Raw genomic sequence first — 57,671 nt, 5'->3', positions numbered from 1 at the left:
TAGATATTTCGAGAGCATATGGGGCAAGGTTTTCAAATTGTTTTCCCCACCTACCAGCGGTGTTATATTGTACTATTAAGTTACCACCATTTTCTACATAGTCTAGTAAAAATGGTTGTTTAAACTTTAACTCTTCCACCACATTGTAAGCACGAATACCAACAACAACAGCGTCATACTTTTGTAAAGAGCCTTTTGTAATAGCAGAAGGGTCTATTGTATGAACCGTATAGCCAATTTGCTCTAAACTATTAGGTACTTTATCCCCAGCGCCCATAATATAGCCAATATTCTCGCCGGCTTTTTTAATGTTTAAGCGTACGACTTTAGCTTCTGAAGGCAGTAATATGGTTTGCGTTGGAATATGATCGTATGCAATGGTTACTAATTCTTTTGAAATTTCCTTTCCATTAACTTTTAGTATTGGAGAAATGAAACTTTCGTTTTCATTTTCAGGAGGACTTATTCTAAAATATATAATCTGCTCGTCTCCTTTTTTTGCAATGTTAAAGGCTTTTGTCTCTTGGTCTACTTTCCAAGATTTATCAAAACATAATTGCACCTTCCCATTTACATTGTTTTGATGCGCTTTAATGGTAACTCCGACTTGTTTAGCTTTATTATCTGCAAAGATTAAAACTTTATCTTTAAAACTTGCAGTTGCTTCTGGAACTACCTCAAAAGGTTGAAAAAGCTCTCCTTTATCTCTCTTGGCATGTTTAAATACAACCGGTTTAGTAAAAGTTATTTCAGATCCGTTAAAGTCTATAATGTAAGTTGCTATAAATGCTCTAGGGGTTTCGGGTTTTCCAAGGTAGGCTTCGTTTTTTACCGTATACATTCCTAAGGAGCCTTTTTCATTTAACCAATAAGGGTTTGTGTATTTCGTATTTTCAGGTATACGAAGTTTAGATTTTAAATCTATTTTTACATTCTCTTCTAAAATTATGTTTTCATGAGCGTCTACATTTTCTTGTAATGAAGCTTTTTTTAGAAGCATAGGGGAATTACTCCTATTGATAATTTCGATGCTAACATCTACCGTTGCTCCAGGATTAGTATTTGGAGTTGTTGTAAATGCTTCAAAATGTAATCCGGCTAAATCTTTAATAATACTTCTTAATTCAATAGATTTTAGAGTTTTCCAGTGTTCATCCTTACTATTTTGCAACAAAGAATATGCTTTTACTAATTCAGGAATATGTGCTGCCGGGTTTTTAAAATTAAAATCTTTTTCAACTTGGTTTAAAATGGCGCCAATTTCCTTGCCACCATCAATTCTAGACCACGTGGTATTTATTCCATCGAAAAGATCATTTCTATTTTTTGATAAATCTCCTTTTAGTAATTCTACATATTCTTGTGTGGAACCTCTCTGGGATAAACGTCCAAATCCTTGGCATAAATGCTGACTACTGGCTATTGCTGCTATCTCGTTATTAGAAATTCCTAACATCGGATAATACACGCCAATATCTACATTAAGCATATTCGATTTATCCGCTTTTTTAAACTTTTCTTCACTACCGTAAAACCACCAAGAGGTATTAAAGAATAATCTTTGTGGTTGCCATGTTTCTGTGGTTTGTAATTGTTGTGAATAGGAGTTTTTGTCATTAGCTAAATCAAAAGCTTCTACACTTAACATGGCAGAGGAGGTATGGTGACCGTGAGTGGTTCCTGGGCTACGATGGTCAAATCTGTTTATTATAATATCTGGTTTAAAAGTTCTAATGGTGCGAACAACATCTCCTAAAATTTCTTCTTTATTCCATATTTTTAAAGTCTCGTCCGGATGTTTAGAATACCCAAAATCATTAGCTCTACTAAAAAATTGTTCGCCACCATCTACACTACGAGCTTTTAATAACTCTTGCGTTCTTAGAACTCCTAGTAATTCTCTTAATTCGGGGCCAATAATATTCTGACCACCATCGCCCCTGGTTAAAGATAAATATCCGGTTCTTGCTTTTACCTCATTCGATAAATAAGAAATAAGTCTGGTGTTTTCATCATCTGGATGCGCAGCAATATATAATGCTGTTCCCAAAAAGTTTAGTTTTTGTATTGCATGATACGTTTCTGAAGGGGTGTTTTTTTTAGGTGCTTGCGAAGAAATAGAATTAGTTAGCAGAAATGCAGTAATACAGTATAGTAGTCGGAGGCGCATAATTTTAGTTTAGTTTGCAACCAAAGATATAAAGATTAAGTGCCTCAAATTTTATTTTAGAAATTCTTTAACAGTATAGCGAATTATTCTTTTGGGGTTTTCTTTTCTTCATTCAATAGAGAGATAGCTTTTTGCATCATTAAACTATTAGGGTATACTAACAATTCGCCGCTTTTTTTTCTTAAAGTAACATGGTAGGCTTTTATATCTTCAATTAAATAAGGACCATCGCTATCTAGGTCTTTATCTAATATTTTTACAGTATCTCCAATTTTAAAAGGATATGCAAAAAATAAAATAACTCCAGCAGTAACATTACTTAAGATAGACCATTGCGCAAACAAAGCAATACCTAGAATAGCGAATATGGAAGAAAATAATACGGCAACTTCCTTTAAATTTACACCCCAAACAAAGGTTAATAGACCCGCTACTAAGAAATATAATATTATACTAATGTATTTGTTTACTAGTCTAGAGCGTGCCTTAACTATATTGTTTTTGCGACCAGTTTTTCTAACAAGTTTGGTGATTATAAATTTTAAAATAATAAAAACAACTATGGTAGTTATGGTTGCTAATAATTCAAATTGATAGTTTATTAAATAGTCTTTCATTTTTTATGGTAACTAGTACTTTAATATTATTATAAACCTAAACTATCTCTTAAATACAAATCTTTATTCCCATTTTTACTCCAATAAGGAGAGTTAATGGTTTTTATTCTTTTGGCTGAAGTAGTTAGTTCTTTTTTATGATTTCCATATCCGCTAGTAAAAGTTTCTTGCCAACCTTCTATCGTATAAGGAAAATGGTTTGTATACTTTATAGTTAGGGTTCTTTCTGCTTCGGGATAGTAGATAGAGTAGTGGTTGTATTTACCTTCTTTTTTTTGTGTGGCTATGGCTTTATAAGCTTTTAATTCTTTATGAGAGAGTCTTATAAATTCTAAAGAGGGTATAATGTTTATATTTCCAATTGGTAAGGAAGAAGGGTCGATTCTTAATTTGTTCCAAAGTTCATTTTCCAAAGTTTCTTTAGAGATTGTAAAATTTTGATCGGCTTCATTCTCAAAATAGGAGTGAGAAGTAATTTTAAAATCTTCTGCTTTATTATTTAACTGCGCATAAACATGACCGCACCATTCTTGCGCGGAGAAAGAAATTTTTGTAGCATGTTTATTATCATGAACGCTATAAAAGCTACTAGTCATAATAGAATAAGGGTAAATACCTGTATGGTATTTTTTAGTGGCGTTTAGTTTTAAAATAGGAATGTTGTCTGGGTGGTTTTTATCTGCTTTCACCTGTTTATCCGCGAGAAATGGTTCTGTAACATAAATAAGAACAGCTTTTCCTTCTCTCATTTCTCCATAACGAGCTTGACTAAGTTGGTACGAGGATACTTCTGCAGTACCAGAATACCAGTACTTTTTAAATTCTGAGGAAATGTTTTTTTTAGGAGTAATCTTTTGTATTGAGATATTTTTATTTTCCTTGTTTTCGGCAATCTCTTTTGTATTGTTTCTGCATGAAAAGGATAAAACTATTAAACAGAAACTAAACAGTATGCTTAAATTATTCTTTTTTGTTTTCATGGCATTTTGGGTTTCATCAAAATTACCAAAAATATATTTTAGAATTAAGTTCTTTTTAACAATAGGATAAATCTTCACTACAATTTATGATGATTTTAACGTGCTTCAATTTTTGTAAGAATTAAAAAAGTTTAAGTGCTGTGTAATCTTATAGTTAAGTTACTGTTTCTTATGTCTTTTGGTATACTACTTGGTCCGTTTTAAAATATAATTTTAAAATTAAAATAAGATGAAAAGAGTAGTATTTTTAGTGAGTATTTTTGCATTTGCAATATTGAATGCACAAGAACAAAAAAACAAATTAGTAATAGAAAAGGGTACTTGGTATTTAGGAGGAATGGTATCTCTTAGTAATAGAAATGGAGAAAATAATTATTATAATGGTTATGATGAAGTAGTTAATGATAGTTGGAAAACCAACAACTATTTTTTTTCCCCATTGATAGGCTATACCTTAAGTAATAATGTTACCGCTGGTTTAGGCTTGTCCTACAGTACTTCAAATAGATCTAGTACTTATAAGAGAGAATTGAATGAAAACCTAACTTCTAAGTTTAAAAATGAATCTATTGGAGTAATTCCTTTCATTAGAGCATATAAGGCCGTAGGAAGTCGTTTAGGGTTGTATTTGCAGGGAGAAGTAAATTATTCCAAATATTGGTCAGAAAATAGTTCTTCAGATAGTTTAGACTCTACCAATAACGGAGAGGTTTTGTTTGTTGGTTTACGACCAGGAATTACTTTTTTTATTGCTCGAAAGTTTGCTTTAGAAGCTAGTTTAGGCTCATTAGGCTATAGCAAACAAAAAAGAGAAACCGAAGAAAGTGAGTTATATTCTGAATCAGATTCGTTTATTTTTTCTTTAAATTCTTCCGATTTACTTTTTGGATTGGCTTATTATTTTTAAAATATTAATAAGACCTTGGTAAATTATTGCCAAGGTCTTATTAATTTATTTATAGTATCATAAACTACTTGCGTTGGCAACCCAACAACATTGGTATACGAACCTTCAATTTTTTCAATTGCAATAAGACCTATCCATTCTTGAATGCCATATGCGCCAGCCTTATCAAAAGGCTTGTAATTATCAATATAGTACCAAATTTCTTTATCACTAAGTTCTTTAAACTTTACTTTGGTAGTGTGGTTTACAATGGTTTGTTTTTCTGATGTTGTAAAACAGACCGATGTTATAACTTGGTGCCATTCCCCAGATAGTTTTCGCAACATTTCATAAGCTTCATTACCGTTAGAAGCTTTAGCTAAAGATTCCATATTATGCCAAACAACCGTATCAGAGGTTATTAATATTTCATTTTCTACTAATTCATCTTTTAAAGGAGATGCTTTTAGTACTGCTAAATAGTCCGATATCTCAGCGGCTTTAAGGCTGTCGGGGTAAATTTCATCTACCTCTTTTAGACGAATTTCAAAAGGAATATGTAAATCTTTAAAAAACTGTTGTCTTCTAGGAGAACCAGAGGCTAGAATAATTTTATACTCTTCAATTTTGTCTGTTAACATCTTAGTCGTTTGATGCGCTATAATTACCTAACCAATCGCCGCGTACTTTTAGTACTTGTTCTATAACATCTCTAACACAAGCATTACCACCATTTCTATGCGAAATATATTTAGAAACGGCCTTTACTTCAGGTATAGCATCTTGAGGACAAGTTGGTAATCCAACAAATTCCATTGGAGGAATATCTGGCATGTCATCTCCCATATAAAGAGCGTTTTTGGCATCGATATTGTTAGCTTCTAAATATTCCTTTAACGGAACCATTTTTAAATGAGCCCCCATATAAATAGTCTTAACACCTAAACCTTCTAATCTGCTTTTTACGCCTTCATTTGTGCCACCGCTTATAATACATACATTATACCCTTTTTTAATAGCTACTTTTAGGGCATAACCATCTTTAACACTCATAGTTCTTAACATTTCCCCAGAGGTGGTAACTTGTACTGTGCCATCCGTAAAAACGCCATCTACATCAAATACGAACGTAGTAATATTTGCTAAATACTCTTTATAACTTTTTTCCATATTTACTTAAAATTGCATCTGTCATAACGTTATATATTTTAAGATGCTCTATATTTTTAATTTGCTCTTTATGTATGTCTATTGTTTCTAAATCATTTCTACGTCCTGGTCCTGTCTGTACAGTTTCTGGGTTAAACAAAGTAGCCTTTTTTGCTGTTTCTAAAATTAGTGGTTTTAAAATATCAAAAGACAAATTATTTTCTTCGCAAATATCATTACCAATTTGATATACGTAATTGCTGAAATTATTAATAAAAACAGCAGCTAAATGTAATTTTTTTCTCTGCTCAGAAGTAATATCATAGACATTGTCAGATAAAACTTCGGCCAATTTTTTTAAAAGGGAATAACTCTCATTATTATTTGCCTCTATACATAGCGGAACGGTCTTAAAATTTACTTTTTGGTTTTTTGTAAATGTTTGCAAGGGATAAAAAACACCATGATTTTTATGTTCTTGCAAAATATTCATAGAAATACTTCCTGTTGTGTGCGCTATAACACCCTTTTTACCATGGAGATAATGAGATACATCTCCAAGTGCATTATCACTAACAGCTATAATGTATAAATCCGCAGTTTTAATTTTTTTAAAACTAGTTTGTATGTCTGATTTTTCTCCAAAGTATGCTAATGCTTTTGGATTGCGACCAACAACTTGAACAACAGTAATATCATTATACGTAGTTAATGTATTAAATAAATGTTGGGCAATATTTCCTGTGCCTAAAATTACTACTTCTAACATAAAGCTAAATTAAGGATATAATTATTCTTGATAAAGAAAACTAAAAAACTGTTTTGCAAAATATTCTTTTTAGGATTATGAAGCATTTTTTTGACGTTCGGACTCTGGAATTGTAATACTATAGAGTGGGCTATTTATTTTAACATTTGCAAAATAAATAATACTCATAAAAAGGCTGTATTTTTACAACCTGAAAAGTAATACTCCTTTGTAATGACTAATATCCTTAAGAATTTCTTTTTTTCTACCCGTATTATGGCTGTCTTATTTATTCTATTTGCTACTGCCATGGCTTTTGGAACATTTATAGAAAGTTGGTATAGTACCGAAACGGCAAGAATTTGGATTTATAATACTAGTTGGTTTGAAGCAATAATGGTGTTCTTTGTAATTAATTTCGTGGGAAATATTTTTAGATACCAACTCTTAAGAAAAGAAAAATGGGCGGTATTAATATTGCATCTTTCATGGATTTTAATAATTGTTGGAGCCTTTGTTACCAGATACATTAGTTATGAAGGAATGATGCCAATTAGAGAGGGGAACTCAGAGAAGGTTTTTTATTCAGATAAAACTTATTTAACGGCTTATGTTGATGGAGAAATAAACGGTGAACCTAAAAGAAAAATAATGGAGGACGATTTAATAGTAACTCCAGAAGCTTTAAAATCCAATTTACCTTGGCATTCGGATTATAACGGGCAAGATTTTACAATATCCTATGTAGATTTTATAAAAGGAGCAAAACTAGGTTTAGTCCCGGATACAACAGGAAATTATTTTTTGAAAATTGTAGAAGCAGGTGGAGGACAAAGGCATGATCATTATTTAGAGAGTGGGAAGGTAGTAAGTATTCATAACGTTTTGTTTGCTTTAAATAATAATACGGAAGGTGCTATTAATATCTTTGAAAAAGATGGAGAATATACTATAAAATCGCCTTTCGAGGGAGATTTTATGCGTATGGCAGACCAATTTAGAGGGGTTGTTGTAAAAGATAGTTTACAGAAGTTTCAATTACGTTCTTTATATAATACTGCAGGAATGCAATTTGTTATTCCAGATCCAATTATTCAGGGGTCTTATGGTGTTGTGAAACTTCCTAAAGAAGAAGTAACAAAAGCAAGTCAAGATGCATTAGTGCTTAAAATTGAAAGTAACGGGGAGTCTGTTGAAAAGAAAATTTTGGGAGGAAAAGGTTCGTCTAATTTTACAGATAAAATTAAAGTGGGAGGGTTAGATTTTGCCCTAGCTTATGGATCAAAAGTATATGAGTTGCCATTTAGTATTAAACTTAATGATTTTATAGCCGAAAAATATCCTGGCACAGAAAAAGGATATGCTTCTTTTATGAGTAAAGTTACTATAGAAGATACCCGCCCTTTTGATTATAAGATATTTATGAACCATGTTTTGGATCATGAAGGCTATCGTTTTTTTCAGGCAAGTTTTGATCCAGATGAAAAAGGAACCATACTTTCTGTAAATCATGATTTTTGGGGTACATGGATTACGTATATTGGCTATACTTTACTTTATATAGGTTTATTAGGGATAATGTTCTTTGGAAAAACCCGCTTTAGAGACCTAACAAAGAATTTAGAAAAATTAAAAGCAAAAAGAGCATTACTCTCTTTATTGTTATTAGTAGGAGGGACAATCTCAGCAACTGGTCAGGCGCATTCTGCAGATGATGGTCATGATCATAGTGCAGCACCAACATATAAACAGGTAGATTCGGTATTAATGGCTACGATGGTTTCTAAAGAACATGCTGCTAAGTTTGGAAGACTGGTTATTCAGGATGAGAGTGGTAGAATGAAACCCATGAACACCTTTTCATCGGAACTCCTTCGTAAACTAAGCTTAAAAGACAATTACGGCAATTTAAATGCAGATCAGGTATTTTTATCTATGATGATGAATCCTGCTATTTGGTATAATACGGAGTTTATAGCGGTAGATAAGAAAAAGCAAAACGATAGTATTCGTAAAACCATAGGGGTAGAAAAAGGCCAACCATTTGTAAAAGCAACTGATTTTTTTGATGCAAAGGGCAACTATAAATTAGAACCCTTTTTGGCCGAAGCTACTTCAACCAATAATCCAAATAAATTTCAGCAAGATATAAAAGATGCTAATATTCGTTTGAGTTTACTTAATCAGGCTTTAAGCGGACAAATTGTTAAAATATTTCCACTTTTAAATGATGAAAATAATAAATGGATTTCTGCTGTAGAGTATAGAGGTGGACAGTATCAAGTAACAGATTCTCTGTATGCTAATTTTGTAAAAAATGCAGTGCCTTATTATTTAATGACACTTTCTAAAGCTAAAAAATCTGGAGACTATACCGAAGCAGATAAGTTATTAGAGGCGTTTAAACAAAATCAAAAAAATCATGGTGCAGAAGTTTTACCTTCTGATCAGAAAATAGAAGTAGAGGTAATATACAACAAGCTAAATATATTTAATAGACTATACACGTATTATGCCCTAATAGGAAGTTTAATGTTTTTCATTTTAATATTTGAAATTTTTAAAGATCGCGAAATATGGAAAATTGCTATTTATTCTTTTAAAGGGATTATAATAATATTCTTTTTATGGCATACAGCAGGCTTGGTATTACGATGGTATATTTCCGGGCATGCACCATGGAGTGACGCTTATGAAAGTATTTTGTATGTGGCTTGGGCAACTATGGGTATGGGGTTATTATTGGGTAGAAAAAGTGATATGACTATTGCTGCTTCGGCTTTTGTAACTGCTATGTTGTTATGGATAGCACACCAAAGTTGGATAGACCCTTCTATAGCAAATTTGGTTCCTGTTTTGGATAGTTATTGGTTAATGATACATGTTTCTATTATCGTTGGTAGTTATGGACCTTTAACGGTTGGAATGATATTGGGTGTGGTATCTCTAATTTTGATAATGCTAACTACGAAGAAGAACAAAAAAAGAATGGAAATCAATTTAAAGGAGTTAACCATTATTAATGAGTTAGCTCTTACCGTTGGTTTAATAATGCTAACCATTGGTAACTTTTTAGGAGGACAATGGGCCAATGAAAGTTGGGGTCGTTACTGGGGTTGGGATCCTAAAGAAACATGGGCTTTAGTTTCTATTATGGTATATGCATTTGTTATTCATACGAGATTAGTTCCTGGTTTACGAGGTAAATGGACTTTTAATTTTTTAAGTGTTATTGCTTTTGCAAGTATAATGATGACCTATTTTGGTGTTAACTTTTATCTAGTTGGCTTGCATAGCTATGCAAGTGGTGATCAGGTAATTACGCCGACCTTTATATACTATACTGTTTTTGGTGTTTTCGTTTTAGGCGCAATTAGTTTTTGGAGATATAAAGTAAATTACTCTAAAAATTAATAAATACCCGGATTGTATTTACGTTTTTTTCAGTAATCATTTATAGATTATATTTTACTGTTTTCGTAAATTTAACTCGATAATCTATATGTAAATGCTTTGTGTCTTAGGCGGGAATAAAAATTAGTTTCCAATTAATATTACGCATGCTTGCTTCTAGATTGTTTATGGAACCTAAATTTATGTAATGGGAAATAATTATAAGGGTATTAATACTATTTGTACACACGTTGGTGAATTAGAGGATAAGCAATTTAAAGGTGCTGTTTCTCCTCTTTATATGAGTTCTTCTTATGCATTCCAAGACGTAGATATAAAAAGGTACCCAAGATACTTTAATACACCTAATCAAGAGGCACTTTGTGTTAAAATAGCGGCATTAGAGCATGCAGAATCAGCCTTGATTTTTGGTAGTGGAATGGCTGCTGTAAGTACTGCTGTGCTTGCCTTTTTAAAAGCTGGGGATCATGTGGTTTTGCAAAGAGAATTATATGGGGGTACCTATAATTTAATTAACGAAGAATTTGATAGATTTGGAATAGAATATTCTTTTGTAGATGGTTTAGACGCTAAGGATTTTGAGACAAAAATTAAAGAGACTACAAAGGTAATTTATATAGAAACACCTTCTAATCCATTATTAAGCATTGTAGATATAGCTGCTATAGGTAAAGTGGCTAAAAAGCATGGAATTATTTCTATAATAGATAATACTTTTGCCAGTCCGGTAAATCAAAATCCTATAGATTTTGGTATAGATGTAGTAATTCATAGTGCTACAAAATATATGGGAGGTCATTCAGATATATGCGCAGGAGCAGTCGCTTCTTCTAAAGAAAACATAGCACGTATATTTCATTTAGGAAAAAATTTAGGAGGTAGCTTAAGTGATTATACAGTATGGCTGTTAGAAAGGAGTTTAAAAACTATGGGAATTCGTGTAAAGGCGCAGAATGAAAATGCGATGAAAATGGCAAAGTATTTAGATAGCCATAAGGATATTAAAAAAGTATATTACCCTGGATTACCTTCTCATAATGGTCATGAATTGGCAAAGTCTCAAATGAGAGGTTTTGGTGGGATGCTTTCTTTTGAAATTAAAGAAGGGTTTGATGCGGAAAAGTTTCAAAAAGAATTAAATTTAATAAAACCATCTATGAGTTTGGCTGGTGTGGAAAGTACTATGTTATCTCCCGCTCAAACATCACATTCGTTATTAGGAAAAAAAGAAAGACAAAAACAGGGTATTGCCGAAAACCTTATTCGTTTCTCTGTTGGTATTGAAGAAACAGAAGATTTGATAGAAGATATAAATAATGCACTAAATAAGGTAAGAAAGTAGATAGTTAACCGACAGTAAGTTTATAAAACCAGATGAATGAAATTAGATATATTAGTTTTTGGAGCGCACCCAGATGATGCAGAACTTGGAGCAGGAGGAACAATTGCCAAGGCAATAGCAAACGGTAAAAAAGTCGGAATTGTAGATCTTACTAGAGGAGAGTTAGGTACAAGAGGTTCCGCAGAGATAAGAGATATGGAAGCGGCCAAGGCCGGAGATATTTTGGGAGTTTCTGTTAGAACTAACATGGGTTTCGCAGATGGTTTTTTTGTAAATGATAAAAAACATCAACTAGAAATAATAAAGCAAATACGAACGTATAAACCAGATATAGTTTTATGTAATGCTATTGATGATAGGCATATTGATCACGGAAAAGGAAGCCGTTTAGTTAGTGATGCATGTTTTTTAAGTGGCTTAATTAAGATAAAAACTAATGCAGAAGAAGATAAAGGATTGCAAGAGGCGTGGAGGCCAAAAAATGTATACCATTACATACAATGGAAAAATTTAGAACCCGATTTTGCAGTGGATATTTCGGGATTTGTGGATAAAAAAATGGATTCGATAAAAGCTTATGCATCGCAATTTCATGATCCAAATAGTAAAGAGCCAGAGACACCAATTACCAGTAAAAATTTCTTAGATAGTGTAGATTATAGAGCAAGAGATTTGGGTAGGTTAATTGGAGTACGTCATGCAGAAGGGTTTACAGTAGAAAGAGTAATAGGAGTAGACCAAGTTGGAGATATTATTTAAGCCGTTCGCTTGTAATTTTTTTTCGCTTTAGGGACAGTAAAATAAAAGCAAGAACCTTTTTCTAACCTGCTAGTAACCCATATTTTACCATTGTTTTTTTCTACCATTTCTTTACATAAAGAAAGGCCTAAACCTGTTCCTTTCTCGTTATTTGTTCCGTATGTGGTAATGTTAGAATTTTTTGCAAAAATTTGTTTCTGTACGTCTGTATTCATCCCAATGCCAGTATCTTTAACAAAAACCTCCCATTGATTATTTTTCTCCATAACACCAATAGTTATTTTACCATTTTCCGGAGTAAATTTTAGAGCATTGCTAATTAAATTTCTAATTACAATATCTATTTGGTTACTATCAATCCATGAAATAGTATCATTGGGTATTTGATTAACTAATGTAATGGATTTATTTATGGCAGTTTCGGATAAAAGATTCATGTTTTCTTTTACTAAATTTTCCAATGGCGTAATAGAAGGTTTGGTATTAGCACCATTCATTTGACTTTGTCCCCATGTTAAAAGGTTATTTAAAGTAAATGATATATGGTCTATATCCGATTTTAATTTGGGAACAAAATCTAAAAATTCTTCTTGCCCAATTTCTCCATTTTTGAATAATTTTAAAAGCCCTTGAAAAGCTCCAATTGGCCCCCTTAAATCATGCCCTATAATAGAAAACAATTTGTCTTTCGTAGAGTTTATTTCTCTTAAATTAATCTCACTTTTTTCTAAATCTTGCCTTTTTGTATTTAATTCAATATTCAGGTTTTTTTGTATTTTTTCGTTTCTACGGATAATAAATGTAATAACAATAAATATGAGTAAAATAAATAAAGCCCCATATACATAGTATTTTTGGGTAGCAAGCGCCTTTTTATTTGTTTCTATAAGCTCTTCTTTTTGTCTTTCGTGCTCAATTTTTGTTTTGAGCATGGTTAAACCTTTCTGATTTTCACTAGTAGATAAAGTGTCCGATATTTTTTGGTATAACTCATGATAAGTTAATGCCGTAGCAAAGTCTTTTTTATTTTTGTTTACTTTATAAAGGGTTTTTGCACATTTTTGTATTCCTTCTTTTGACTTCAATTGTGTTGATAATGCAAATGCTTCTAAAGCATACTTTTGAGAAATACTGTCTTTATGTTGGCCCAAAAAAGCTTCCGACATTCCATTGTATAAATCGATTTTTCCACGGTCATCTTGTAATGTTTCATGCAACATTTCACTTTGATTATACCAAAATAAAGCCCATTTGTATTTTTTTTGCTTTAGGTATGTTTTTCCTTTTATTTCATAAGCAAAAGCAAGCCAATCCATTATTTTTTCTTTTTCAAAAATGGCAATACTGGCATTAACATTAAACATGGCATACTCTAATTTACCCATATCTGCATAAGCAGATGCCATATTGCTCATAGTTTCAGCAGAATAAACAGGGTTGTTTATTTCTTCATTAATTTTTTTTACTTTTTTGTAAAAATGAAGTCCTTGTTCATAATCTTTTTGACTTACATAAAGACTAGCTATATTTTCGTTTAAAATTGATAGCATTAATTTATCTTTAATTAAAGTAGCATATTCTATAGCGTCAAGATACCCACTTAAGGCTTTTGCGTAATTTCCTAAATAACTGTATTCCCCTGCAAGACTATTTTTACATCTTAATATTTGTTTGTTGCTTTTTGTTTCTTTGGAAATAAAAAGTGCTTTTTCGTAAAAGTTAATTCCTTTCAGGTGCATTCCTTGATCAGAATAATAGGTGCCGATTCCTATTAAGGAGTTAATTTCGCCATTTTTATATTGAATATTTTTACTTAGGTTTAATACTTTGGTAGATAAGGAAAGTAACTTGTCTGTATTGTAATATCTTAAATTTAATGCTAAATCCATTAAATTACTAATATGTACTGTATCTCTTTCGTTAGTATTAGTTAGCTGCTCTAACTTGGAAACTTGTTTTTCTAAGCTATCTTTTTTTGATGTTTGGCCAGATAAAACTATGGTGCCAAGAAGCACTAACGTAATTATTGTTTTACGCATAGTTTTTTTTAATAAACTGTATGATGTAGTAGTACAGTTTTGTGCCATTTATCCTTAATAAAATTAGGAAGATAAAATTACTGTGATAAGAAGGACTAAACTAAAATATGTTGTGAAAGAGGTGTTTTTGTGTGTTTTGTCTTAAAAATAGTGCAGTTCGTCGATTAATTGTAAGACGGAACAAACAAATAAAGTTTAATTTTTTTCATATTCCTGAAAACTAAAGGAGAAAGTACTGCCTAAGTTTTCCTTACTTATAGCCCATATAGAACCATTATTTAACTCTACCATTTCTTTACATAAAGATAATCCTAAACCAGTTCCTTTTTCGTTTAAAGTTCCGTAGGTGCTATAATGGGATGTTTCGTTAAATAACTTTTTTAAATTCTCTTGTTTTATACCTAACCCATCGTCTATAACAGAACATATAATTTGGTTGTCTTTTTTACTAGAATTTATAACTATTTTTCCTTTTTCTGGGGTAAACTTTATAGCATTACTGATTAAATTCCTTAGTATTAAATCAATATGGTTTGTGTCTGCAAGTATAAAGTGGTTTTCTGAGATTAATATTTTTGCTTCTATTTTTTTCTTTTCAATGGATTTAGAAAAAAGATTTATGTTGTTTTGCGAAATCTCTCTAAGACTAACTTTTTCTTTATTTATTGTGGTGCCTTTCATTTGAGTTTGGCCCCATGAAAGTAAATTGTCTAAAGTAAATTGAATGTGGTTTACTTGCGTTTTTAACTGTGGAATAAAACGTTTAAATATAGTATCATCTTCTAAACTTAAATTTAGTAACTCTTTTAAAGATAACATTGGACCTCTTAAATCATGCCCTACAATAGAAAACAGTTTATCTTTTGTTGTATTTATTGTTTTTAGTTTATTTTCATTGGCAGCTAGAATTTCATTTTTAACTTTTAAAGCGGCACTCATTCTTTTTTGGGTATTTAAATTTTTTCGAATTAAAAATGCAATAGTAATTAAACCTAATAAAGAAGCTAAACTGACATACAATAATTGTTTTTGCTTAAAAAGTTTAGTGTTACTTTGATGTATTAACTCATATTGTTCTTGTTGGTGTGTTCTTTCTATATCCAAAAATGCTATTCCAATTATTTGCTCATTCTTGGATAAAGAATCCGACATTTTTTTAAATAATTTATGGTATTTAAGAGCCTTTTTAGGGGAATTTAATTTTTCGTATAATAATGATAAATTTTCCGCGGACTGTGATATGCCTCGCGGGTATCGTATTTCATTTGCAAGATTAGATGCCTTTATGGCAAATTGTTCTCCTAACTCTAAATTGTTTTGATGAATGTATATTTTAGACATACCACTATACAAATCCATAACACCAATGTCGTAGTTCGTAGAAAGTTGTATGGGTTCACTTTTTTTGTACCAAATTAACGCTTCTTCATATTTTTTTTGTTCAAGAAGGATATCTCCTTTTAACATGTAAGCGTAACCTGTCCATTCTTTTGAATTATGTTTTTCTACTATTTCAATTCCTTTGTTAAGACTTTTTGAAGCATTTTCTAAATCATTTAACCCAATATAAACTCTTGTCATGTTACATAATGTGGAGCCCGTTAGAATACTATTATTAATTTCGTCCCCAATATCTTTAGCTTTATTAAAATATTTAAGAGCTCTATGGTATAATTTTTTATGGCTAAATGTAACAGCAATATTTTCATAAATAGTAAATAGGAATGTTTTGTCCTTGATTTTTAAAGCTAATTTTTCAGATTTTAGATATTCTTTTAAGGACTTAGTGCTATCTCCCATATGATCATACTCAATAGCTAGATAGTTACTAATGTTCAACAATAAAACTGTGTCTTTTGTTCTTAATGCAATTTTTTTTGCTTTTTCTAAATTATTAAAGACCAAAGAGTCTTTGCCTTTTTCAAGATAGTACGTACTCATTCCGAAATAAGCTTGTCCAATTCCTTTTTCGTAACCTGCGGCAATGCTATAATCTAAAATATTGCAAGAAATAGTATATAAAGAATCGGAAATAGAATAAGTGTATTCACGCGCCAGTTTATTTAATAAATTAATATATGTGGTGTCTTTCGTAGAAAAATAAGCGCTTTTTTCTTTCTCTTTAATTAAGTTTATGAGGCTATCCTTTTTTTGTTGAGAATATAAATGTAATGGATGGGTAAAACAGAGCATTACAAAAAGGAATATTTGTAGGAAGGAACTGTACTTAAAAAAAAACTTTAAGTTATTCATTTTAAGATTTTTGGACAAAAACTAGAACAATTTAATAAAAATACACTTGCGTTCTTTCTTGTAGAGACGGAAGCGTATTTCTCACAAGTTAATTATTATTATTGACTAGTACTAACACTTTTCTTATTTTTTTAGGTGGTTTATTTTGATAGATTAAATAAAAAAAATTACATTTGCCATCGCTTACAAATGGTGGTTGTAGCTCAGTTGGTTAGAGCATCGGTTTGTGGTACCGAGGGTCGCGGGTTCGAATCCCGTCCTCCACCCAAAAGCAAAGCCTTATCATTAATGATAAGGCTTTTTTGTTTATACGAATTTCGCGACATTATTTTACTTTATCTACAATTATTCGTTGTTCTCTATTTGCAATTTCCCAGGCGGTGTAGAAAATAAGTTTAGTCCTGTTTTCTAATAAATCGTAGTTTATTTTATCAGGTGTATCTGTTGGCCTATGATAGTCATCATGGGTTCCATTAAAGTAAAAAATTATAGGAATGTTATTTTTCGCAAAATTGTAATGATCACTTCTGTAATAAAATCGATTAGGGTCGTTTTCATCATTATATTTATAATCGAATTCAATATTGGAATATTTGTTGTTTACATTTTCGGATAAATCATGTAAATCTTTACTCAATTTATCTGATCCAATTAGGTATAAGTAATTACGGTTTCCTTTCCTTTTTGGGTCAATTCTTCCTATCATGTCTATATTTAAGTTAGCCACCGTATTTTTTAAAGGAAAAAGGGGTTGTATATCTGCATAGTATTGAGAGCCTAAAAGACCTTTTTCTTCTCCTGTTACATGTAAAAAGACAATAGAACGTTTTGGGCCATTACCTGCGTCAGCAGCCTTTTTAAATGCTTCAGCAATCTCTAATAAAGCAACTGTTCCTGATCCATCATCATCCGCACCATTATTTATTTCTCCATTGTCAGTAACTCCAATATGGTCTAAATGGGAAGAGATAATTAGGTATTCTTCTGGCTTTTCGGTACCCTTTAAAAAAGCCACTACGTTTTCAGAAGCTAGGTCATTATTTGCACTTTCAATATGAAACGAAATAGGACTTTCTATTGTAGTAGGATTATTTTTAGTTTCTATTTCTGGATAAATAGTTTTGGATAAATGTGCGTCTAAATAAAGGCTAACGAACTCGTCTTTATTGGTTTTTATTTCCATTCGTCCACTGTTGTTTCGTTGCATATAATTAAATCTACTTTTAAAACGACTAAAATTTGTAGAATCATAATACAAAATACCAATGGCACCATGGTCTTTAGCTATTTTAATTCGTTTTCCTAAAGACTCAGACATATTACTCCAAATAGACTTTTCTTTAGAGCCGGAAAGTATGTAATTGCCATTTTCTTTTTGCGGTTCGCCAGATTTTACCAATACAATTTTTCCTTTTACATCTATATTAGTATAATCTGAATATAGACCATCTTCAATACCATAACCCACATAAGCGATAGATGAATAAGTACCACTAAAAGAATTAAAAGTTAAAACGTGATCTCCTACTGGGAACTTCTTGTTTTTAAAACTTAATACCCCTTTAGGAACTTTATTTAATGATAAAGGCACTTTTTGAAAATAATTGCCATCTTTTTTAGCAGCGGGTATACCTAATTTTATATACTCTTTTTTAAGATAATCAACGGCTTTTTTTTGCCCTGGCTGTCCTGTTTCTCTACCTTCAAAGGCATCGGAAGCGTAGATGTAAAGATGTTCTTTAAGTTCTAATTCTGTTATTGAAGAGGCAATTTTTGTAACTTCAATTTTAGTATTATTCCCTTTTTTGTCTTCTTTTTCGGAAACTGTTTTTTGAGAAGTATTGCAAGCTAAGCATAGCCCTAAAAGCCCAAAGAGTAAATCTTTCATATAATTTATTTAAAAAGTCAAAACTTTTCAAATGTAAACAAAACACAGCACTTCTACTATATACAAGTTAGCTTGAGTGTTATAAATACAAAAGGGCTATTCTTCATGTAAAATAGCCCTTTTGTATTTATAATTTTTTTTGATTTAGATATTAAGAATTTATTTTTTCCTCTTTTAAAATTGCTTTAGATTTTCTAACCTTTATTTTTTTTGTCAGCCAGTCAGGATATTCTTTAGCATCTTCTGCATCATAAATTCTTAATTCTTGGTCGGGTAAAGGAGTTCTTAATTCATCAGCTTCGCACTTTAGGATAATACTTGCTGTGTCTACACCAGAGTGCGCAGCTCCCGCAACGCCGTGGGAAAGAATACTAGCTCCGCATAGGTATAAGTTATTAATTTCACTTTTCGCCTTGTAGGCAAAAGGCCCAATGTTTTTAAAACTCTTTTCTGTACCATATACGCTACCTCTAGTAGAGTTTACATAATACTCATTTGTTATAGGGGTTCCTAAATCTTGGTGAACTATGTGCTGTCTAATACTGGGTATTACTTTTTCCAACCCATTAAGCATTTTATCGGTTAGTTTATCTTTAAAATCCAGATAAGCCTTAGATCGTTTTTCTTTTTCATTCTCAAAAGGTTTAAAAGAATCGTAATTAATAAATGTAATAACTTCTAGGGAATGATTTTTTCCGTCATAACTAGAAGGGTCCTTTAGGGTAGTGCAGCTTATAAACATGCCTTCAAAAGCATCTCCTTCCAACAGGTTTACTTTCATTAAATCATCGTAACATTCGTCCGCGTCTTTCCCCGGCATAAGCCAAATATTACCAGAATCTAGTCCAGCTTTTTTAAGGTCTAAATTTACAGTTAAAAACAGCATTAATGAGGTGCAGGAATATTTTGTTTTATTAAGTTTTTTAAATAATTTATTACTAATACTTTCTTTACCAATTAGATCTAAATAGGTTATTCCTGGGTCTGCATTAGATATTATATTCTTAGCAAATAACTGTTGTCCATTTTCTAATTCTACTCCAACAGCAGTTTTTTTAGATTCTCCAGATAAAAGTATTTTTTTTACTGGAGTACTTGTACACACGGTGCCATTATATTTTTTTATAACGTTTGTTTTTGCTTTAATTAAAGCACCACCACCACCCATAGGATAATAACTACCATTAAAATAGTGACTCATTAATGCGCAATGTAAAGGAAAAGGGGCTTTGTTAGGCTGCAATCCATGATCCCCGCATTGTATATTTAGGATATTTTTTAATAAAGGATCTTTTATATGCCAATCAATAACTCTTTTAAGACTAAACAATCCATATTTACCCATATGTCTTGTTCTGTAAGGTATAGTTAGTTTTTGCCAAAATCCTTTAATGTACGGTAAGGAATATATTTGTGTGCTTACATTTTTAATCAATATTAAGTACTTTTCTATATTCTTTTTTTCTTTAGGAAATTTTGCGGATAATCGAGTAGATAATTCATCAAGATTGGAAGGGTAATCGAACCTTTCATTTCCAATCCAACAATGTTCATAAGCATCTTTATTCATTCTAAAAAAAACAAGCTCATTGGCAATGCCTAGTCCTTTGTATAAGTCACTAGTAGATTCTCCTTCTCCAAGTAACCCGACATAATGCACTCCGGGAGTAAATCTGTGTCCATTTAAATAAAAACTATGACACCATCCTCCTGGAACGTCATGTTTCTCCAGAACAAGAACTTTTTGTCCTGCTCTAGATAAACATATTGCGGCTGCTAATCCGCCGGCTCCCGACCCTATAATAATAGAGTCCCAATTTTTTTCTATTTCTTTCAAAGAGTAGTTTATTTTTTTAATGCTTCTTCAATAGCCTTTTCTACCAACGGTTCCATAACTGCGTAGCCTTCTTCAGTTGGGTGTACTTCATCTTTCGCATATTTTTTGGGTAAACCATTTCTTTCATCCGCCATTGCAGAAAAATAGTCTAAATAAATACAATTGTTTTTAGAGGCATACTCCTTAATCATTTTATTTAGTATCATTATTTTTTCTGCAGGTTTTACATCGGGTTTCCAAGGATATTTAAATGCTGGCAGGGTAGAGGATAAGATTACTTTAATTCCATTTGCCTTAGCAATTTCTGCCATTCCCTTAATATTGTCGGCAATCATATTTAAAGAAGATGGGCCAGTATTACCAGCAATATCGTTAGTTCCTGCTAAAATAACTACTACTTTTGGTTGCAGAGCAACAACATCTTGTCTAAAACGAATTAACATTTGGGGTGTTGTCTGTCCACTAATACCTCTGTTAATGTATGGTTTGTTTTTGAAAAAATCAGGGCGTTTATGCAGCCAGCCAATAGTAATGGAATTGCCCATAAATACAACTCTATTTTCATTTTCCAAAGGTGCCGTTATTGATGCATTCTCCTTTTGAAAATGTTGTAAATCTGGCCAATCTTGGGCGGTTGATTTGAAAATTCCTAAAAAAGCTAACATTACGAATATGATTTTACTTATTTTTTTCATCCTATAATTGTTGTATTTCGTTAGGATTAAGTGCCAATTCTGTTTTTATTTTATCCGCAGACGGTTTTTGGACATATAAATATGCAATAAGGCATACGGCAATTACTAAGGGCAATGCATTACTAGTAATGTAAAAGGCATAAATAGAAAGTAGTGCGGGAATCTCTATTAGGAAAAATTTGATATGGGATGCCGATTTATACTTTTTAAGTTTTTCTGTTAAAGTATTATCTGTTTTAATTGTACTTAGTTTTTTTTTAAATACTACTTGACTTCCAAAATAACCGATAATTGCTATAACAGGAACAATGTATAGAAATACGTTGTTAGACTCTGGCTCTAATGTAATACCTGTAGTTTGCGAATACGCAATGACCGAGAAAAGTAGTAATCCAATTACTAAAGAAAGGTGTAAAAAAGAAAGTGTTTTTAAAAAAGATTTTGGTTCCATGGTTAAAATCAATTATTTATTGAATAAGCCTCTAAGATAGCCTATATTTTTAATAGGTTATTCAGGAAAGGAATCTTTTACTTGATATTGGAGATTAAAATGCCTCAAGTTTCGGTTTTAACAAAAAATAATTACTAATTATTGCTTCTTGGGTTTATTTCTGAAGCTCATTATACATTATTTTTAGGTTGTGTAGACATTTTTTTCGAATTTAGATAAAACTCTCCTAGATGTCTACGGTCTACTAAGGCCTAGCACACTTGTACAGATACAGTTTTTGCAGTATAATTAATAGCAGGACCATTAATAGTAGGGGTGATGACTACAGTAGCAATGGGCTATTTTCTGTTCTGTGCATAACAGCATAACCATCCTATAAAGAAGGAGAGGAATAGTAGTTGCTTTATGTTTTAATTGTAATTAGTCACTACTAATGTATGAAAATAGATTTAGAGAAATTTAAAAGGATAAAACCTACTTATATGGCTAATTATAAGTAGGTTTTAAGTAGGATTGTTTATGATTTATCTGTTAACGTTTTAAGGAAATGAATAAGGTTTTTTTGTTCCTCATCTGTTAAGCCTAATGGGTCTGGAGGTAAGGTTTGTAATTCTAAATCAATTCCAATACCTGCACCGCCGCCTCTGTTATAAAAATCTATAACCTCTTCTAGTGTTGTATATACTCCGTTGTGCATGTACGGAGCGGTGAGTTCAATATTTCTAATCGTTGGTGTTTTAAAAAAGTGCTTGCGTTCTTCGGTTTTGTAAAAGTAATAACGTCCTAAATCAGCATCAACTAGTGCATTAATGGTATCGTTTTTAGCAGGAACACCCAATAATTCCATTTCGGTATCTTTATACAAGGTTGGTACTGTACCATTAAAAACAGGAGCAAAATGACAGGTTGCGCATTTTGCTTTCCCCATGAAAAGATTAAAGCCATTAATTTCATTGGTAGTCAATGAATTTTCTTTACCTGTAATGTTTAAATCAAATTTTGAATTGAATTTGTTTAGACTTCTAATGTATTCGGCAATAGCATTTCTAACTGTATAATCTGTTACTTCACCTTCATAAATGCTATCAAAACGCACTTTATAGTTAGAGTTTTCCTCTACGACTTTCTGCAAGGTTTCTAAATTGGTATGAAATTCAGAATCGTTTTTTACTACAGCAACGATTTGACCTTCTAAGCTACCAGCTCGGTTGTCATAAAAAAAGTTTTGTTGTAATGATGCATAGGTTAGGGTAGGGCTATTACGTAATTGCCCTTTTGGTTTAACCATTCCATCGGTGAAAGCTTTTTCTTTGACATGGCAAGTAGCGCAACTCATGCTACCATCTTTAGAAAGCCCTTTATCATTAAATAAATCACGACCAAGAGCAACCACTTTTTTAGAATATCCAATGTTTTTGGCATCAGAATAATATTTTGGGTTAAATGTTTTATCCGAAAACAAAGAAGGTGCATTGTTGTTTAATGCTAAGGTAAAAGGGAACTCAACACTCCAGTCTTCAACGGTTTTGTTAAATAAATCTAACTGCTTATGCGTGTGGTTTTTGATAAAACTGTAACGGTCAAACTCATTAAATTTTACACTTTCTAAACTTTTAAGCGTGGCGTTAATTTCATTTACCCAATTGGTATAAAGTGCTTTATTTTTGAATTTTGTTTTAGCAAAATCTAGATATTCTCTAAGACTTTTATATACAATAGTTGCTTCTTCTAAGGATTGCTCTAATACTGGAGAATCAAAACCTGTAATTCCAGTTTGCGATACGCGTAAAACGGCATCTCGCAACAACCATAAAAAATGATGATTTTTAAAATAGGAGAGTTTAGTGTTTTTTTCAATTAATTTAAGTCGGTTTCTAATGAGTTCTGCAGTATTTTTAATTGTAGTCACCTCTAAACTATCTGCATATATAGTTTCTTCTAGAACCTGAAAGCTCTTAGGAGATAATATTTTAATATTTGTAGCGTCTTCTTCTTCAACTTTTAAAATATTTGGAGCATTTAAAAATTTGTAATTCTCTGCATCATGAAACGCCATAATCGGTTCCATTTGCTTAAAAATTGCTCTAGACTTTAAATAGTATTTTGCAAAGTTTTCTCTGGAAGTACTTTTAGATAAACTGTCTGTATATGCTTGACATTTAATTAACTCATGAGTATATTTTTTTTCGATTTGTTCCCCTAATGTAATTTCAATCGTCTCTTCTTTTTTCTTTACCTCATTACATGAAATAATAGATAAAGCAAAGAGGTTTATGAAAACATAAACCCCTTTTCTTATATTTTTTGTTAAGTAACTATTCATCTAAACAAACTAGTTTGATAAACCTTTAATAACAAATAACTGACTTCCTTCTTTACGGCTATTTGCATCTGGATTAGCAAAAGGATCTGTAAAAGCAGAACCGTCTGCAGGCTCCCAACCATGGTTTTGAGTAATCATGATAAAAGTATCATCAATTCCTAAAGCATCAGAAACATCAATCATACCAGTAATTTCCCAGTTTTTTTCAGTGTTTCCAACTCCGTTTAATGAAGCAGAATTTTGGTCGCATTCTAATACTGTTTTAAGTTCACCAGTATTTAAGTTATACTGATATAATTGAGCGAAATGTGATTTTTCTGGAGTGTCAGGGTATCCATTAGGATCTTCCTGGATGTATGCAAAGTTTTTAGAAACCACAATGTTGTCAGGGCTATGAAAAGCTTTGGCTTTACCGTCTAATTTATCACCATCTAAAACACAAGATATTGTAGCTTTTGTTGGGTCATCTTTACTTAAAATCACTTTATAAACCCTTCCGTAAAGTGTTCCTTTGCCAACAAGACCATCTTTTTTTCTTCCTGTAACGGCCATGTATAATTCTCTTTGGTTAGCAGCAACACCTCTTCTCCAGTCGATGTCTTCAAGTCTAGAGAATCCCATTGCACCTTTTTCTTTTGCTTCAGCATCTAAAAGGTCAATAGCTCTTTCTTCCATTTCAACAAACTCAGCCTCATAAGTTTCACCTTCAACCATGTCCATTTCGTAGTTGATACCTTCAGTAGTTACTTTTAAGGTATATAACTTACCATTGTTAAGGTCACCTTGCTCTGCAACATACATTCCCAATTGTCCAGAAGGAACCTCGTTGTTAGAGTTATCGTCTCCGATAAAGATTACAGTTTTTCCAGGAAAAGCATCTTTACCAATTGCAACAGCATTTTCAGTAGACCATTGCCCTAAAGCTGGTAACATGGAAGCTACAGAAGCGTTAGTTGTGCTTTTGTAAGGGTCAGTTGAGAAAACACCTTTTAAAGAACCACCCCATTCACCGCCAGAAAGGTACATAGGACCAAAACCATGCTCTTCAGGTGTAATTAATGAACCTGAACATTGTGCAGTGTTTGCAGTAGCTTGTGCGTTTAAAATGTATTCTCCTTTTACAGGCTTAAAAGATTTGTCAAACTTTATTCTAGCAATAGAGTAGTCTGCTTCTATATTATTAATTAAAGTAAAGCTATCATCAGCTTCTTTTAATAAACCAGCGCCATCTGCCATAGAACCATAAACAAAATCAGGAGATTCTGGTAACATGTCTCCAGAACTTAATATGGAGTAAATTTTAACATTGCTAAACTCAGGTGCTAAATTGAAATAAGCTGGAGTGTCTGAGTGGTTTTTTAAGACAACACCTTTGTCTTCTCCACCGTTGCCACCACCAACAAAGTCGTCTAGTTTTTCACATGAAGCCATAGATGCCACACCCGCTGCAAGGAGTAAAAAATTGTTTAGTTTTTTCATTTTTTTAAATAATTTATAGGGTTATATAATTTGAGATAAAATTAGGGGGGCATGTTTAAGAGAGTTTTAACCCAGTATTTTATTTAGTTGATGTGAACGTTAAAAATATTAGCATTTTGTTATTACTTAGAATCGTTCAAAATAGTTCTTGCGTGAGTGTAATCATTTGTTTTTTAGTGTTTTGTGGAAGTGTTTTTTTGGGAAGATGTTTTTGGTAAATGTGCTGTTTTACTATTTGTAAACATTAACTTTAAGTTGAGATTAATACATAAATAGGTTAATTACTTACCAAATGTTTTTAAAACCAGAGTGTTATAGTAAGTATTGAAAAGGTTTTTATTTTTATGATACTGCATTAATATGTGTTTCTTGTTTACAGTTTTTAAATGTTGGTCATATTTAAAGTGGTGATAACTTAGATTTAAGAGTAGGTTTAAATGGTTGTAGCGGTTAAGGACTAATTTTCCAGATAACAATTTTAAAATAAAAACCTATAAAATGAAAACCATCCCACAACTGAGTAAAACCATTTTTGCATTACTATTAATTGCTATCACTTTTTCGTGTACTAAGGATAATGACACCGTAGAAAAAGAAGAGTCAATACAAGTGGAACTACATGAATTAGTTAAACTTATTAAAGAAAACGAAGAACTTAGCTCCTTTGTTAATGTTCTAGAACTTATAAATGAAGAAGTATTAGTGCAACTAAATTCAACAGAGCAAAAAACAGTTTTTGTACCAACAAATAATGCTTTTGAATCGCTTTTTTCATCGCTAGAAGGTTATAGTTCTTTATCTGATTTTGATTCTTTGGAAAAGAAAATAATATTGGCCAAAATTGTAAAGCACCATATTATTAATGGGGAGGCTTTGATGAGTAAAGACTTATCTACTGGTATAAAGCTAGTAACGGAATCTAAAGAAGAGTTTTCTATAACTATTGATGGTGACATTTTTATTACCGATGAAACGGCAGCTCTCGCTAAAATTATTAAAAAAGACCAACAAGCTATAAACGGAGTTGTACATGTTATAGATGAAATTTTAGTACCAGAATCTGTTTTGAGCCAATTAATTACTGAAAAATCCATTTTAGAATTGGTTTCTGAAAATAGCGAATTGAGTTTGCTTAATGAGGCAATCGCCAAAGCAGGTTTAACAAATGCTTTGAGTACTGATGGTCCTTTTACAGTATTAGCACCGAGTAATGCTGCTATTGAGCAGTTGTTTAATTTGTTAGGAGACAATTTTAATAGTTTTAACGATTTTAACGGTCTTGTTGAAATAGAGATTTTAAAGCGTATTCTTTTATATCATGTAGCTCAAGGAAAAATGACAATAAACGAGTTGCCCGTAGGAAGCCTACCCACATTATTAGAGGGTGATACTGTTGAGGTTATTGATTCAGGAACTGGATTTGTTTTCGGAGATGCTTCTGAGATTAATGCTAACCTGGTACTTGAAAATATTGAAGCTAGCAATGGAATTATTCATGTAATAGATAAAATATTAATTCCGGCTGAAGTACAGGAGTTTTTAGACTCTATTAATGTTGTGAATAAAAAATCACTTAAAGAACTAGTAGAGGAGAATGAGAATTTTTCCTTTTTAAAAAGAGCATTAACCATTACAGGTCTTTTAGGTACCCTTGATCAAGATGGTCCTTTAACCGTTTTTGTACCTTCAAATGAGTCGTTTAGTGGTTTACTACCGTTATTAGGAGGAGCGTTAACTACTATTGAAGATTTTGATACAATCGCAGAGATTAATTTGTTACGTGATATTTTGTTATATCATATTCATAATGGTGAGTTGTTATCCGCAGACTTACTGCCAGGAGATGTTACAACATTGTCCGGAGAAAACAAGCTTAAAGTAGTTTCTACCCAAGAAGGTTACGGATTGGTTGATGCCACTAAGCTAGCGGCGGATATTTTAGTAGCTGACGTTAAGGCAAAAAATGGAATAATTCACACCATAGATCGTGTTTTATTGCCACAATCTATCATAGATGATTTGGCATCTCAGGCAAATAAGGTTTTGGCTGACGTTTTAGCAGAAATAGATGATTTAGACGAAGCTTATAAACTTTTTTTATCGCTAGGTGGCAGTTTACAGAATGCGTTAGAGAACGAGTTTACTTTCTTTTTTCCGACCAATACCGCTTTTGTAGAACTCTTTAAATCAATAGAAGGTTATGACTCATTGGCCGATTTTAATACCGCGAAAGATATCGAAATTTTAAAAACCATAATAAAATATCATTGTGTGGAAAGTGGTAAACTTTTGTCATCACAATTAACTAACGAGCAAATTTTAACCACGGCGCAAGGTGAAACTTTGCAAATTGTACTTAATAATGGTACGTATTTGGTTGATAAAACAGGTTTACCCGCTAAGGTTAAAACAGCCGATAAAGAAGTACTAAAAGGCGTAATACATATTGTTGATAAAGTATTGTTGCCTCAAGAATTAATTGAAAAACTATAGTTCTTAGAATTTTTCAAAAACACCCAAACCAAATAAAGCAAAGTCATACTTAACAGGGTCGTTTGGGTCCAATTTTCTAAGATTCTTATCAAGTTCAGCTAGGGCTTTTGCATCATTTTGTTTACGATGTAAAAGCCCTAATTTTCGCGCAACATTTCCTGAATGAACATCCAACGGACATGATAGGGTAGCAGGGGAGATACTTTTCCATAAGCCAAAATCTACACCGGTGGCGTTGCTTCGTACCATCCAGCGTAAATACATATTTATACGTTTGGCTGCTGAACCTTTTAGCGGGTCAGAAACATGTTTGGTAGTACGTTGCGGATGTGGAATTTCAAAAAATACCTTTTTAAATTCGGAGATGGATTTGTGCATTCCTGTATTGCAGGCATTTTTAGCAAAAACACTTTCTAAACCCTTATGGTTTGTGTAAATGTTTTTTAGGCTTTGTACAAAAAAAGATAAATCTTGACTGTTAAAAGTTCTGTGCACAAAACCTTCAAAATTAGCTAGGTCTTCAGGTTTGTGGTTTAGTACAAAGTCATGTGGAGCATTATCCATACGCTCCATCATTTTTTTTGCATTGGTGATAATACTTTTTCGGTTTCCCCAAGCAATGGTTGAAGTTAAAAACGCACTTATTTCTATATCTTCCTTTTTAGAAAACTCATGAGGAATCTGAATAGGGTCTGTTTCTAAAAACTTAGGAAGATTATATTGCAATACCTTGGCATCTAAAAAATCCTTTAGCTCCGCTTTTGTCATTACTCCACAATAGTATTGTCTAAAACCTCTTGATCAGATTTTGTAATGTTACCATCTACCATAACCAGTTTTCTATCCGCTAATTCCGCTAGCTCAGCATTATGGGTAACAATAACAAAAGTTTGTCCAAATTTTTCCCGAAGTTCAAAAAACAACTTATGTAGATTATCTGCGCTTTCAGAATCTAAATTTCCACTAGGCTCATCTGCAAAAATTATAGAAGGACTATTAATTAAGGCTCTGGCAACGGCAACACGTTGCTGTTCTCCTCCAGATAATTCAGATGGCTTATGATTGTGTCTATGTGATAACCCTAAGAAATCTAACAATTCTTTAGCTCTACTTTCTGCTTTTTCTTTTGGAGCTTTTTTAATGAAGGCAGGAATACATACATTTTCTAAAGCTGTAAATTCCGGGAGTAATTGATGAAATTGAAAAATAAAACCAATATGCTCATTTCTAAATTTAGCGAGATCTTTATCAGATAAATTGGTAACCTCTATATTATTAATCTCTAAGGAACTATTTTCTATATCCGTTTGCGTGTCTAAAGTTCCTAAAATTTGTAAAAGAGTTGTTTTTCCGGCACCAGATGCACCGACAATAGAAATAATTTCTCCTTTTTTAATATGAAGGTTTACACCTTTTAATACCTGAAGTTCACCGTAAAATTTTTGAATATTGGTGGCCTTTATCATCTGCATAAAAATTTAAGTAGATGAAAGTAAACAATAGGTCGGACATTACAAAATATCGTTGAACTATATAAGAAGAAACGAACCTTGTAATTTATTGCTTAGATAAGAGACTACAATAAAAAATGCTTTTATTCTTAAATGTTAAGAATTATAGGTTTTAGAACATATATTTGTAATCGCGCTATATAAAGAATTTAAAAATATGTCATCATATAAAAATTTAGAAGACTACGATCAAGAAATTACTAATGAGGTAAAAGATAAATATACTTCCATTTTAGGAGGTATAGGTGAAGATGTTACTAGAGAAGGATTAGTAAAAACGCCTGAAAGAGCAGCAAAAGCAATGATGTTTTTAACGCAAGGGTACGATTTGGACCCTGTTGAAATCTTAAAAGGTGCCATGTTTAAGGAGGACTATGATGATATGGTAATCATAAAAGACATAGAACTTTATTCTTTATGCGAGCACCATATGTTACCATTTTTTGGTAAAGCACATATTGCCTATATTCCTAATGGGCATATAGTAGGTTTAAGTAAAATACCTAGAGTTGTTGATGTTTTTGCAAGACGTTTACAAGTGCAAGAACGTTTAACTCATGATATTTTAGAGTGTTTAAATAATACATTAAAACCTCAAGGAGTAGCTGTTGTTATAGAGGCTTCCCATATGTGTATGATGATGCGTGGTGTTCAAAAACAAAACTCAGTTACCACAACATCAGGGTTTAGAGGGCAATTTGAAAAACAAGAAACCAGAAATGAATTTCTAAAACTAATAAGTTCAGATTTGTCATAAAAGTAATATAGGGTATTCGTTTTAAAAAATAATTTGGCATTCTTGTTGCAATGTATTGCGTATAATGTATTACAATTATGACAAAAGAACAATCAGATAAAAAAATAAAAAACCTGTTATTCGGATTGCTTTTTGATGGGATAGGAATGCTGTCTTTTGCGATTCCTTTTATTGGAGAGTTTTCGGATGTTATTTGGGCACCAGTCTCTGCTTGGTTAATGACAAGACTTTATAAAGGCAAGGTAGGCAAGGCTGCAGGTTTAGTTTCCTTTGTAGAAGAATTAGTACCTGGATTAGATATAATACCAACCTTTACTATTATGTGGTTGTACACTTATGTTTTTAAGACTTCAAAATTTAAGAAAATAATAAACATAGATTAAAGGGTTTTATTTCTTTTACTGTAATATCCTTTTACCATTGTAGCAAATGTTACTGAAAAGAGGTTTCAAAAATTGTAACTTTACTGGAGTCCGTTTTTTTGACCTAATTTGTGATGAGTAGAAGAAAATTTATAAAAAAAGCATCCCTAGGTGCTTTTGCGAGTATTATAGGTTCTGAAATAATATTTGGAAGCAATATGCCAATTGGTTATAAGCCTTTAGCGTTACAAGAAATAGATCCATTTGAAATGTTTGATAAGAACCCAGAAATGACTGTTCTTAATAGCAAACCATGGAATATAGAGGCTAAAGCTCATTTGTTAGACCATAGAGTTACACCAAATAAAAATATGTTTATTCGTAACAACGGAAGGATTCCAGAAAAAATTAATATAAATAATTGGACACTTACTATTGACGGAGAATCTGTTAAAAAAAGTAAAACGTATACTTTACCCCAATTAAAATCTAAATTTAAACATTATACATATCAATTAACCTTAGAATGCGGGGGTAATGGTCGTAGTGAGTATAATCCACCAGCAAAAGGGAACCAATGGACAATTGGGGCGGTATCTTGCGCTAACTGGACAGGTGTTCGTTTGAAAGATGTATTAGACGATGCGGGAATAAAAGAAGATGCTGTTTATATTGGGTACCATGCTATGGATTCTCATTTAAGTGGAGACCCTAAAAAAGAGCCCATTTCTCGTGGTGCTCCAATGTATAAAGCTTTACAGGAAGAAACATTATTAGCTTTTGCAATGAACGGCGAAGATATTCCATTGGCTCATGGTTTCCCCGTACGCTTAGTGGCTGGTGGTTGGCCGGCATCTGTTTCTGGAAAATGGATTAATAGAATTAGCATCCGAAATAAGGAACATGATGGTACTAAAATGACTGGAACAGCTTATCGTGTTCCTTGTAAACCTGTTGCACCTGGAGAGAAAGTTAAAGATGAAGATATGTGTATAATTGAATCTATGCCTGTTAAATCTTTACTTACTTATCCTAAAACAGGAGCTATGATTAGTGAGGGAAAAAAGCTGAACATTCGCGGACATGCATGGGCAGGAGAATTAAAAGTATCAAAAATGGAGTATTCTATAGATTTTGGTTCTACCTGGAAAGTTTGCGAGCTAGAACAACCCGTGAATAGATTAGCTTGGCAGCATTTTAATGCAAGTATTTTTTTTCCTAAAAAGGGATATTATGAAGTATGGGCCAAAGCTACAGATAGTAGGGGTGTGGCACAACCCATGTTAGTCCCAGGTTGGAATCCCAAAGGATATCTAAATAATGCTTGTCATAGAATTGCTATTAAAGTAATATAGTAACTATGGATTTAAAAACATTTCAAAATCAGGTGCGTAGTGTTTATAAACTACTTCTAATACTATTTGGGTTGGTAGTTGTCACTTCCTTTGGTGCTATTTATTTTGTAAATAACCCTGATTTATTAGAAAAAGACGTTTTGAAAGGTTCTAATAATTTAATAGATATTCCTTTAGAAGCAAACTACGATAAAATTGAGAATGGAATTCATGTAAGAACTGGTTTGGTAGAAGATGTGGGTCTAATGGAAACTGTTAATAATTGTACTAATTGTCATTCCTCCAAGTTAGTTATTCAAAATAGAATGAATAAAGAACGTTGGGTTGCCACCATTCGTTGGATGCAGAAGACACAGAATCTTTGGGATTTAGGGAAGAATGAAGATGTAATAATAGATTACTTGGTAAAAAATTACCCTCCAGAAAAAAAGGGCAGGAGGGAAGTTTTGACCAATGTAGAATGGTACATGTTAAAAGAATAAATGTTACTTTTTTGTATGAATATTTATGTTGACACTTTTGTAAATACCGTTAAAGGAAGTTTAAACTGGACATGGAAATCTATTTGTTTTGATGTTCCTTGGTATACGAATTACTTTTGGGGCTTATTTGTTATTTCTTTAATTGTTTGGGTTTTAGAAATTGTATTTCCATGGCGTAAAAAGCAATCTATTTTTCGAAAAGATTTTTGGTTAGATGCTTTTTATATGTTCTTTAATTTTTTTGTATTCTCTATTGTTATTAGCGGATTTTATACCATAATAGAACTATTGTTTTCAGAAATAGGAATAGGTATTCAAAGTTTGTCTTTAATTAACCTAGAAGCGCTTTCTGTTTGGTTTCAGTTACTCATTTTCTTTATAATTTTGGATTTTGTGCAATGGTTTACACATGTTTTATTACATAAGTTTCCTTTGCTTTGGGAGTTTCATAAAATTCATCATAGTGTAAAAGAAATGGGTTTTGCAGCACACTTGCGTTACCATTGGATGGAAAATATATTGTATAAACCTTTAAAAACAATTGGGGTAATGTTATTGGGTGGTTTTGAACCAGAACAGGCTTTTATTGTTCATTTTTTTGCTATTACTATCGGGCATTTAAACCATTCTAACATTAAAATTACATGGGGTCCGTTAAAATATATATTAAATAATCCTGTAATGCATTTATATCATCATGCATATACTATACCTAAAGATAGGTATGGAGTTAATTTTGGTATTAGTTTAAGTCTATGGGATTATATTTTTAGAACCAATTATATACCAGAATCTGAAGGGGAAATTACTTTAGGTTTTGAAGGAGATGAAAAAGTTCCAAGTTCTTTTTTAAGTCAATTAACTTTTGGTTTTAGGAAAGAAAAAGAAAAAAATAAGACTGCCTAAAAATTTTAGACAGTCTTTATAAAATTTAATTTGTATTTATTCAATTTCAACACCTGAAAATGTAATATTTAAATCTTCAGAACCACCTGTAGAAGTTCCCCATGCATCACTATCATCTGTAGTTTGTGGCTCATGTATTAAAGCTATTTGTACATTCCCAGAGCTGGCTGCACCAGCTACCCATGTAGTTTTAACACCTAATTTACTTCCTTCAGCACCATCTGTATCATCACTATCTCTTGTCATAGTTAAACCTATACCGCTTACAGCATATTTAAAAAAGTGCTCATCTGCTTCTGGAATAATGTCATCATTTAAAACATCATCTGCAGGATCCTCAGATTCATTTGTTAGTACAAGACCTAGAGAATATGTTGCTCCAGCAGTAAAAGTACCAGTAATAGTTTCTGTAGACGCTCCATCTTGCCCGTCTGGTGCAATACTTGCTAAAACTACCGTGTCTGTATTATCCGTAGTGTTTGTAAAGGTTAAAGTTACGTCTGTAATTAATTCTTCTTCAACGACTTCTTTTGGATCATTGTCATCACTTGAGCAGGAGGTAAATGAAGTGATAAGTGTTAAACAAAATAATGCGCTAATAAAAAATTTACTTGTTTTCATAGAATTTAAATTTAAATAATTAATGTTTATTGTTTTTGTAGTATTCATTTAATAATTGAGTTTTACTTGTAATGTTATATTTCTTCCTAAATCATCAGCAAAGTATCGCATACGATTTAAGTAATTTCTATAAGAAGTGTCTAAAAGGTTGTTAATCCCAACACCTATATTTAAGCGTGTTTTTTTATGTAAAGGAAAAGTGACTTCACTATAAAAATGTAGTAAATGATATGCAGGCGGAGGAGAACTAATATCTATAGTTGTCATTTCTCCATTAAGTTCGTTTTCTACTTCAAAATTAAAATCAGGAAATTCATTTTGTTCTAATACCCAATCAGATTTTAGACTAGCAGAAAAATTATGCCAAGCCTCTTTACTGTATTTAATTTCATTTGTGGTATTAAATGAAGGAATATCAATTAATGGTAAATTAGTATCTAAATCATATCCTTTTATAAAAGCTGTTTTGTTTTGCCACTGTAGCGCATTCGTTATTTTATAAGTAGCTGTAAGGTCTATACCAAATAGGTTAGCATTTGTTTGTTGGTAACTCCATAAAGGAAAAGGGCCTCTTGTTGTTAGTATAAAATCTAAAGGTCTTAGATATATGTAATCTTTAATTTTGTTATAAAACACTTCGGTTATAACATTAAATTTTGATGTAGTATAGGTGTGCGAAGCAGAAATCCTGTTAGCAACTTCTTTGTTAAATCTAAGATTTCCTAGTTCAAATCGTGCTGCGGAATGATGTAACCCATCGCTAAATAACTCTGATGCATTAGGGGGTCTACTAGCTAAATTATAGTTTAGTATAATTTGATTTTTTTCATTTAACCTATACTTTACTCCAACAGAAGCAGAGATGTTATGATAGTCGAAAACAGGATTAGTTAAAAATTGTGTATTTGTTTCTTCTATAATAATATCCGAAAAATCTACATTATAACCACGTTCTTCCCATCTAGACTTGCGATAGAATTTTTTAGCATCCATTCTGTTAAAATCATACCTTAACCCAGCATCTAAAACTATAGCATCATGTACACGCCATTCCGTGGCAGTGTATACTCCAAAATCATACTTAGTATAATCTGGAATTAAACGTCTTACACCAGTATCTGGATTTGCAAAATTATCCTGATACCTTGCCATGAATCCAAAATCAACTTTTCGGTCTAGGTTTGCATCTAAATTTACATCGGCTAATAAGGTATGTGTTTGTAGAGTTAGATCAACGGCAGGTATATTTTTTCTGTCCCCAATTCTTACATCAAATTCAAAGCGTTGGTTGTTTTGATAATCATATTGTAAACTAATTTTTCCAAAGTTTTGAAATCGTTTATAATAGTTTGCTTTAGCTAAATGATGTGTAATTTTTTGCTTGGGTACATTTATGGAGTAACTAAAATCTTCAATTAAAATGGGTTGTCCTAAATTTATAGCACGTTCAAGATCAAAGGCACTACCAATATGAGAAGCTCCTAAAATACCAATTTCACTATTTAAATAACTATAATATAATTCAAAGCCAGATTCAAATTTCTTTTTCCCCAACCTAGCAGCTAACCCAACAGAGTTTAAACCTGTATTGGTAAGATTATAATCTGGAGTTTTAAAATCCCCATTCTTTTTATAAGAACCCTGAATTTGAGCAAACCAGCCAGACTTATAGTTTTTATTTAATGTAGAAGATATATGGTAACCTCTTCCGTTAATTTGTCCGCCAATAATAGTTCTTCCATAAAGTGTGTCTTTAAGAATAATATTATTAGGATTAACAACAACTACACCACCTATAGCATCACCTCCATAGGCTAATGAACCAGAACCCTTTATAACAGATATTTGATTTGCACTATTTATATCAATATTAGGTGCATGTTCTATTCCCCATTCTTGATCTTGTAAACGCACATTGTTATTTAGAATTAAAATTCTACTGCTATGCAATCCATTTATCATGGGTTTTACAATAGTATTTCCTGTGTTAATTGAAGAAACTCCAGAAATTTGTTGTAGCGCATCTCCTAGGCTTGCAGCACTAAAGCGCTCTAAATCTTTAGTTTTTATAATAGATTCTTGGCCTGTTTTAGTTTTTTTAATGAAGCTATCACTGCTTAAGGTTACTTCATTTAATTCTTCTATATGGTGCTCTAAATTTATTTTAATGTAGGTGTCACCATTTATTAAAACTGCAATACGTTTAGTTTCGCAACCAATATGAGAAACTTCTATATTGTAAGTTTGATCACATAAATCTTTAAATGTGAATTTTCCTTTTTCGTCTGCTATTGTTATCTTATTTGTTCCAACAAGTTTTATAGTTGCATTTATTAAAGGCTTTTTGTCGTGAAAGTCTAAAACTTCTCCAATAAAAATACTTTTACAATTTTGACCGTAAATAAAACCTGAGAATAGTACAAATAAAATTAGATAGATATTTTTCATTTTTATGAAATATCATGATTACTAATTTATTTACTAACTTAAATGAAGTACTATGCTAGGTATGGGGGGGCTTTGTTTCTATTTTTATTTAAATAGCTTTGTTTGTGAAGTGTTTCAACATAACCTAATATTTTATTTTCAGGTATTTGTTGGGTTTTAGTAAGCTTTTTAAATAAAAAAAATGGAGTATTATTATAATCTAAATTAGTCAGATTAAAAGCAACTAAGCAAATATCGCAAGGGGTTTTTTCTTCATTTTCATCCCCATTATGACTAGCATTATCAATTTGGCAATGACTTAATTCTTGTTCATGAAAATATACATGTAAATTAATAGTATTACTAGCTAGTAATACTATTAAAAAAAAGAGAGATGATATTTGTATAATATAATTTTTCATCAGAATTCTTGTAAAGATAAAGCTTATCTAATAAATAGAACAAAAAAGTTGTCTTATTAGTAATACCTTGAGGTTTATTTAAATAAAAAACCTAAACCTAATCTGTTGAGCATTTTCTTTTCAAAATTCCAAAAGAATTTGAACTGACCAAATAGCCAACCAAAAACAACTAATAATACTTGGTAAATAGGGAATATAATTAAGATTCTTAAAATTACGTATATAATAGTTCCCCACCAGGCTTCCGGAAAAGTTTCGCGAACTAACCCTATGGAATTAAGAATAGGTTTAGCTAAAAAAACAGCTGCAGAACCGGTTATAGAGAAAACAATAAGTACTAATATTATTTGTATATTGGAATCTAAGCCCCAACGTTGTTTTAGTTTTTCCATGAACAAAATTAAAATATGGACTGCAAATATACTTTTTAAATACGAGGCACAAAAGGACCTAATCGTTGATTGTATTTTCTTTGAAAAAAGAGGAAATAATTATAGAGTTTGTAATTTACTTCATATCCATAATCAATGTTAGGTTGGTAATCTATTTGTAGTTCGTATAGATTAGAATTATACACCATGGGCTGCAAAACACGTCTATTCCATTCCGTAACGTAAATTTGATTTCTATTTTCCATATACGTTTGCGTGTAATAATTCTCTGGTCTTGCCGTGCTTTGTAACCAGAAATTAAACCCAGGTTCAATAATAATTATTTCATATTCTATTTTATCGCTACTAATAGTAATAGTATCTCCTTTTGTTTGTTTAAAAGCACTTTTCTCTTGTTCGGAAATAGAAATGGCATTTTTAGTACTGTTGCAGTTCCAGGCAAGCAGCAAAAGAAGAACGGAGGCAAAAGTATATAGTATGTTTTTTTTCATGATAAACTGGTTTTAGAAATCTTAAGGTACAAAAAAAGGCTGTTTTAAATAAAACAGCCTTTCTTAATAGTATAACTGGTAAATTATTTTCCAAATAAACCTCCAAGAAGACCACCAAGTCCTCCTGCACTTTTGTTTCCACCTAGAACCATTCCTGCTACATCATCTAAAATACTACCATCACCATCTGAATCTAAGAAAGATTCTATTAAAGATTGTTGTTGACCAGCGTTGTTACCACCACCTAATAATCCACCAAGAACATCTCCGATACCATTTGCATCACTAACATTTTGTTGTTTAGCTTGCTTTCCTAAAACTCCCATTAAAAGTGGAGCGGCTACTTTAAGTATATTTGCAACACTACCTGCATCTATCCCTGATTTTTGGCTTAATGCGTTTTGTACTTGTGGTTGTTTATCTCCAAGAATATGACCCAAAATCCCAGCACCATCATCCATTACAGATTGATCAACACCTCCACCAAATAACCCACCAAGGTTATCTAATATTCCACCGTCATGCTTGCTTGAAAGTGCAGACATAAGTCCTTGCGCTCCTTCTGGTGTAGAAGCATTTCTTTTCATTGCTCCCATAAGAACGGGCATAGCCATGCTTAATAACCCGGCTGTACCGCTTTCAGATTGTCCTGTTTGCCCAGCTACACCGCTGATTAATTGTTTGCCCATTGGGCTGTTTAATAAGTCTAATAATCCTGACATGTTATAGTTAATTTAATTAATGTTCCAAAGTATTAAATTTAAAGCATTTTTTGAATATTATGCCTTAAAAATATCTATTATTTGTGTTGCAAGTTCCATGCCAATTCTATTTTGAGCTTCAATAGTAGATGCACCTATGTGCGGACTCAATGAAATGTTTGGATGCATTAATATTCTTATTTCGGGTGTTGGTTCCGATTCAAAAACGTCTAAACCGGCAAAAGATACTTTACCATTATCTAACTCTGTAACCAAGGCTACTTCATCAATGGCTCCGCCACGTGCAGTATTTACTATTCCAACACCATTTTTCATTACTTTAAAGTCGTCTTTGTTTATGGTATACTCTTTTTGAGCAGGTACATGTATCGATATAAAATCAGAATTACGTAATACTTCTTCTTTAGACCTACTTTCAAAGTTGAACTTTACAGATTGTTCATCAAAAAAAGAAAAAGTAATAGATTTTTCAGGTACACTAGGATCAAAATAAATTACTTTCATTCCAAAACCTAGGGCTATTTTGGCAGTTTCTTGTCCTATTCTACCAAAACCAAATATTCCAAGAGTTTTATTTCTTAGTTCCATTCCGCTAGCATAGTCTTTTTTTAGTTTTTTAAATTGCCTATCTCCGTCTAATGGCATATTACGGTTAGCGTCATATAAAAAACGAACACCGCTTAGTAAATGAGCAAAAGCAAGTTCGGCAACCGAAGAAGAGGAAGCTTCTGGAGTGTTAATAACCTTAATACCTTTTTTCTCAGCATAAGAAACATCAATATTGTCAAGTCCAATGCCACCACGTCCAATTAATTTAAGATTAGGGCATTGATCTATAACTTCTTTGGTTACTTTGGTTGCACTTCGCACAAGTAGCGCTGATATTTTTTTATCATTTATGTAATTTGGCAGTTGCTCTTGGGCCACAGTAGTTGTTAATACGTTAAAACCTTTAGATTCTAGAGTAGAAACACCTAAGGCGGAGATACCGTCATTTGCTAAAATTGTCATATATAATTTTTAGATTATGAAGTAAGGAATTTGTGATTAATTATCCTTTTCTTTCCATTTCACTCATTACATCAACTAATACACCAACACTATCTAATGAAAGTGCATTATACATAGAAGCCCTGTAGCCTCCTACGGAGCGATGGCCATTTAATCCATTAATACCAGCTTCTTGTAACATAGTTTCGAATGGACCTTTTAATTTATCGTCCGAGAGATTAAATGTAGCATTCATATTGGAGCGATCTGCCTTATTAGCAAAGCCATTAAAAACTGGATTAAGTTCTATTTCAGAATATAATAATTGTGCTTTTTTATTATTAATTTCTTCAATAGCCGAAATTCCACCTAAATTCTTTAACCATTCCAAAGTTAACATAGAAGTATATACAGCAAAAACAGAAGGGGTATTAAACATACTTTCTTTGTTAATGTGCACTTGATAGTCTAACATGGAAGGAATGGAACGAGATACTTTTCCAAGGATATCTTGCTTTACAATAACTAAAGTAGCACCTGCAGGGCCCATGTTTTTTTGCGCGCCAGCATAGATTAGGTCGAATTGAGAGAAATCTAATTGTCGGGAAAAGATATCAGAACTCATATCGCATACTAACGGAGCATCAGTTTTTGGAAATTTCTTTATTTGCGTTCCAAAAATAGTATTGTTCGACGTAAGATGTAAATAATCTAATCCTTTAGGAATGGTATATCCTTTTGGGATGTAGTTAAAATTTTCATCTTTAGAAGATCCAACCTCCATAATATCACCAAAAATTTTAGCTTCTTTTATTGCTTTGTCACTCCAAGTTCCAGTATTTAAATAACCAGCTTTGTTTTCTAATAAATTATATGCCACCATTAAAAACTCTAAACTAGCACCACCTTGTAGAAAAAGTGCTTCATATCCTTGTCCTTCTAAACCTAATAATTCTAAAGCAAGGGACCTTGCTTTTTCCATTACAGTTACAAAGTCTTTACTTCTATGTGATATTTCTACCAAGGATAAGCCTGTACCATTAAAGTCCATTACGGCCTCTGATGCTTGTAGTAAAACTTCTTTAGGCAGTATACAAGGACCTGCACTAAAATTATGTTTTTTCATATGTAATTTTTTTATTTAGAGGTATCTGTTTTAATAAATTTTAAGAGCCTGTAAAAATACTAAGAATCTTGCTTATGAGGGTAACTCTTTAACGCTATATTGTAATTAGAAAAGAAACGGTGTCTATATGATCTGCATATTCCCATAATTGAGGTTTTTGCGTTTCTCCAAAGATAATTTCATTATCCGAAAAATTATGAGCTACAACACACTGCAATTTTTCTTTGTCAGTCTCTAACTTCGATTTTAATTCTTCTACAGTGTTATACTCTTCATAAAATAATGTTGCTATTGGAGAGCCGTAATTAGAATCTTCTTTTAGCATTAAGAAACCATTATCTAGAATTTTAAACTCACTCATTAAATAAACTGCCTTGTTATAATCGTAGTTGTTGGCATATTTATTTTGATTAATAATAGGATGATTTTTGTAGATAGATTTATAGAATGTATCAAAATTGTATCCTTTAGGTACAAACAATTTAGAGACACTTCTACAGCCTAACCCGTAATACATGAAAATATCATCCCCCAAGGCCTCCAATTGTTCCGTTGTTTCATTTCCAGTTAAAATGGCAACGGAATTTCTATTTTTTCTAATAATGTTTGGACCTTTACTAAAATAATGTTCAAAATAACGAGCTGTATTATTACTGCCTGTGGCTATAACTGCATCGAAATTTTCTAGTTTTCCTTCTGTAAAAACTATATCTTCTTGTAGTGTAGGTTCTACATAAGTTAAGTATTTGGCTATAAAGGGAAACATTATTTTATCATTAGAAGATAGTTTAATTATAGCTTTATTGCCAGTAATTAGAACCGTTAAAAAATCATGAAAACCGACTAAAGGAATATTTCCTGCCAAAATTAGAGCTACTGTTTTTTTCTTATTAGAGCTTAAATTATAGTCTTTTAGCCATGTGTTTAAATTCTTTTCTGTTAAGAGGTCTCCCCAACTTTTTATACTTAATAATACATTTTCTTTTGTAAACCATCCATTATAGTTCTTTGCAGAAGAAACTATTTGTGAAAAATCTTCTTTCTTTGATATATCATTTTCTGAGGAATTAGCGTTATTATTTGCAAATTCACAAAACTCTTGAAAGAATGTTCCAAGTTTAACAAAAGCTTTTAATCTTGCGTTATGGTCTATCATTATATTTGTAAAAGATTTTATTTGGCATTAACTTTGCGCAAAAGTATGGTTACTGTATTCTTGAAACAAGTTAAGAGCGAGTAAAATTCAGTAGTTAATACCCTCAGGTAAGTTTTATGAGGTATTTTAAGGGAAATTTAATTAGAGTTTCGAAATAAATATCGGAACGTTTAAATCTCGATTGTCGAGTAAAGAAAAAGAAAATTATGGCGATTATTATAACAGATGAATGTATAAATTGTGGTGCCTGTGAGCCCGAGTGTCCAAATACGGCTATTTACGAAGGAGCAGATGAATGGCGTTATAATGATGGTACTTCTTTAAAAGGCGATATTGTATTGCCTAATGGTAAGGAGGTAAACGCGGATGATGTGCAGGAACCCATTAGTGATGAAGTGTATTACATAGCTCCGGATAAATGTACAGAGTGTATGGGCTTCCATGAAGAACCGCAATGTGCTGCTGTTTGTCCTGTAGATTGTTGTATTCCAGATGATGATCATGAAGAAACTGAAGAAGAATTATTAGGGAAGCAAAAGTTTATGCATCCTGATGGATAAATAAATTATTACTGTATAGTATTACTCTTTAAATAATTATATAATTAAAAACCCGAACTGTAGAACAGTTCGGGTTTTTTACAAAATATACAAAACTCAACTTAAAAATTAAAACCTAGTTTAGCATAGTAGTATGATCCGCCAAAACCCATTTGCACTGCCTCCCAATACCCACCAGAGTCTGTTTCTCCGTCATTTTGTTGGTCCGGATATACGTTAAACAAATTGTTTCCACCTACATTTAACTTTAAATTTTCGGTTAAATCAAAACCAAGGTTTAAATCTACTGTCATTTTGGATTCAAAAACATCTTCTGTATCTGCAAAATCTATTAACACAATTTCGCTAAATCTAGTTGCAGCAATCGAAACGTCAAATTTTTCCCTATTATACCCTAAGTTAAGGCCTAATTTGCTGTCTGGAGCAGAAGCCAATAGGAAGGATTGATCTCTATTACTAAAGAATGTATCTTGGTCTAAATTTCCATTATTAATGCTTTTAATATCCATGTTATTAAAGTTTCCTGTGAAAGTGGCCGATACGCTGCCATTATCTAAGTGTTTTTTCCATGCTAATACAACATCTAAACCTGTAGTTTCTGTATCTGCGCCATTTGCGAAAAACTGAGCATTATCTACATTAGGAAGTTGTGGCGCATCAAACGGACTTGTTAATACAATACGGTCTTTAATATTAATATAGTAACCATCTATAGTTGCGTTAAAGTTTCCGAAAGAAGCTGTAAAACCTAAGCCTGCATTTACTGCTTTTTCTTCATTTAAAGCGTTTATGCCAAAAGATGCGGTTACAGGACTATTATTTGGAGATAATAAAGATTCCTGAGCAACACCACCATCAAAACTTGTGAATTTTAAATTGTAATAAATTTGAGCTAGTGAAGGAGCTCTAAAACCTGTACTAACGGAACTTCTAATATTAAAGTTCTCGGATGCTTTAATACGCATTGCTAGTTTACCATTAAGTGTACTACCAAAATCACTATAATTTTCATACCTAGCGGCTCCACTTAATAAGAAAGATTCAGAAAAATCTACTTCTGCATCTGCGTACAAAGATAAGTTAGATCTGTTACGATCTACCTCATTTGCAGGTCCATAACCTGGAAAACCTTGCGATCCACCAGGTCTTAAATTGCCTGTCTCTGGATCTGTTGGTTGCGTTTGTGTAGATGGGTCTGTAATTATAATACCATTTGTATCAAACGTACCATAAGCTGCTTCTTCTCCTGCAAAAATCACAAAATTTTCATTTCTATACTCAGCACCAAAAGCAAAGTTAAGTCCGTCTAGAATTTCATCATAATATTTAGAAAAATCTAAGTTTAATGTATTCTGAGTTAAACTATGACCACCTGCATCAAAATCTGTTGGGGAGGACTCTTGAAGAGAAGCATTTAAACTACCTTTTATAAAGTAATGAAAGTTGTTTTTACCATATGTGTTACTAAAATCTACTTTCCAACCATTATCTAATTCTGTTCGAAAACCAGCAGAGATAGAGTTATCTAAAATAATTGAAGTAATTCTAGGAGTAAAACCATCGGGATAAATGCTTGTAACTATTCTTTCTGTTGGATTGTTTCTTGTAAAGGCAAACGCATCGGTATCTCTATAATTTCTTCCTCCAAAAGCGTATATTTCGGATTTGTCAGAAACAGGAATATTGGCATTTAACATAAAATTAAACCCTGTAATAGAAGCTTCACCAAAGCCTCTTCTAAAGTTGTATCCAGGACGCAAAGTTTTATTTTTATTTATGTACTCTGCGGTTAGGTTTATATAGCCACCCTTTTCTCCAACACCAACACCATAATTTACTCCGGCTTTTACAGATCCACCATCAAAGCTTTTATCACTTCCTATTTGGTTACCATCTTTATCTGTATCTAATCTATTACCATCGGTATTAGGTGTTCCATCAGGAAAATCACCATCCGCATTCGTATTGTACGCACCATAACTAACAAAACCAGTTACTTTGTCAATATTGTCTTTTAGTACAATGTTTATTACTCCAGCAATAGCGTCTGACCCATATTGTGCGGCGGCACCATCTCTTAGGATTTCTATTCTTTTAATAGCACTAGTAGGTATGGCATTTAAATCTGTTCCGGTGTTACCTCTACCACGAGTACCAAAGATGTTAATTAAGGAGGATTGGTGTCTTCTTTTTCCATTAATTAATACTAATGTTTGATCAGGCCCTAGACCACGTAAAGAAGCTGGGTCAATATGGTCAGCACCGTCAGACCCTGATTGTTTGTTAGCGTTAAAAGATGGAGCTGCATATTGTAATAATTGGTTAACCTCAATACTACCGCTTTGTGTGGCTACATCAGCAACATCTATAACGTCAACAGGAACAGAAGAGTCCGTTGCAGTTCTTTTAGGGCTTCTAGAACCTACTACTTGTACACCATCTAATTGCATACCTTCGGATAAGCTTACATTTAGGGTGGTTCCGTCTGTTTCTTTTTCTAAAGTTCCAAAACCAATATAGCTAAATACTAGAGTCGCTCCGTTAGCAACATCTATACTGTAATTACCATCAAAATCTGTTGTTGTTCCATTAGTTGTTCCTTTTTCAACAATGTTAACTCCGCCTAATGGAATCCCAGACTCATCTGTTACAATACCTTGTACTGTGTTTTGAAAAATAGTGAGCCTTTTGTTGCTGTTCTCGTGAGCATAAGCTTGGCTTGTGCCAAATAAGATGCAAAATAAAAATAACTTTAATAGTGTTTTTTTTGTGTTCATATATAAGTGTATTGATTTCAAATTGAAATGTAAACAACTTGCGGACTCCTTAAGAATCCGCAAAATTTGCTTAAAAATAATTTCTATTAAAACGTGTGATTAAAACTTGAATGTAACCCCTCCGTTAACTGTAGTACCGTTAAAACCGAATTGATTTACTTCCCAAGGGTATTTAAAACGCCCCCCTAAATCAGTAACAACATCTCCTTTAGTATCGATTTCATCTGGGTAAACATCTAAAAGGTTATTTACACCAATATTAGCAGATACTTTTTCTGAAAATTTGTAATTGAAAATTAAATCTGTAATTACTTTTCCTGTAAATGTTTGGTCATTAGCAGGAGTAGTGGCATGTTGCCATGTAACCTCTCCGAAATAGGTATTATTTAAACTCACCATAAAGTCGTTAAGATTATAATCAAAACCTAGTAAAATTTTAGATTTTGGTCTAGCAGATATAATTCTAGATTCTTCTTTTCTATTAAAAATGTCATAACCATTTTGTGCTAATAGAGTAGGGGTGTTGATTTCTCCGTCTATTTTAGTTTCATTGAAATTGGCGGATAATGTTGCTGCCAATGTTCCGCTACCTAATGTAATATTCTTATAATTAGCAACAAGATCTACCCCTGTTGTATTTGTATTTACAGCATTAACAAAGAATTTTAAGCTAGTAATAGAATTATCTGTTAATATTTGTTCCACAGGGTTTATTGAAAGATCGTCTCCGTCGAAACCAATTTCTCCTGTGAATAATACTCTGTCATCCATTTTTACATTATAAAAATCTACAGAAAGCGAGAGATTATTTACTGGTTTAAAAGTGATTCCAGCAGAAATGTTTTTAGATGTTTCTGCTGTTAATTGAGGTACCCCTAACCCTTCTCTAATAATTGGATCTACATTGTTAAATGTCCCTTGGTTAGATATTGTTCCTCCAGAAACTAAAGTTTGTACATTGCTTAAATATATTTGATGTAAAGAAGGGGCTCTAAAACCAGTACTGTAAGATGCTCTAATAGCTCCTTTTCTATCTCCTAATAAGTATCTAGAACTAATTTTCCAAGAAGTATTACTTCCGAAATCACTAAAATCTTCATATCTCAGTGCACCACCTACTAAGAACTTTTCAGTTATATCCCATTCTAAATTTCCATATAAACCTAAATTATTTCTTGTTGCTTCTACTACGTTTGCAGGTTGAAGACCTGGGAAAGATTGTGCACCCCCTGAAATATAAGATGCCTCTTCACCAGCTTCCGCCGTAAAACGTTCTGATCTATACTCAGTACCAAATCCAATATTAACATCACCAAAGTTTCTAGAGAAATCTAAATTGGCTAAAGTAATCCCGAAAGAGTAGGCTCCAACATCAAAAGCTGTAGGGCTATTTGCACCTAATGCGGGGTTTAGACTATTTTTAACCATGTAATCAACAGCGTTTCTTCCATAAGTACCACTAAAGTCCATATTAAATCCTAATACTTCTGATTTAATACCAGCAGTAAAATTATTATCTCTAATATCGGTTTCGAATGTAGGCTGAAAACCGTTATAGGGTTCGTTTGCATCATGTAATAAATTGTTTGGATCTTGTACCCAATAAGGAGTTCTGTACAAAGCAAAACTTTTCCCTGTTCTGTACGTTAATCCACCGAAGGCGTAAAACTCTCCTTTGTCATTTTTAAAAGGAACACCAGCATTAAAAAATACATCTGCGTTTTTCATTTCTGGTTGGCCAACGGTCATTCCAAGATCTGGGTTATCTGCTAACCAGCTTCCCCAAGTAGGGTCGTCTGCAGGCACACCAAAAAGGTTATCTTCCCCTGGCTCACCGGCACGGTTTGTTATGTCTTGTTGGTAATACCCAAAGGTCATATTTAAATACCCTCCATTATCTCCAAGATTTATAGCAGTATTTAAATCTGCACCAAAATTAAAACCATCTCCTTCGGAAGTGATTCCTGTTTTAACGTTTACCGTAGTGTATTCTACATTCTTTTTTAAAATCATGTTTAGAACTCCCGCGATAGCATCCGAACCATACTGTGCTGATGCTCCATCTCTAAGAACTTCTACCCTTTGAATAGCAGCTGTTGGTATACTTTTTAAATCAACTCCGACCTCTCCTTTACCGGGGGTATCGTTAATATATACTAAAGCACTTTGGTTTTTTCTTTTCCCATTTATTAAAACCAACGTTCTACTTGGTCCCAATCCTCTTAAATCTGCAGGGTCAAAATGCGCTGTAGCATCGGATACAGTTTGGTTTGTAGAGTTAAAAGACGGAACCTTGTAAGTTAACATTTTATCTACAGTGGGTTGACCTGTATTTTTTAGATCAGATACTCCAATATTATCTATTGGTACAGCAGATTCTAAAGCAGTTCTTGGTTTAGTACGGTTACCTACCATTATAACTTCATCTAAAGCTTCGCCTTCTATTAAAGAAATATTAATAACAGAACGTCCATTCACTATTTCTTCTTGAGTTCCAAAACCTATATAACTAAAAATTAATGTTGCTGCATCATCTACGTTTAATTCATAATTACCATCAAAATCAGTAGTGGTACCATTTGTTGTTCCTTTTTCAATAATATTTACACCTCCTAATGGCGCTCCAGATTCATCTGTAACTTTACCTTTTACTGTGTTTTGAAAGAATTCTGTTGTAGAGGTAGTTTGTATCGCACCAATAGAACTGGTTGGAGTTTTATTTACTTTAACTCTGTCGTTTTTTTTATGATAAACTACATAATATTTGTTACCAAGATATTCAAAATCAAACTTAGTGTTCTGTTCTAATTTATGAATAATTTTGTCTAAAATATTGTATTTGTATTCTTCTGGATTTAACACCGTATTAGATACGTGAGCCGGGTTGTAGGTAAAAAACACTTCGTGTTTAATACTAATTTCTGATAGAAATTCAGAAAGAGTAATTTTTGCAATTACTTTTTCAGCAGCATTTGTTTTCTTTATTCCTAGAAGTAGGAATAAAGAAAACGCAACCATAATTAGTCGTTTTTTGTTCATAGTGTTCAATTTAGATTATTTAGGTAGTTGTTAGTTTTCTGTTAGTTCAATTGTATTATCTTTTTTGATAATAGTTATATCTGCAGATTTTTCAATAGCAGCAAGACAGATCATTAAATTTTCGTTAGGAATACCTCCTGTAATTAATTTTTCTTTTAATTTTTCATTTAAAAATTTCACTTCTATTCCATATGTGTATTCCATATTTTTCATAACCTCCTTTAGGGTAAGGTTGTTAAAAATATAGGTGCCATCTCTCCATAAACTATATGGAACATCTAAGTCTACTTTTTTATGTGTGATATTTTCTGATGATTTTGAAAAGGATACAAATTCCCCAGGAATCATTTTTTTGGTAAGCCCATTATCTAGTAGTAAATGAATAGAGCCCTCATCTAAAACAACGTCGGTTTTTTCTTCCCTTGTATTCACATGAAATTGTGTGCCATAAACTTCAACTTTTAAATCTTTAGTGGTTACCCAGAATTTTGCTTTTGTTGCGGGTACGGGTTTAACTTTAAAATATGCTTCTCCCGTTAATACAATATCTCTAGGATTTTCCTTAGTATAGTTGATTTCAGAATTACCATTTAAAACTACTTTTGTACCATCTGGTAAACTTAAGTTGATAATTTCACCATAAGCAGTTTTATGCGTTACGCTATTTTTATTTGAATTGTTGTTAGTAAGAAAAATAAACAAAATGGCAACAGTAGCGGCTATTCCATACGGAATATAAGATGAAATTCTTTTAGTTCTAGTCTTAGTTTTGTTAATAGTATTTAAAACACTATTAAGTTCTGCCTCTACCTTCTCATTCGCAACTTTCGTTTTTTGAAATGAAATTCCAAGTATAATAGATTTAGCAGTATCAATAGTCTTTATTTTGGATTCGTTATTTCTAATCCATGAATTCCAATATTGAATATCATTTCTATTACTTTTTTTAGCCCAATTAATAAAGGACGTATCTTGTAATAAATTATCTAAAAGTTCTTGGTCTATTTGTTCCATGCAAGTGTGTCTTCATATATAAAGAGACACTGGAATAAATTATATACCCTATTTTTTTCTTTTTTTTAATTAAGGGTTTAAAACACGGGAAATAGCTGCAGATTCTGACTTGTTTCTAAGTTTGGCGAAAGCTTTCTGCAGAGTGTTAGATACACTTTGATAGGTAATATTCATTACTTCTGCAATTTCAGAAGATTTTAAATTGCTATAATATTTAAGGTATATTACTTCTTTCTCTCTGGTAGGTAAGGAGTTTAATAATTGTAATAATGCAGTAGATTTAAGTTGGGTGGTTTCTTGTTTAGACTTAAGCTCTTCAATAGAAAAAACAAAGCCTTTTTCAGATTCCATAATTTCATCATAAGAGGTAAATTTTTTTTCTTTTTTTAGCTCTTTTAATAATGCTCTTCGGTAAGAAACGAATAAGTAGGATTTAACATGAGTAACTTCTCCAATTTTACCTTTATTCTCGTACAGATAAACAAAAAAACTTTGTAAAGAATCTTCTGTTAATGAGGAATTTCCAGAAATTTTTATACCATAATTATGCAGCATAGGATAAAAGTGCTTAAATAAGCTAGAAAAAGCATTTAAGTCTCCCTTAATAAACATAAACCACAAAGATTTTTCTGGCGAAATTTCCATACTGTTTTAAGTCAGATATTTCCAAATATATAATTTTTATCCTTAAAATGAATAAAATTCACAATAATTAGATGCAAATTGATGAATAATCAATAATGTAGTAACGTGTTGTGATTTTCATAATTTCTCCTATCTGGATATAAAAAATTCTAAATACAGAACTATAAACTATATTTGCAGCGATTTAAAATTTATTTATATGAAAGCTGGTATTGTAGGTTTGCCAAATGTTGGTAAATCGACCCTTTTTAACTGTTTGTCTAATGCTAAAGCGCAAAGTGCTAATTTCCCTTTTTGTACTATAGAACCTAACATAGGAGTAGTTAATGTGCCAGATGGTAGGTTAGAAAAACTAGAAGAGTTAGTAAGTCCCGAGCGCGTTTTACCAGCAACTGTAGATATTGTAGATATTGCAGGTTTAGTAAAAGGAGCTAGTAAAGGAGAAGGTTTAGGAAATCAGTTTTTAGGAAATATTAGAGAGACCGATGCTATTCTTCATGTTTTGCGTTGTTTTGATAATGATAATATTGTACACGTAGATGGTTCTGTAGATCCTATTAGAGATAAGGAAACTATAGATATGGAGTTGCAGTTAAAAGATTTAGAGACTGTAGATAAAAAATTAGAAAAAGTAAAAAAAGCTTCTAGAACAGGGAATAAAGACGCCCAAAAAGAAGAGGCAATTTTGGTTGCTATAAAAACAGGATTAGAATCAGGAACTTCGGTAAGAGCAATAGAAATAAGTGAAGACGATAGAGCAGAGTTTGTGAAACCTTTACAGTTTATAACAGATAAACCAGTTTTGTATGTATGTAATGTAGATGAAGATGCTGCTGTTTCTGGTAATGCTTATGTAGAAAAAGTAAAAGAAAATGTAGCTGTAGAAAATGCAGAAGTTATTGTATTGGCTGTTGGTACTGAGGCGGATATTACAGAGTTAGAAACTTATGAGGAGCGCCAAATGTTTTTAGAAGATTTAGGGTTAGATGAGCCTGGTTCTGCTAAACTTATTCGTGGCGCTTATAAATTATTAAACTTAGAAACTTATTTTACAGCTGGAGAAAAAGAGGTTCGTGCTTGGACCATTCCGGTAGGAGCAACTGCTCCGCAAGCAGCAGGAGTAATACATACCGATTTTGAGAAAGGCTTTATTCGTGCAGAAGTTATTGGTTATAATGATTATGTGGAGTATGGAAGCGAAGCTAAAGTAAAAGAAGCTGGTAAAATGCGAGTTGAAGGTAAAGAATATATTGTAAAGGACGGTGATGTTATGCATTTTCGTTTTAACGTATAGTAGTTATTTGCTACATGTAAAAAAAGGCATTAAAAACATCGGTTTTTAATGCCTTTTTTTATGAAAATTATTCGTTTATCTATTTTGAACATTGTATTTAGGTTAGTTACTTAAATTTACTTTTAAATAAGTAGTCTAGTTTAGCGGTATGTTTAAAACCTCTTCAAAAACTACTGTTGGTATTATTTATGCCATCCTAGGAATTTTATTATTCTCTGCAAAAGCAGTATTAGTAAAATTAGCATATGGGTATTCTATAGACCATTTAACTTTGCTTTTGTTTAGAATGGTATTTGCTTTACCATTTTATGTGGTTATAGCGTACAAGTACAAGAATTCTAAAAGTGATACCATAAGCACTAAAGACTATTTATGGTTATTCTTGTTTGGTTTTTTAGGGTATTACTTAGCAAGCTTATTTGATTTTATTGGCTTGCAATATATTAAAGCTGGCTTAGAAAGAATTATCCTATTCATATATCCAACCATTGTGGTTTTGCTGTCTTGGTTGTTTTTTAAGAAAAAACTATCTACGCAACAATCTTTGGCTATTTTTATTACGTATGTAGGGGTTCTAATTACTTTTTGGGATGAAATAGGTTTAGAGGGAACTTCGGTATATAAAGGAGCTTTTTTAATCTTTTTAAGTGCAATTACTTATGCTTCTTATTTGGTAGGTAGCGGTTGGTTAATTCCTAAATTTGGAGTGCTTCGTTTTACTGCTAATGCTATGATAGTATCTACGTTTTGTGTTGTGATTCATTTTTTAATTCAAGGAGATTATGCCATTTTTAGTTATCCAAAAAAGGTGTATTTTATTAGTGCCGTAATGGCAATTTTTTGCACTTTAATTCCGTCTTTTTTAGTCTCTTCTGCAATAGAAAAACTTGGGGCAAATACCTTTTCAATTTTTGGAAGTTTAGGTCCGGTTTCTACTATAGTTTTGGCTTTTGTTTTTTTAGAGGAACGTATTTCATTAATACAAGTAGTTGGGATGTTAATCGTAATTGGTGGCGTGTCTATAATTTCAAAGAAAAAAGAGAAATAAATAGTGAAAAACTATCTATTTCCTCTCTTTTTTCAATGAAATACCTATTCTATCAACAAAAATTCTTTTTTTATTGTTAATTACTTTAGTCGTTAAGGGTTTTATTTTTTTGTAAGTCGTGTTATATTAGCAACACTTTCGTTTAAATTCCTATATATGGCAGAAAATACCCAATATACCGAAGATAATATCCGTTCATTAGACTGGAAAGAGCATATTAGAATGCGACCAGGGATGTATATTGGTAAATTGGGAGATGGTTCTTCTGCGGATGATGGTATTTATATTCTTTTAAAAGAAGTTATAGATAACTGTATTGATGAATTTGTAATGGGAGCTGGGAAAACCATTGAAATTGCAATCCGTGATAATATAGTTAATGTTAGGGATTATGGTCGTGGAATTCCGTTAGGAAAAGTGGTTGATGTTGTTTCCAAAATGAACACAGGGGGTAAATATGATTCCCGTGCGTTTAAAAAATCTGTAGGATTAAACGGTGTTGGTACAAAAGCAGTAAATGCCTTGTCTAGCTTTTTTAAGGTGCAATCCTCAAGAGACAGTCAGCTAAAGGTTGCCGAATTTAGTCAAGGTAATTTAATGACAGAAGAAGGCCCCTCCGAAACCTCGCAGCGTAAAGGGACTAAGGTTTCTTTTACGCCAGATGAACTTATCTTTAAAAATTACAAATACCGTAATGAGTATGTGGAACGCATGCTTAAAAATTATGTGTATTTAAACCCTGGGCTTACCATCGTTTTTAATGGGGAGAAATTTCATTCAGAAAATGGGTTAAAGGATCTTTTAGAAGATAATAATAATGTAGAGGATATGCTTTATCCTGTTATTCATTTAAAAGGAAATGATATAGAAGTAGCTATAACACATAGTAAAACTCAGTATAGTGAAGAGTATCATTCTTTTGTAAACGGACAAAATACAACACAAGGTGGTACGCATCAAGCAGCATTTAGAGAGGCATTAGTAAAAACTATTAGGGATTTTTATGGTAAGAGCTATGAAGCTTCGGATATTAGGAAATCTATTATCTCGGCCATTTCTATTAAAGTAATGGAGCCTGTTTTTGAGAGTCAAACAAAAACAAAATTAGGCTCTACAGATATGGGAGGGGATTTGCCTACTGTCCGTACCTATATTAACGATTTTGTGGGTAAATATTTAGATAATTACTTACATAAAAATGCGGAAACTGCAGAATTTTTACAACGTAAAATTATGCAAGCCGAACGCGAGCGCAAAGAGCTTTCCGGTATTCGAAAATTAGCAAAAGACCGTGCTAAAAAAGCTAGTTTACATAATAAGAAACTTAGAGATTGTCGTATACATTTAGGAGACACAAAGAAAGCCAGAAATCTAGAAAGTACGTTATTTATTACAGAGGGAGATTCGGCTTCTGGTTCCATTACAAAATCTAGAGATGTAAATACCCAGGCTGTTTTTAGTTTAAAAGGAAAACCCCTAAATTCTTACGGAATGTCTAAAAAGGTAGTCTATGAGAATGAAGAATTTAATTTGCTACAAGCGGCGTTGAATATTGAAGAGTCTATGGAGGATTTACGATATAATAATATTGTAATAGCCACGGATGCCGATGTAGACGGTATGCATATTAGATTATTGCTTATAACCTTCTTTTTACAGTTTTTTCCTGAATTAATAAAAGAGAATCACCTATATATATTACAGACACCTCTTTTTAGAGTTCGTAATAAAAAAGAAACTATTTATTGTTATTCTGATGAAGAACGAAAGAGTGCTATAAATAAGTTAAGCGGTAAGCCAGAAATTACACGATTTAAAGGTTTGGGGGAGATTTCACCAGATGAATTTGTTCATTTTATTGGAGATGATATTCGTTTAGAACCGGTTATGTTAGATAAAGCGATGTCTATTGAAAATTTACTGCAATTCTATATGGGTAAAAACACACCAGACAGACAAAAATTTATCATAGAAAACCTTAAGGTAGAGATAGACCTTGTAGATCAAAATTAAGTACAAACCACCTAATACCTATCTTTCTGCATGGAAGAGAATGAAGAACTGAACGAGGAGCACATTACGAATAATGAAGAAAACCAAGAAGAAGCCTTAATAAAGGTTACTGGCATGTATAAAGAATGGTTTTTAGATTATGCTTCTTATGTAATATTAGAACGTGCAGTACCAGCTATAGAAGATGGTTTTAAGCCTGTGCAACGTAGAATACTTCATTCGTTAAAGGAGTTAGATGATGGTCGTTACAATAAAGTTGCTAATGTTGTGGGGCATACGATGCAGTATCACCCACATGGGGATGCTAGTATTGCAGATGCTATGGTGCAAATTGGCCAAAAAGATTTGTTAATAGATACGCAAGGAAACTGGGGTAATATTTTAACTGGGGATAGAGCAGCTGCCTCTAGGTATATTGAAGCTCGTTTGTCAAAATTTGGCTTAGAAGTAGTTTTTAGCCCTAAAATTACAGAATGGCAACTTTCTTATGACGGTAGAAAAAAAGAACCAGTAAACTTACCTGTGAAATTCCCGCTTTTATTGGCACAAGGGGCAGAGGGTATTGCGGTAGGATTGTCTACTAAAGTTTTACCTCATAATTTTATAGAACTAATAGACGCTTCTGTAAAACATTTAAAAGGACAGCGTTTTTCTATATTTCCAGATTTTCCAACGTCGGGTATTATTGATGTTAGTAATTATAATGATGGCCTTCGAGGAGGAAAAGTTAGGGTAAGAGCAAAAATGGCGCAAGTAGATAAGAATACGCTTGCTATTACAGAAATTCCGTACGGAACCAATACCTCTTCTTTGATAGATTCTATTTTAAAGGCCAATGATAAGGGGAAAATTAAAATAAAGAAAATAGAAGATAACACGGCAGCGGATGTAGAGATTTTGGTGCATTTGCCAAGTGGTATCTCTCCTGATAAAACTATAGATGCTCTGTATGCTTTTACGGCATGTGAATCCTCCATCTCCCCTTTAGGATGTATAATAGAGGATAATAAACCTTTGTTTATTGGCGTAACTGAAATGTTGAAACGTTCTACGGATTATACTGTGGAATTGTTGCGAAGAGAATTAGAAATTCAATTAAATGAACTGGAAGAACAATGGCATTTTTCTTCCTTAGAACGCATTTTTATAGAGAACAGAATTTACCGTGATATAGAGGAAGAAGAAACTTGGGAAGGGGTAATTTCTGCTATAGATAAGGGGTTAAAACCACATGTTAAACATTTAAAGAGAACAGTTACCGAAGAAGATATTGTTCGTCTTACGGAAATTAGAATTAAGAGGATATCTAAATTCGATATTGATAAAGCACAGCAATTGTTAGATAGTTTAGAAGAGCGTATAGCAGAAGTTAAGCATCATCTTGCAAATATTATTCAGTTCGCAATAGACTATTTTAAAAACTTAAAAGCCAAATATGGAGAAGGCAGGGGGCGTAAATCTGAAATAAGAATTTTTGATGATATTGAAGCTACAAAGGTTGTTATTCGGAATACAAAACTTTATGTAAATAGAGAAGAAGGCTTTGTAGGTACCTCTTTACGCAAAGATGAATATGTTACAGATTGCAGTGATATTGACGATATTATTGTGTTTACCAAAGACGGAAAAATGATGGTTTCTAAAGTAGATACCAAAACTTTTGTTGGTAAAAACATTATTCACGTGGCTGTATTTAAAAAGAAAGATGCTCGAACCACATATAACATGATTTATAAAGATGGTAAGGGAGGGGCAACCTATATTAAACGTTTTAATGTTACTAGTATGACTAGGGATAAGTTGTACGATTTAACAACGGGTAAACCAGCATCTCAGGTTTTATATTACAGTGCTAATCCTAATGGAGAAGCAGAAGTAGTAACTATAAATTTGAGACAAGTAGGGAGTGTAAAAAAACTAAAGTGGGATATCGATTTTTCGGATGTTCTTATAAAAGGAAGAGCCTCAAAAGGTAATATTGTTACTAAATATGCTGTAAAGCGCATAGAGCTTAAAGAAAAGGGAGTTTCTACATTAAAACCTCGTAAAATTTGGTTCGATGATGTAGTACGTAGATTAAATGTAGATGGTAGAGGAGAATTGCTCGGTGAATTTAGAGGAGACGATTTACTTTTAATTGTTACGCAAAAAGGAATTGTAAAAACAATGCTACCTACTCTAACGTCTCATTTTGATGATGATATGGTGGTACTAGAAAAATGGAATCCTAAGAAGCCATTATCGGCTATATATTGGGATGGAGAAAAAGAAAGACTTGCTGTAAAACGTTTTTTAATTGAGCACGAAAATAGAGAAGACCTTATTATTACAGAACATCCAAAATCGTACTTAGAGTTAATTTCTACAGATTGGAGGCCTGTCGTTGAATTGGAATTTGTTAAACCCAGAGGAAAAGAACAAAAGCCTAATTTAAGTATAGATATAGAAGAGTTTATTGCTATTAAAGGAATAAAAGCTTTAGGAAATCAATTAACTTCAGAAAAGGTTAAGAATGTAAATGCATTAGAATCTTTGCCATATGAAGAAGAAGCGGAGACTCCGGTAGAAGAATTAGAAGTGGTAGAAGAGGTTTCCGAAAATGTTGTATCCGATAAAGAAACTCCGAAAGTAACTTCGCAAGGCGAAAACAAACCATCTAAAGAGGATTCCGATGAAAATTTAGATGTAGATTCGGATGATGACGGACAAATAACACTTTTCTAATTTTATGAAAAATTTTATTCAGGAGTTTAAAACTTTTGCTGTAAAAGGCAATATGATAGACATGGCTATAGGTATTATAATCGGTACAGCCTTTAATAAAGTAGTAAATACTTTAGTAAAAAAAGTTTTAATGCCGCCATTATCTCTCTTGTCCGAAGGAGTTTCATTAACAGATAAAAAAATAATTTTAAGAGAAGCAGCTTCGGGCGTAGATGAAGTTGCTATTTGGTATGGAGAGCTTGTAGAAGTTTTGGTAGATTTTGGAATTATTTCATTAACAATTTTTGTGGTTTTAAAATTTATAAATCATTTTAAAGATAGAGCAGAAGACCCAAAAGATAAGACGGTTGCAACTCCAAAAGACATTGAGTTGTTAGCTAGTTTAGAGACTTTGTTAAAACAACAAAATGAAATTTTGCAAAAGAATGATAAATAACTTTAATAGTTTAAATAATATAAAAGCTACAAAGAATAACCTTCTTTAAATAGCTATCTTTGAAAAAAATATATGTAGTTTATGGATTTAACCAACCCCCTAATTTATGGTGTTCCTTGTTTTATTGCTTTTATACTGTTAGAAATAACATATAGCCATACACACGGTGACAAAGATTTGTATGTATGGAAAGATTTAATGGCAAGTGGCGCTATGGGAATAGGTTCTGCGATTTTGGGTCCATTAATTAAGGTAACCGTTTTAATAACAGTTTTTAATTATACATACGAATTTTTTAACCCTCTAGTAAATGGGGTTCGTACAAATATTATGGGGTACGAATCTTTTGGGTATTCTTGGTATATCTTTTTGTTATGTCAATTAGCAGATGATTTTACGTACTATTGGTTTCATAGGGCAAATCATGAGATTAGAATATTATGGGCAGCACATATAGTGCATCATTCATCTGATCATTTTAATTTGGGAACTGCTATAAGAAATGGATGGTTTACATTATTGTATAAACCTTTCTTTTATATGTGGATGCCCGCCATAGGTTTTCCTGTTGAGGTGGTAATTTTTGCTTTAGCTATAGAGTCTTTTTGGCAATTTCAATTGCATTCTAAATACGTGCCAAAAATGGGGATTATTGAAAAATTCATGAATACGCATACCATGCACCAGGTGCATCATTCTCAGAATGTGGAATATTTAGATAAAAATCATGGTGGTTTTTTAAATATTTTTGATAAAATTTTTGGAACATGGAAAGAGTTAGATGATGATATTGAAGTAAAATTTGGTGTTATCCATGCCCCAGAATCATATAACCCCATAGTAATCCTAACTCACGAGTTTAAAGATATTTGGAATGA

46 protein-coding genes and 1 tRNA gene (2 of these 47 cut by a window edge) are annotated in these 57,671 nt (G+C 32.3%); 18 read left to right on the top strand and 29 right to left on the bottom strand.

The window, feature by feature from the left end:
• From Q0856_RS15920 to Q0856_RS15910, 3 genes are all read right to left on the bottom strand, one after another.
• Positions 1–2,170: the 5' portion of a PIG-L family deacetylase gene (locus tag Q0856_RS15920; RefSeq protein ID WP_298506638.1), read on the bottom strand. The gene continues 362 nt to the left of window position 1, outside the view; the window shows 2,170 of its 2,532 coding nt (coding positions 1–2,170); it begins with the start codon at positions 2,168–2,170; its stop codon lies beyond the left edge, outside the window.
• An 83-nt stretch (positions 2,171–2,253) separates the two neighbouring features.
• Positions 2,254–2,787 carry a mechanosensitive ion channel domain-containing protein gene (locus tag Q0856_RS15915; RefSeq protein ID WP_298479912.1) on the bottom strand — a complete coding sequence of 178 codons (534 nt, stop codon included), beginning with the start codon at positions 2,785–2,787 and terminating at the stop codon, positions 2,254–2,256.
• A 29-nt stretch (positions 2,788–2,816) separates the two neighbouring features.
• Positions 2,817–3,767 (bottom strand): septum formation inhibitor Maf, encoded by a 951-nt coding sequence (locus Q0856_RS15910; protein WP_298506635.1) that lies wholly within the window; start codon positions 3,765–3,767, stop codon positions 2,817–2,819.
• A 229-nt stretch (positions 3,768–3,996) separates the two neighbouring features.
• Here Q0856_RS15910 and Q0856_RS15905 point away from each other — a divergent pair, with 229 nt between their 5' ends.
• A complete protein-coding gene (locus Q0856_RS15905; protein WP_298506633.1) occupies positions 3,997–4,674 on the top strand; it encodes a hypothetical protein in 678 nt (225 codons plus the stop codon).
• Positions 4,675–4,697: 23 nt separating this feature from the next.
• On the opposite strand, the gene Q0856_RS15900 is transcribed toward Q0856_RS15905, so the two are convergent.
• Genes Q0856_RS15900 through Q0856_RS15890 form a run of 3 tightly spaced genes read right to left on the bottom strand, consistent with a single transcriptional unit; the run spans position 4,698 to position 6,571 of the window.
• On the bottom strand, positions 4,698–5,294 hold the full coding sequence (locus tag Q0856_RS15900) for a Maf-like protein (RefSeq protein WP_298506630.1): 597 nt from the start codon (positions 5,292–5,294) through the stop codon (positions 4,698–4,700).
• A 1-nt stretch (position 5,295) separates the two neighbouring features.
• Entirely contained in the window at positions 5,296–5,823 is a 528-nt protein-coding gene (locus tag Q0856_RS15895) for an HAD hydrolase family protein (RefSeq protein WP_298479927.1), read from the bottom strand.
• Positions 5,807–6,571, bottom strand: a complete 765-nt coding sequence (locus Q0856_RS15890) for a Rossmann-like and DUF2520 domain-containing protein (protein ID WP_298506627.1) — start codon at positions 6,569–6,571, stop codon at positions 5,807–5,809. The genes Q0856_RS15895 and Q0856_RS15890 overlap by 17 nt, the downstream gene beginning before the upstream one ends.
• A gap of 213 nt (positions 6,572–6,784) precedes the next feature.
• Between Q0856_RS15890 and ccsA the strand changes: the two genes are divergently transcribed.
• From ccsA to bshB1, 3 genes are all read left to right on the top strand, one after another.
• Positions 6,785–9,964, top strand: coding sequence for a cytochrome c biogenesis protein CcsA (gene ccsA / locus Q0856_RS15885; protein ID WP_298479933.1), 3,180 nt, complete (start codon positions 6,785–6,787; stop codon positions 9,962–9,964).
• A 187-nt stretch (positions 9,965–10,151) separates the two neighbouring features.
• Positions 10,152–11,306, top strand: a complete 1,155-nt coding sequence (locus tag Q0856_RS15880; RefSeq protein ID WP_298479936.1) for a PLP-dependent aspartate aminotransferase family protein — start codon at positions 10,152–10,154, stop codon at positions 11,304–11,306.
• Between the two features lie 36 nt (positions 11,307–11,342).
• Positions 11,343–12,065 (top strand): bacillithiol biosynthesis deacetylase BshB1, encoded by a 723-nt coding sequence (gene bshB1 / locus Q0856_RS15875; protein WP_298479939.1) that lies wholly within the window; start codon positions 11,343–11,345, stop codon positions 12,063–12,065.
• Here the strand turns inward: bshB1 and Q0856_RS15870 are convergent.
• Both Q0856_RS15870 and Q0856_RS15865 read right to left on the bottom strand, forming a co-directional pair.
• Complete coding sequence (locus tag Q0856_RS15870) at positions 12,062–14,104, bottom strand: tetratricopeptide repeat-containing sensor histidine kinase (RefSeq protein ID WP_298506622.1); 2,043 nt, start codon at positions 14,102–14,104, stop codon at positions 12,062–12,064. The genes bshB1 and Q0856_RS15870 overlap by 4 nt on opposite strands.
• Before the next feature lie 195 nt (positions 14,105–14,299).
• A complete protein-coding gene (locus Q0856_RS15865) occupies positions 14,300–16,357 on the bottom strand; it encodes an ATP-binding protein (protein WP_298506620.1) in 2,058 nt (685 codons plus the stop codon).
• A 191-nt stretch (positions 16,358–16,548) separates the two neighbouring features.
• On the opposite strand from Q0856_RS15865, the gene Q0856_RS15860 reads away from it, so the two are divergent.
• Positions 16,549–16,624: transfer RNA gene (locus Q0856_RS15860), tRNA-His, on the top strand.
• A gap of 58 nt (positions 16,625–16,682) precedes the next feature.
• Here the strand turns inward: Q0856_RS15860 and Q0856_RS15855 are convergent.
• The 6 genes from Q0856_RS15855 to Q0856_RS15830 form a co-directional block, all read right to left on the bottom strand.
• Positions 16,683–18,245, bottom strand: coding sequence for a M28 family peptidase (locus Q0856_RS15855; RefSeq protein WP_298506618.1), 1,563 nt, complete (start codon positions 18,243–18,245; stop codon positions 16,683–16,685).
• A 151-nt stretch (positions 18,246–18,396) separates the two neighbouring features.
• Positions 18,397–20,082 carry an NAD(P)/FAD-dependent oxidoreductase gene (locus Q0856_RS15850; protein WP_298506615.1) on the bottom strand — a complete coding sequence of 562 codons (1,686 nt, stop codon included), beginning with the start codon at positions 20,080–20,082 and terminating at the stop codon, positions 18,397–18,399.
• 8 nt (positions 20,083–20,090) lie between these two features.
• Positions 20,091–20,777, bottom strand: a complete 687-nt coding sequence (locus tag Q0856_RS15845) for an SGNH/GDSL hydrolase family protein (RefSeq protein ID WP_298506612.1) — start codon at positions 20,775–20,777, stop codon at positions 20,091–20,093.
• A gap of 1 nt (position 20,778) precedes the next feature.
• Positions 20,779–21,228 (bottom strand): hypothetical protein, encoded by a 450-nt coding sequence (locus Q0856_RS15840; RefSeq protein WP_298479957.1) that lies wholly within the window; start codon positions 21,226–21,228, stop codon positions 20,779–20,781.
• A gap of 517 nt (positions 21,229–21,745) precedes the next feature.
• On the bottom strand, positions 21,746–23,551 hold the full coding sequence (locus Q0856_RS15835; RefSeq protein ID WP_298506609.1) for a cytochrome c peroxidase: 1,806 nt from the start codon (positions 23,549–23,551) through the stop codon (positions 21,746–21,748).
• Between the two features lie 9 nt (positions 23,552–23,560).
• Complete coding sequence (locus tag Q0856_RS15830; protein ID WP_298479962.1) at positions 23,561–25,030, bottom strand: alkaline phosphatase PhoX; 1,470 nt, start codon at positions 25,028–25,030, stop codon at positions 23,561–23,563.
• Positions 25,031–25,528: 498 nt separating this feature from the next.
• Here Q0856_RS15830 and Q0856_RS15825 point away from each other — a divergent pair, with 498 nt between their 5' ends.
• Positions 25,529–27,523 (top strand): fasciclin domain-containing protein, encoded by a 1,995-nt coding sequence (locus Q0856_RS15825; protein ID WP_298506606.1) that lies wholly within the window; start codon positions 25,529–25,531, stop codon positions 27,521–27,523.
• A 3-nt stretch (positions 27,524–27,526) separates the two neighbouring features.
• Here Q0856_RS15825 and Q0856_RS15820 read toward each other — a convergent pair whose 3' ends face one another.
• Both Q0856_RS15820 and Q0856_RS15815 read right to left on the bottom strand, forming a co-directional pair.
• Positions 27,527–28,291 (bottom strand): TIGR02757 family protein, encoded by a 765-nt coding sequence (locus Q0856_RS15820; RefSeq protein ID WP_298506604.1) that lies wholly within the window; start codon positions 28,289–28,291, stop codon positions 27,527–27,529.
• Positions 28,291–28,989, bottom strand: a complete 699-nt coding sequence (locus Q0856_RS15815; RefSeq protein ID WP_298506602.1) for an ABC transporter ATP-binding protein — start codon at positions 28,987–28,989, stop codon at positions 28,291–28,293. The genes Q0856_RS15820 and Q0856_RS15815 overlap by 1 nt, the downstream gene beginning before the upstream one ends.
• 202 nt (positions 28,990–29,191) lie before the next feature.
• Between Q0856_RS15815 and folE the strand changes: the two genes are divergently transcribed.
• The 5 genes from folE to Q0856_RS15790 all read left to right on the top strand — a co-directional run bounded on the left by folE (position 29,192) and on the right by Q0856_RS15790 (position 32,896).
• Positions 29,192–29,791 (top strand): GTP cyclohydrolase I FolE, encoded by a 600-nt coding sequence (gene folE, locus Q0856_RS15810; protein WP_298479971.1) that lies wholly within the window; start codon positions 29,192–29,194, stop codon positions 29,789–29,791.
• Between the two features lie 77 nt (positions 29,792–29,868).
• Positions 29,869–30,174, top strand: coding sequence for a hypothetical protein (locus tag Q0856_RS15805; protein WP_298479974.1), 306 nt, complete (start codon positions 29,869–29,871; stop codon positions 30,172–30,174).
• Between the two features lie 113 nt (positions 30,175–30,287).
• Complete coding sequence (locus Q0856_RS15800) at positions 30,288–31,508, top strand: sulfite oxidase (RefSeq protein ID WP_298506599.1); 1,221 nt, start codon at positions 30,288–30,290, stop codon at positions 31,506–31,508.
• Between the two features lie 5 nt (positions 31,509–31,513).
• Positions 31,514–31,990: a monoheme cytochrome C gene (locus Q0856_RS15795; RefSeq protein WP_298479979.1), complete on the top strand. Its 477-nt coding sequence runs from the start codon at positions 31,514–31,516 to the stop codon at positions 31,988–31,990.
• Positions 31,991–32,005: 15 nt separating this feature from the next.
• On the top strand, positions 32,006–32,896 hold the full coding sequence (locus Q0856_RS15790; RefSeq protein WP_298506596.1) for a sterol desaturase family protein: 891 nt from the start codon (positions 32,006–32,008) through the stop codon (positions 32,894–32,896).
• Between the two features lie 36 nt (positions 32,897–32,932).
• Here the strand turns inward: Q0856_RS15790 and Q0856_RS15785 are convergent, their stop codons facing one another.
• From Q0856_RS15785 to Q0856_RS15745, 9 genes are all read right to left on the bottom strand, one after another.
• Complete coding sequence (locus Q0856_RS15785; RefSeq protein ID WP_298479984.1) at positions 32,933–33,517, bottom strand: type 1 periplasmic binding fold superfamily protein; 585 nt, start codon at positions 33,515–33,517, stop codon at positions 32,933–32,935.
• Positions 33,518–33,565: 48 nt separating this feature from the next.
• Positions 33,566–35,965 (bottom strand): TonB-dependent receptor, encoded by a 2,400-nt coding sequence (locus Q0856_RS15780; RefSeq protein WP_298506593.1) that lies wholly within the window; start codon positions 35,963–35,965, stop codon positions 33,566–33,568.
• Positions 35,966–36,015: 50 nt separating this feature from the next.
• Positions 36,016–36,366, bottom strand: a complete 351-nt coding sequence (locus Q0856_RS15775; RefSeq protein WP_298506592.1) for a hypothetical protein — start codon at positions 36,364–36,366, stop codon at positions 36,016–36,018.
• A gap of 74 nt (positions 36,367–36,440) precedes the next feature.
• Positions 36,441–36,758, bottom strand: a complete 318-nt coding sequence (locus tag Q0856_RS15770) for a DUF6787 family protein (RefSeq protein WP_298479991.1) — start codon at positions 36,756–36,758, stop codon at positions 36,441–36,443.
• Between the two features lie 35 nt (positions 36,759–36,793).
• Positions 36,794–37,249, bottom strand: coding sequence for a DUF6146 family protein (locus Q0856_RS15765; RefSeq protein WP_298479994.1), 456 nt, complete (start codon positions 37,247–37,249; stop codon positions 36,794–36,796).
• Positions 37,250–37,332: 83 nt separating this feature from the next.
• Positions 37,333–37,971 (bottom strand): DUF937 domain-containing protein, encoded by a 639-nt coding sequence (locus tag Q0856_RS15760; protein ID WP_298479997.1) that lies wholly within the window; start codon positions 37,969–37,971, stop codon positions 37,333–37,335.
• Positions 37,972–38,028: 57 nt separating this feature from the next.
• Complete coding sequence (locus Q0856_RS15755; RefSeq protein ID WP_298506590.1) at positions 38,029–38,982, bottom strand: D-2-hydroxyacid dehydrogenase; 954 nt, start codon at positions 38,980–38,982, stop codon at positions 38,029–38,031.
• Positions 38,983–39,022: 40 nt separating this feature from the next.
• A complete protein-coding gene (gene serC, locus Q0856_RS15750; RefSeq protein WP_298480003.1) occupies positions 39,023–40,087 on the bottom strand; it encodes a 3-phosphoserine/phosphohydroxythreonine transaminase in 1,065 nt (354 codons plus the stop codon).
• Between the two features lie 94 nt (positions 40,088–40,181).
• Positions 40,182–41,243, bottom strand: a complete 1,062-nt coding sequence (locus Q0856_RS15745) for an acyl-CoA reductase (RefSeq protein WP_298506587.1) — start codon at positions 41,241–41,243, stop codon at positions 40,182–40,184.
• 206 nt (positions 41,244–41,449) lie between these two features.
• Here Q0856_RS15745 and Q0856_RS15740 point away from each other — a divergent pair, with 206 nt between their 5' ends.
• Positions 41,450–41,803, top strand: coding sequence for a 4Fe-4S dicluster domain-containing protein (locus Q0856_RS15740; protein WP_298480011.1), 354 nt, complete (start codon positions 41,450–41,452; stop codon positions 41,801–41,803).
• 101 nt (positions 41,804–41,904) lie between these two features.
• Here the strand turns inward: Q0856_RS15740 and Q0856_RS15735 are convergent, their stop codons facing one another.
• The 4 genes from Q0856_RS15735 to Q0856_RS15720 form a co-directional block, all read right to left on the bottom strand.
• Positions 41,905–44,580, bottom strand: coding sequence for a TonB-dependent receptor (locus tag Q0856_RS15735; RefSeq protein ID WP_298480014.1), 2,676 nt, complete (start codon positions 44,578–44,580; stop codon positions 41,905–41,907).
• Positions 44,581–44,679: 99 nt separating this feature from the next.
• Entirely contained in the window at positions 44,680–47,619 is a 2,940-nt protein-coding gene (locus Q0856_RS15730; RefSeq protein WP_298506584.1) for a TonB-dependent receptor, read from the bottom strand.
• Positions 47,620–47,649: 30 nt separating this feature from the next.
• Positions 47,650–48,633: a FecR family protein gene (locus tag Q0856_RS15725; RefSeq protein WP_298506582.1), complete on the bottom strand. Its 984-nt coding sequence runs from the start codon at positions 48,631–48,633 to the stop codon at positions 47,650–47,652.
• A gap of 69 nt (positions 48,634–48,702) precedes the next feature.
• Entirely contained in the window at positions 48,703–49,278 is a 576-nt protein-coding gene (locus Q0856_RS15720) for a sigma-70 family RNA polymerase sigma factor (RefSeq protein ID WP_298506579.1), read from the bottom strand.
• A 199-nt stretch (positions 49,279–49,477) separates the two neighbouring features.
• On the opposite strand from Q0856_RS15720, the gene ychF reads away from it, so the two are divergent.
• The 6 genes from ychF to Q0856_RS15690 all read left to right on the top strand — a co-directional run.
• A complete protein-coding gene (gene ychF / locus Q0856_RS15715) occupies positions 49,478–50,572 on the top strand; it encodes a redox-regulated ATPase YchF (protein ID WP_298506578.1) in 1,095 nt (364 codons plus the stop codon).
• Between the two features lie 148 nt (positions 50,573–50,720).
• Entirely contained in the window at positions 50,721–51,620 is a 900-nt protein-coding gene (locus tag Q0856_RS15710; protein WP_298506576.1) for a DMT family transporter, read from the top strand.
• 156 nt (positions 51,621–51,776) lie between these two features.
• On the top strand, positions 51,777–53,633 hold the full coding sequence (locus Q0856_RS15705) for a DNA topoisomerase IV subunit B (RefSeq protein WP_298506573.1): 1,857 nt from the start codon (positions 51,777–51,779) through the stop codon (positions 53,631–53,633).
• A gap of 30 nt (positions 53,634–53,663) precedes the next feature.
• Positions 53,664–56,357 carry a DNA gyrase/topoisomerase IV subunit A gene (locus tag Q0856_RS15700; RefSeq protein WP_298480039.1) on the top strand — a complete coding sequence of 898 codons (2,694 nt, stop codon included), beginning with the start codon at positions 53,664–53,666 and terminating at the stop codon, positions 56,355–56,357.
• A 4-nt stretch (positions 56,358–56,361) separates the two neighbouring features.
• Positions 56,362–56,793, top strand: coding sequence for a large conductance mechanosensitive channel protein MscL (gene mscL / locus Q0856_RS15695; RefSeq protein WP_298480042.1), 432 nt, complete (start codon positions 56,362–56,364; stop codon positions 56,791–56,793).
• An 81-nt stretch (positions 56,794–56,874) separates the two neighbouring features.
• A protein-coding gene (locus Q0856_RS15690; protein WP_298480045.1) for a sterol desaturase family protein crosses the window boundary here: on the top strand, positions 56,875–57,671 show its 5' portion. The gene runs 160 nt beyond the window's last position; only the first 797 of its 957 coding nucleotides appear in the window; it begins with the start codon at positions 56,875–56,877; its stop codon lies beyond the right edge, outside the window.

The organism is uncultured Maribacter sp. (assembly GCF_947496775.1).
In the GTDB taxonomy this organism is placed as follows: Bacteria; Bacteroidota; Bacteroidia; order Flavobacteriales; family Flavobacteriaceae; genus Maribacter_B.
The sequence above is the reverse complement of the archived record's forward strand: the minus strand, read 5'-3'. Positions and strand labels throughout refer to the sequence as shown.

Excerpts from the sequence above, each read along its gene's own strand:
- Q0856_RS15915 (WP_298479912.1), bottom strand. The coding sequence starts at position 2,787 with ATGAAAGACTATTTAATAAACTATCAATTTGAATTATTAGCAACCATA.
- Q0856_RS15910 (WP_298506635.1), bottom strand. The coding sequence starts at position 3,767 with ATGAAAACAAAAAAGAATAATTTAAGCATACTGTTTAGTTTCTGTTTA.
- Q0856_RS15905 (WP_298506633.1), top strand. The coding sequence starts at position 3,997 with ATGAAAAGAGTAGTATTTTTAGTGAGTATTTTTGCATTTGCAATATTG.
- Q0856_RS15900 (WP_298506630.1), bottom strand. The coding sequence starts at position 5,294 with ATGTTAACAGACAAAATTGAAGAGTATAAAATTATTCTAGCCTCTGGT.
- Q0856_RS15895 (WP_298479927.1), bottom strand. The coding sequence starts at position 5,823 with ATGGAAAAAAGTTATAAAGAGTATTTAGCAAATATTACTACGTTCGTA.
- Q0856_RS15890 (WP_298506627.1), bottom strand. The coding sequence starts at position 6,571 with ATGTTAGAAGTAGTAATTTTAGGCACAGGAAATATTGCCCAACATTTA.
- ccsA (WP_298479933.1), top strand. The coding sequence starts at position 6,785 with ATGACTAATATCCTTAAGAATTTCTTTTTTTCTACCCGTATTATGGCT.
- Q0856_RS15880 (WP_298479936.1), top strand. The coding sequence starts at position 10,152 with ATGGGAAATAATTATAAGGGTATTAATACTATTTGTACACACGTTGGT.
- bshB1 (WP_298479939.1), top strand. The coding sequence starts at position 11,343 with ATGAAATTAGATATATTAGTTTTTGGAGCGCACCCAGATGATGCAGAA.
- Q0856_RS15870 (WP_298506622.1), bottom strand. The coding sequence starts at position 14,104 with ATGCGTAAAACAATAATTACGTTAGTGCTTCTTGGCACCATAGTTTTA.
- Q0856_RS15865 (WP_298506620.1), bottom strand. The coding sequence starts at position 16,357 with ATGAATAACTTAAAGTTTTTTTTTAAGTACAGTTCCTTCCTACAAATA.
- Q0856_RS15855 (WP_298506618.1), bottom strand. The coding sequence starts at position 18,245 with ATGAAAGATTTACTCTTTGGGCTTTTAGGGCTATGCTTAGCTTGCAAT.
- Q0856_RS15845 (WP_298506612.1), bottom strand. The coding sequence starts at position 20,777 with ATGAAAAAAATAAGTAAAATCATATTCGTAATGTTAGCTTTTTTAGGA.
- Q0856_RS15840 (WP_298479957.1), bottom strand. The coding sequence starts at position 21,228 with ATGGAACCAAAATCTTTTTTAAAAACACTTTCTTTTTTACACCTTTCT.
- Q0856_RS15835 (WP_298506609.1), bottom strand. The coding sequence starts at position 23,551 with ATGAATAGTTACTTAACAAAAAATATAAGAAAAGGGGTTTATGTTTTC.
- Q0856_RS15830 (WP_298479962.1), bottom strand. The coding sequence starts at position 25,030 with ATGAAAAAACTAAACAATTTTTTACTCCTTGCAGCGGGTGTGGCATCT.
- Q0856_RS15825 (WP_298506606.1), top strand. The coding sequence starts at position 25,529 with ATGAAAACCATCCCACAACTGAGTAAAACCATTTTTGCATTACTATTA.
- Q0856_RS15820 (WP_298506604.1), bottom strand. The coding sequence starts at position 28,291 with ATGACAAAAGCGGAGCTAAAGGATTTTTTAGATGCCAAGGTATTGCAA.
- Q0856_RS15815 (WP_298506602.1), bottom strand. The coding sequence starts at position 28,989 with ATGATAAAGGCCACCAATATTCAAAAATTTTACGGTGAACTTCAGGTA.
- folE (WP_298479971.1), top strand. The coding sequence starts at position 29,192 with ATGTCATCATATAAAAATTTAGAAGACTACGATCAAGAAATTACTAAT.
- Q0856_RS15805 (WP_298479974.1), top strand. The coding sequence starts at position 29,869 with ATGACAAAAGAACAATCAGATAAAAAAATAAAAAACCTGTTATTCGGA.
- Q0856_RS15800 (WP_298506599.1), top strand. The coding sequence starts at position 30,288 with ATGAGTAGAAGAAAATTTATAAAAAAAGCATCCCTAGGTGCTTTTGCG.
- Q0856_RS15795 (WP_298479979.1), top strand. The coding sequence starts at position 31,514 with ATGGATTTAAAAACATTTCAAAATCAGGTGCGTAGTGTTTATAAACTA.
- Q0856_RS15790 (WP_298506596.1), top strand. The coding sequence starts at position 32,006 with ATGAATATTTATGTTGACACTTTTGTAAATACCGTTAAAGGAAGTTTA.
- Q0856_RS15785 (WP_298479984.1), bottom strand. The coding sequence starts at position 33,517 with ATGAAAACAAGTAAATTTTTTATTAGCGCATTATTTTGTTTAACACTT.
- Q0856_RS15780 (WP_298506593.1), bottom strand. The coding sequence starts at position 35,965 with ATGAAAAATATCTATCTAATTTTATTTGTACTATTCTCAGGTTTTATT.
- Q0856_RS15775 (WP_298506592.1), bottom strand. The coding sequence starts at position 36,366 with ATGAAAAATTATATTATACAAATATCATCTCTCTTTTTTTTAATAGTA.
- Q0856_RS15770 (WP_298479991.1), bottom strand. The coding sequence starts at position 36,758 with ATGGAAAAACTAAAACAACGTTGGGGCTTAGATTCCAATATACAAATA.
- Q0856_RS15765 (WP_298479994.1), bottom strand. The coding sequence starts at position 37,249 with ATGAAAAAAAACATACTATATACTTTTGCCTCCGTTCTTCTTTTGCTG.
- Q0856_RS15760 (WP_298479997.1), bottom strand. The coding sequence starts at position 37,971 with ATGTCAGGATTATTAGACTTATTAAACAGCCCAATGGGCAAACAATTA.
- Q0856_RS15755 (WP_298506590.1), bottom strand. The coding sequence starts at position 38,982 with ATGACAATTTTAGCAAATGACGGTATCTCCGCCTTAGGTGTTTCTACT.
- serC (WP_298480003.1), bottom strand. The coding sequence starts at position 40,087 with ATGAAAAAACATAATTTTAGTGCAGGTCCTTGTATACTGCCTAAAGAA.
- Q0856_RS15745 (WP_298506587.1), bottom strand. The coding sequence starts at position 41,243 with ATGATAGACCATAACGCAAGATTAAAAGCTTTTGTTAAACTTGGAACA.
- Q0856_RS15740 (WP_298480011.1), top strand. The coding sequence starts at position 41,450 with ATGGCGATTATTATAACAGATGAATGTATAAATTGTGGTGCCTGTGAG.
- Q0856_RS15735 (WP_298480014.1), bottom strand. The coding sequence starts at position 44,580 with ATGAACACAAAAAAAACACTATTAAAGTTATTTTTATTTTGCATCTTA.
- Q0856_RS15730 (WP_298506584.1), bottom strand. The coding sequence starts at position 47,619 with ATGAACAAAAAACGACTAATTATGGTTGCGTTTTCTTTATTCCTACTT.
- Q0856_RS15725 (WP_298506582.1), bottom strand. The coding sequence starts at position 48,633 with ATGGAACAAATAGACCAAGAACTTTTAGATAATTTATTACAAGATACG.
- Q0856_RS15720 (WP_298506579.1), bottom strand. The coding sequence starts at position 49,278 with ATGGAAATTTCGCCAGAAAAATCTTTGTGGTTTATGTTTATTAAGGGA.
- ychF (WP_298506578.1), top strand. The coding sequence starts at position 49,478 with ATGAAAGCTGGTATTGTAGGTTTGCCAAATGTTGGTAAATCGACCCTT.
- Q0856_RS15710 (WP_298506576.1), top strand. The coding sequence starts at position 50,721 with ATGTTTAAAACCTCTTCAAAAACTACTGTTGGTATTATTTATGCCATC.
- Q0856_RS15705 (WP_298506573.1), top strand. The coding sequence starts at position 51,777 with ATGGCAGAAAATACCCAATATACCGAAGATAATATCCGTTCATTAGAC.
- Q0856_RS15700 (WP_298480039.1), top strand. The coding sequence starts at position 53,664 with ATGGAAGAGAATGAAGAACTGAACGAGGAGCACATTACGAATAATGAA.
- mscL (WP_298480042.1), top strand. The coding sequence starts at position 56,362 with ATGAAAAATTTTATTCAGGAGTTTAAAACTTTTGCTGTAAAAGGCAAT.